This is a genomic window from Microbacterium sp. (genome assembly GCF_031179285.1).
Lineage (GTDB): Bacteria > Actinomycetota > Actinomycetes > Actinomycetales > Microbacteriaceae > Microbacterium.
Genome location: NZ_JAPSHY010000021.1, coordinates 1 through 50,806, shown reverse-complemented (window position 1 = coordinate 50,806; position 50,806 = coordinate 1). Strand labels below are relative to the sequence as shown.

Here is a 50,806-nt window from a genome sequence, read left to right as displayed (position 1 = left end):
GCGGGAGGAGCGTGCAGAGCGCCGCGATGATCAGACTGAGGTACTTCGCGGTCTGTGCCGAGATCCCCCGCGCCCGGATCGCGGCCCGACCGGGCGTGCGGCGTCCGAGCCGGCGTGGGTTCACCGCGGGATGGGTGCTGGTGGCGGTCATGTCAGGTCCACCTTCTCGTCGGGGAAGAGGCGGCGCTGGATCCAGGTGACCAGCAGCACGATGATGAGCAGGACGACGGCCATCGCGGATGCGAGTCCCACCTGCCGGAAGTTGAACGCGGACTGGATGGTCTGGATGACGAAGGTCGAGGTGCCGTTCGCGCCGCTGGTCATGATGAAGGGGATCTCGAAGACGCTGAGCGATCCGGCGATGGCGAGGATGAACGACAGCCCGACGACGCGGCGGATGCCGGGGAGCACGATCGCCCAGAACTGCTGCCACCGGCTCGCGCCGTCGAGTTCTGCCGCCTCGTAGAGCTCGCTCGGAATCGACTGGATCGCTCCGAGGAACAACACGAAGTTCATCCCCATGTAGCGCCAGACGCTCGTGCCCGCGAGCGACCAGTTGGCGATGTCGGGGTCGCCCAGCCAGTGCGGCGATTCGGCGACGCCGAACCATGACAGCACGGTGTCGAGCGTGCCTCCCGGCTGGAAGAGGTAGAGGAAGACGAAGCCGATGGCGACGCCGTTGATGAGGTACGGGAAGAACAGGATGCCGCGGAACAGCTTCTGAAACCGTGTGCTGAAGCTGAGGATCGTCGCGAAGTAGAGCGCCAGCGCCATCTGGACGAACGAGGCGGCGAAGTAGTACAGGCTGACGCCGAACACCTGGAAGATCCGCGGATCGGTGAAGACCTGGATGTAGTTGTCGAACCAGACGAGGTTCTTGTTCTGGTCCAGGCCGTCCCAGTCGGTGAGGCTGTACCACAACAGGTTCACCGCAGGCCAGTAGGTCAGAAGCAGCAGCAGCCCGACCGCGGCCGCGATGAACAGATACGGCGTGAGGCGCCGCAGCATCCGTCCTCGCGTCGCGCGACCGGAGGGCCGCTCGGTGCGGCCCTCCGGTGCGTGGGCGACGACCGTCTCCGGTGTCGATATCGCCATGAGCTCACATTCCTCGTCGTGTCGCGGTCACGCGATCATCCGGCGAGGGAGGCGACGGACGCCGCCCAGCGCTCGTTCAGTTCGGCGAAGTAGCTCTCCTTGTCGCCCTCTGCCGCGCCCCGGGCGATGTCGACGAGCTTCTGACGGTAGATCGCGCCCCAGAGGTCGATCTGCGAATCGTTTGACACGTCGTTGAGCAGGCTCTCCTCGCCGGCCGGGGCGGGGTTCGTCTCCATGAGTTCGACGTTCTCGGCGGTGAAGTCGTCGAGGTTGGCAGGAAGGTCCTTGGCTGCGACCGTCGAGATCATGCCCTCCTTCTCAGTGAACCCGGAGTCCTCGATGAGCCACTGGATCCAGGCCCATGCCGCGGCCTTGCTCTTGGAGTGCTTGCTGATTCCGAGGTTGTAGTCGCCGCCGATGATCGAGTACTGGGTGCCGTCGACATTCGACGGGAAGGCCATATAGCCGATGTCCTCGGCTGCGGCGCCGTTGTCCTCGGCGGCCGCCTGCATCTGCGAGATGGACCACGACCCGAGTGTCATCGTGGCGATCTTGCCGGTCGCGATGTCGATCTTCGACTGCTCCCAGTTCGTCGTGAGCGGGTCGGGCTCGGTGAGACCGGCGGCCACCGCGTCGAACAGCAGCGAATCGATGGTGTAGATGTCGGTGCCCTCGGTCCAGGGCGCGTCGTTCTTGGCCATGTGGATGCCGGCGTCGGGGTCGTTGGTGATGGAGCCGAGATTGCTGAACGCCTGCGACAGTGGCCAGCCGTCCTTGTAGTTGGTGTAGAGCGGGATCGCCTCGGTGTTGTCCTTGACCTGCTGCAGCGCCTCGAGGAACTCCTCGGGGGTCTTGGGCAGTTCGGTGACGCCGGCGTCTTCGAAGACCCGCTTGTTGTACAGCACGCCCTGGGCGTTGCCTCCGATGGCGAGTCCGTACTGGGTGCCGTCGAAGGTGTGGGTGTTGAGGAAGCGGTACCTCTCCCTGAAGTCCTCGGTGTCGCCGAGCGGCTCGAGGAACTGCTCGAACTGGCTGGGCTGCATCGTCGGGATGCCGATCACGTCGCCGTAGTTGGTGCTGGACAGGCGGGTCTTCATCTCGCCCTCATAGTCGGTGATGCCCTCGAACGTCACCGTCACGTCGGGGTACTCCTTGTTGAACTCCTCCGCGTACGCCTCGAACGTGCCGTTCTCGACGAGGTCCGTCCGCCAGGTCACGACCTTGAGGTCGCCCTTGACCTCACCGTCGATCGTGTTGGTCGCATCGTTCGTACCGCCTGCCGAGCATCCGCTCAACGCGATCGCTGTCGCGGCGAACGCCGCGAGACCAGCCACTGCCTTCTTTGCCATGCGTGGACTCCTTGTCAGGTTCACCCTTGAACTTCGCACCGTCGGTGTGCTCGAGGGTGCGGGGCCAGAGTAGGCACCAGAGGAGCGATCTCGCAACTAAATGTCAGCGCTGTCCGGCGAGAAGCTGGTCCGGAAATGGATTGCATAAAACGCTTCCATCGGGCATTTCATGGATTATGTTCCCGGCGACGAGGAAACCAATGTCCACTTAATGTCTGACGAGCGACATCGGCGTCTTCCTGCTAGGCTCGCGATGCATCCACGCAGCGAAGGGGCCGAGATGTCAGTGCAGCCGAGAGCGACGCTCGATGACGTCGCCCGTCTCGCCGGGGTGAGCTCGAAAACCGTGTCCCGGGTGTATGCGCATCGCGATCTGGTCTCGCCGGACACAGTCGAGCGCGTGCTGAGCGCCGCGAAGCGCCTGCGGTTCCGGCCCAACCCGCTGGCGCGAACGCTTCGCCGCGGGGGCGCAACCCACACCTTCGGGTTCGTCATGGGAGATCTCGGCAATCCGTTCTATTACAAGGTCGCCGCGGGCATCGAGGAGGAACTCAGCCGTAACGGCTACGCGCTCGTCGTCGCGACCACCGATGACACCCCAGAGGGAGAAGAACTCGTCGCCGACACGCTCCTCGCACAGCGCATCGGGGCGCTGCTGCTCGTTCCCGTGAGCGCCGACCAGTCGTATCTCGAGGGCGAGCGACAGCTGGGCACCCCGGTGATCGCGATCGATCGCCCGGCCCGCAACCTGCTGGCCGACTCGATCGTGCTGGCGAACCACCACGGCGCGTTCGACGCGACCAGCAGGTTGCTGGCACGAGGACACCGGCGGATCGCTTACGTGTGCAACCCGGCGACGGTCTATACGCAGACCGAGCGGGTGCGCGGCTACCGCGACGCGATGGCGGCGCACGGTATCCGCGACACGTCGGCGCTGGAGAGCCTGGTCGATGATCGGAGCGTGCGCGCGGAGCATGTCGTCGGCGCGCTCCTGGATCGCCCCGACCCCCCGACGGCGATCGTGACGGGGAACAACAGGATGACCATCGGCGCCCTCCGAGCCTTCCGCGCCCGCCCTCAGCGAGACGAGCCGGCACTGATCGGCTTCGATGATTTCGACACCGCCGACGTCCTCGGCGTGACCGTCGTCACCTACGACCCCGTCGAACTGGGCAGGATCGCGGCGAAGCTCGCCGTCGAACGGGTCGGTGAGCCCACCGGGTTCACCCGTCAACTGGAGCTGCCGACATGGATCGTCGAGCGGGGCACGGGCGAGCGCCCGCCCGCAACCGACCAGCGAGGAGTCACCCGATGAACCGTCCGCTGCTGTACCTCGAGGCTCACGGAAGCGCGATCCTGCTCGATCCGTCCGGCGGGGCCGTGCCGAGCGTGCTGCACTGGGGCGCGCCGTTGCCCGGCGGCCACAGTCCCGCCGACGACGCGCACCTGCGCGCCGCCCTGTCCCGGCAGACACCCCCGGGCACGCTCGACGCGCCCTGGCAGGTCTCACTGTCGCCCCAGGACAGCGATGCGTGGAGCGGCCGCCCGGGAATGCAGCTCCGCTCCGGCGGTGTGCTGCACCGGACGCGCTGGCAGCTCGTGGCGACCGAAACGACGTCGGCTCACTGCGACCTCACCGCCATCGACGAGGCATCCGGTCTGCAGCTCACCATCACCATTCGAATCGCACCGGGAGGCGTCATACGCGTCGATCAGCGCCTCCGGCATGACCCAGCGCCGGGCACCGCTCCCATCGAGGTCGATTGGCTCGAAAGCATCCTGCCGGTACCGACGACCACCGACCACCTGCTCACGTTCGACGGGCGCTGGACGCGCGAGAAGCGACCCGTCGTCACCCCGATGCCTGCCGGCTCGATGGTGCGGCAGGCGCGTCGTGGCCGTCCGGGGCACGATGCGCCGACGGTGCTGGTCGCGTCAGAGGGTGCGCCGCGTTGGAGAGACGGACGGGTGTGGGCGGCTCACGTCGCGACCTCTTCGGATGTGACCTACCGAATCGACCGGATCACCGACTCGGCGACCCACCTCGGGGGCGGCGAACTCCTCCGACCCGGCGAGCTCGTCCTCCAACCCGGCGAGGAGCTCGTCGCACCGACCGTGCTCTTCGCCCACTCGGAGCGAGGACTCGACGGCATCAGCGCAGCCTTCCACACCATGCTGCGGGCGCGGCCGCAGCATCCGCGTACACCCCGGCCATTCGTGCTGAACACGTGGGAGGCGGTGTACTTCGACCATGATCCCGCCAAGGTCACGGCGCTCGCCGAACGTGCGGCGGCTGTCGGGGTCGAACGGTTCGTCCTCGACGACGGATGGTTCGCCGGTCGCCGGGACGACACCACGAGTCTCGGCGATTGGATCGTGGATCGGAATGTGTGGCCCGAAGGCCTCGCTCCCCTCGCCCAGCGGGTACACGAGTTGGGCATGCAGTTCGGCCTGTGGTTCGAGCCCGAGATGGTGAGCCTCGACTCAGACCTCGCCCGTCGGCATCCCGACTGGCTGATGCACGACCCCCGGCACCTCTCGCACGACCCGTCGCTGTCATGGCGCTCGCAGTTCGTGCTCGACCTCGCGATCGAGGGCGCGTACGCGCATGTGTTCGGGCAGATGGACGCCCTCATCGCCGAGCTCGGCATCGACTTCATCAAGTGGGATCACAATCGCGACGTGGTCGAGAGCGTCCACGGCGGCAGGCCCGGCGTGCGAGCGCAGACGCTCGCCGTATACCGGCTGATGGATGAGCTGAAGGCAGCGCATCCGGGCCTCGAGATCGAATCCTGCTCCTCCGGCGGGGCCCGCACCGACCTCGGCATCCTCGACCACGCCGATCGGGTGTGGGCGAGCGACTCCAACGATCCCGTCGAACGGCAGGACATCCAGCGCTGGACCGGCCTGATGCTGCCGCCCGAACTCGTCGGAGCCCACGTCGGACCGGCCCCCTCGCACAGCTCTGGGCGGGTCACCGCTCTGTCGTATCGCATGGCGACGAGCCTGATGGGCTCGGCGGGACTGGAGTGGGACATCCTCGGCTGCGATGACGAGGAGACCGACGCCATCGCCCGCTTCGCCGCGCTCTACAGGGAGCTGCGCCCGATCGTGCACCACGGGCGAACGGTGCATCCCGAACTTCGCGATCCGGCGTGGCGGGTGACGGGATTCGTGGCGGATGCCGGCGACGCGGCGGTGTACATCGTGGCCACCGTCGCGAGCCTCGAAGATGCGCGTGCCGAGCGGTTGCGCATGACCGCGCTCGACCCGGCACGCCGATACCGGCTACGGGTGCGACGCGAGATCGGCACTGCCGAGTACGGCTGGATCGCACCGGAGTGGTTCACCCGGGGGGAGATCGAGCTGCCCGGTTCAATGCTCGCGGAGATCGGGCTGCAACTTCCGACGCTCTGGCCGGTGCAGGCGTTCGTGCTGCACATCGAAGCGGTCTAGGGTACGACGGTGGGAAAAGGCTCCGGAACGAAGCAGACGGTCACCATCGCGGCGATCGCCGAGGCCGCAGGAGTGTCGCCCGGAGCCGTCTCGTTCGCGTTGAACGGGCGCAAGGGGGTCTCAGAGCAGACCCGTGCGCGCATCCTCCTCGTCGCCGACGAGCTGGGCTGGGCACCGGGCGCTGCGGCCAAGGCGCTCACCGTGAAGAAGACGAACAGCTTCGGCCTGGTGCTCGCACGCGACCCGAAGAACCTCGGCGTCGAGTCCTTCTACATGCAGTTCATCGCCGGCATGGAGAGCGAACTTTCGCCCCGAGGCTATGCGCTGCTTCTGCAGGTGGCACCCGATGAGCCGAGCGAGCACAAGACGTTGCGTCGGTGGCGGACCACCCGACGCGTCGACGGTGTCCTGCTCGTCGATCTTCGCGTCGATGATCCCCGCGCGTCATACTTCGCGGGGCATCCGGAGTTTCCGGCCGTCGCCGTCGCCGACCCGAGCGCGGCGCCTGGGCTGACGACGGTGTGGACCGACGATGCCGAAGCGATGCGCGAGGCCGTGCGTGCTCTCGCGGCACTGGGCCACCGCCGGATCGCGAGGGTCGCCGGGCTCGGTGATCTCGCCCACACGCAGATCCGTGACGCGGCGTTCCGCGCCGAAGTGGCCGCGCTCGGGTGCGAGGGGGAGGTGCTGCGCACCGACTATTCACCGGAGCAGGGTGCCGAGGCCACCGACCGTGCACTCGCGTCGGATGCGCCTCCGACGGCGTTCGTGTACGACAACGACATCATGGCCGTCGCCGCCCTCGGAGTCCTCGCCCGGGCAGGGCTCCGCGTTCCGGAAGACGTCTCCGTCGTCGCCTGGGACGATTCCCTCATCTGCCGGCACACCGTCCCCCGGCTGACGGCGCTCAGCCACGATGTGGTGGCCTTCGGTGCGCACGCCGCCAGGCGGCTGTTCGACGTGCTCGGCGGTGCCGCCCCCGGGGCGTTCCTGGACTCCACACCGCAGCTCACGGTTCGAGAGTCGACAGGGCCCGCTCCCGCGCTTCAGCCTCGACGGCGGGGCTGAAGCCGTGGCGACGAGCGACAGACCTGGCGAGGTGCTGCGCTTGCCGGCCTTCGCGCTCTTCTGGAGCTCGTCGACCCTCGGTGCACTGACCGGCGCGGTCACGACGGTCGCGTTCCAGGTCCTCATCGTGACGACACTGGGCGCGTCAGCCTTCGAGATCGGGCTGCTCAACGCCGCGAGCGTCGTGCCGTATCTGCTGTTCGGCCTGGTCGTGGGTGCTCTGATGGACCGATGGCGGCGACGGCCCGCCCTGGTGCTCGCGAGCCTCGCCCGTGCGATCGTCCTCGCCGCCGTGCCGGTGCTGTGGCTCACCGGCACGTTGACCGTGTGGTCCTTCGGGTCGGTGATCCTGCTCTACGGCGCCCTCACCCTCATCGCGGACTCGGCCGCGCAGCCGCTGCTGCCCCGACTGGTGCCGCGCACCCAGCTCGTCGCGGCGAACGCCCGACTCGGTCAGGCGGGAACCGTCGCGCAGACAGCCGGCCCGGCGCTGGGGGGCGCTGTGGTGGCGTGGTTGGGTGCCCCATTGGCGATCGTCATCCAGACCGTCTCGTATCTCGTGAGCGCGCTGCTGCTCAGCCGGATCCGTGTCGACGAGCCGAAGCAGGAGCGCCGTACCGACGACCGCCACATCGGCCACGACATCGTCGAGGGCCTGCGGTGGACGTACTCCCATCGCACCCTCGCGCCGCTGGCGGCATCCATTCATGTCTGGTTCCTCGGCAACAGCATGGCGCTCACCGCGTTCGCACCGTTCGCTCTCCGTGAGCTCGACGTCGGACCACTGGTGTTCGGCATCGTGCTGGCCATGGGCGGGCTCGGCGGGTTCGTCGGAGCCGTCATCGCCCCGGCCACCGGCAGACGGTTCGGCGTGGGCGGTGCCGTGCTGGCCGGGCGCATCCTCGCCCCCGTCGCCTGGGTCGTCGTGCTCGCCGCCCCGCTCACCGCCGACACTTCGCTCGCCCTCGTGGCCATCCCACTCGGCGTCGGACAGTTCCTGTTCGGTCTCGGCATGGGCGTGGAAGACCCCAACGAGATGGGATACCGCCAGGCCGTCGCCCCTGACCGGATGCAGGGCAGGATGAACGCGTCGATCCGAACCGTCAATCGCGTCGCGTTTCTCATCGGCTCACTTGTCGCCGGCGTGCTCGCGACGGTCTTCGACTACCGGCTCACCATCGGGGTGAGCGTCGCCGTGTTCGCGATCGCGGCCCTCATCGTCGTCTTCTCTCCTCTGCGCACGGCACGGCACGAGGACTTCTGACCTCCCGCACCGGCGTCGGAAACGCCCGACACGCCGCCGATAGACTGGGAACCATGTCCAAGGTCCTCCAGTCCCTGCCCGTCGGCGAGCGTGTCGGCATCGCATTCTCGGGAGGCCTCGACACCTCCGTGGCCGTCGCGTGGATGCGCGACAAGGGCTCGGTGCCCTTCACCTACACGGGAGACCTCGGTCAGTACGACGAGGACGACATCGAATCGATCCCGGGCCGGGCGCTCGAATACGGCGCCGAGGCTGCGCGACTGGTCGACTGCAAGACCGCGCTCGTCGAAGAGGGCTTCGTCGCCCTCTCGTGCGGCGCCTTCCACATCCGCTCCGGCGGCAAGACCTACTTCAACACGACCCCGCTCGGCCGTGCCGTCACCGGCACGCTGCTCGTGCGCGCCATGAAGGAGGACGGCGTCGACATCTGGGGCGACGGCTCCACCTACAAGGGCAACGACATCGAGCGGTTCTACCGCTACGGTCTGCTCGCGAACCCGCGCCTTCGCATCTACAAGCCGTGGCTCGATGCCGACTTCGTCACCGAGCTCGGCGGTCGCAAAGAGATGAGCGAGTGGCTCGTCGCGCACGGTTTCCCCTACCGCGACTCGGCCGAGAAGGCGTACTCCACCGACGCGAACATCTGGGGCGCGACGCACGAGGCGAAGACGCTCGAGCACCTCGATGTCTCGCTCGAGACGGTCGACCCGATCATGGGCGTGAAGTTCTGGGATCCGTCGGTGGCGATCGAGACCGAAGACGTCACGGTGACCTTCGACGGCGGTCGCCCGGTCGCCATCAACGGCATCGAGTACTCCGACCCCGTGGCCCTCGTGCAGGAGGCGAACGCCATCGGCGGACGCCACGGCCTCGGCATGAGCGACCAGATCGAGAACCGCATCATCGAGGCAAAGTCCCGCGGCATCTACGAGGCCCCGGCCATGGCGCTGCTGTTCATCGCCTACGAGCGCCTCGTCAACGGCATCCTCAACGAGGACACGCTCGCGACCTATCACGAGCAGGGGCGGCGCCTCGGTCGGCTCATGTACGAGGGCCGCTGGCTCGAGCCGCAGTCGCTCATGCTGCGCGAGTCGATTCAACGCTGGGTCGGTTCGACGATCTCGGGCAGCGTGACCCTGCGTCTTCGCCGCGGCGACGACTGGACGATCCTCGACACCGCGTCGCCGAACCTGTCATACGGCCCGGAGAAGCTCTCGATGGAGCGGGTGGGAGATGCGGCCTTCGGCCCGGTCGACCGCATCGGCCAGCTCACCATGCGCAACCTCGACATCGCCGACTCCCGCGCACGTCTCGAGCAGTACGCGGGACTGGGACTCGTCGGCGGGGCGACCGGCGAGCTCGTCGGTCGCGTGACCGCCGGGGAATCCAACGAGATCACCGGTGCGGTGCACGGGTCGCTCGCCGAGACGGATGAGAAGTTCGCCGACGCCGTCGACTCCGCATCCGAGGGCGCTGCGTTCGACTCGGGTACTGACTGACGCTGGCCGCGGAGTGGCGCCGCCGATGTGCGCGGCGTCCGCATGGGTGTTCGCCGCGTGCATGAGCGAAACCGGGGGTCCGGTCATGCAGACGGCATCCGCTCATGCAGCTCGCGCGAGCGACCGATGCCGGTCACAGCTCCCGGACGAGCGCGCGATGGGTATGATGCGAGGGCGCACTACCCTGAAACGCGCACCTGGCACCGGTGAGACTGAGTGTCAGCACGCTACCCGAAAGAGCTCTCGACGATGATGACGGCTTCGAACGCGACCACTCCACCGACCAGAGTGCCGTTGGCGGTGCGCATCGGCCGGATCGCGTTCCTCGTCGTCGCATCGGTCGTCGTTCTCGCCGTCGCCGCCGCGTTCTTCGTGACGTTCACGATTCAGCGCTCGTTCCCGCAGACGACCGGCGAGATCGAGGTCGACGGGCTGCAGGACGAGGTCACCGTGCAGCGCGACGACCGCGGAGTGCCGACGATCACCGCCCAGTCCTCCGACGACCTCTTCTACGCGCAGGGGTTCGTGCACGCGCAGGACCGCTTCTTCGAGATGGACTTCCGTCGCCATGTGACCAGCGGGCGTGTCGCCGAGATGTTCGGTGAGTCGCAGGCGGCGACGGATGCGTTCCTGCGCACCCTCGGCTGGCGCGAGGTCGCCGAGCGCGAGGTCGAAGCGATGGACGACACGACGCTCAGCTATTACGAGGCGTACGCCGCCGGGGTCAATGCCTACCTCTCCTCCCGCTCCGGCGCGGAACTGTCGCTGGAGTATGCCGTGATCGGCATGCAGAACCCCGACTACGCGCCCGAGCCCTGGGAGCCCGCCGATTCCGTCGCCTGGTTGAAGGCGATGGCGTGGGACCTGCGCGGCAACGTCGAAGATGAGACCGACCGTGCCCTCCTCGCCGCCGGCCTCGACGAGGAGACGGCGCAGGCGACCATCGAGCAGCTGTATCCGGAATACCCGTTCGACGAGAACCCGGTCATCGTGCCGAAGATCTCCACGCTGCCGGCGAGCGAGACCGGGGCGGATGCCGCCTTCAGCTCCGAGGGCCCGCATGGCACGGACGGCACCGAGGGCGAACTGCAGCAGGCGGCCACGACGATCGACTGGCAGGAGACCTCGAGCGTCATCGAGGCGGCCAGCGTGCTGGTCGGCGATGTCGGCGAGGGCATCGGATCGAACTCCTGGGTGGTGTCCGGCGAGCTCACGGAGAGCGGGATGCCGCTTCTCGCGAACGACCCGCACCTCGGGGCGTCACTGCCGTCGGTCTGGTACCAGGTGCAGTTGAAATGCGCCGAGGTCGACGAGGCGTGCCCGTTCGATGTCGGCGGCTTCTCGTTCTCCGGCCTCCCCGGCGTGGTCATCGGCCACAACGCCCACGTCGCATGGGGATTCACGAACCTGACCACCGACGTCACCGACCTCTACATCGAGCGGATCGAGGGCGATCAGTACTGGCGCGACGGGGCGCTGGTTCCGCTCGAGGAGCGTACCGAGACGATCAAGGTGGCCGGCGGCGATGACATCGAGCTGACGATCCGATCCACGGTGCACGGCCCGATCATCTCCGGACTGACCGACGACTTCACCGCGATCGCGGCCGATCCGGCGCCCGCACTCGGGGCGGCCGGCGCGACCCCGCCCGCCGGCGCCGGAGAGGATGCCGAGTACGCGGTGAGCATCCGATGGACGGCGCTCGACCCCGGCACCGCGTCGACGGCGATCTTCGCGCTGTCGACGGCTCAGGACTTCGACGGCTTCCGCCGCGCCGCATCACTGTTCGACGTTCCGGCGCAGAACCTCGTCTACGCCGACACCGAGGGGAACATCGGCTATCAGACGCCCGGTCGCCTGCCGATCCGCGGCGCGGGAGACGGATGGATGCCGCAGCCGGGGTGGGACAGCACGTTCGACTGGACGGGGTACATCCCGTTCGAGGATCTGCCGGTGTCATACAACCCCGCGTCGGGCTATATCGTGACGGCGAACAACGCGATCGTCACCGACGACTACGAGTACTTCCTCTCCAGGGACTGGGACCAGGGCTATCGGGCCGCGCGGATCGCGCACCTCATCGAGCGCCGGGCAGCGGCCGCTCCACTGACCGCGGACGACATGCGCGCCATCCAGATGGACAACGAGATGTGGATCGGCAAGCAGCTGGCGATCGCGATGGCCGACGTCGACGTCAAGGGCGCGGGTCCCTCGGAGGCCGTCGACCTGCTCACGACCTGGGACGCGCAGAACGCCGCGTCCTCGGCCGCAGCCGCGTACGCGAACGTGTTGTGGTCGAACCTCGTGCAGAATCTGTTCGTCGAGCGAGACGTGCCGCTGCCGGCGTCCGGTCAGGGGCGGATGTTCACGGTCATCGGGGAGCTGCTGGAGGATCCGTCCGACCCGCTCTGGACCAACGAGACCATCGGCGTCGAGGGCATGACGGAGATGCTCGCCCTCTCGGCCGAGGAGGCCTACGACGAACTCGCCGCCATTCAGGGCACCGCCATCTCGCGATGGAACTGGGGCGACCTCCACGCCATCACCCTCACCAGCGACACGCTCGGGGCCTCGGGCATCGCTCCGATCGAGGCGCTGTTCAACCGGGGGCCGTTCCCCGTCAGCGGTGGCGCCTCGGTCGTCAACGCCACCGGGTGGGATCTGGGCACCTCATACGCCACGACGACCGTGCCGTCGATGCGCATGGTGATCGACCTGTCCGATTTCGACGCCTCCACCTGGAACCACCTCACCGGTGCGTCAGGGCACGCGTTTCACGAGAACTACACCGATCAGACGGTGGACTGGTCGACCGGCATCCAGAACCCCTGGCCGTTCAGCGCGAAGGCCATCGGCGCGGCCACGACGGACGAACTCGTGCTGAGACCGGCCGGCTGAACGGCGTCCGCATGGGCCCGGCCGTCGCGCTCACGCGGCTGGCCGGCCGGGGCCGGGGAGTCGGATAGCGTGGACGAATGCCCAGCCGCCTGCTCGCCCCGGAGCACACCCCCGCTTCGGTCGTCGAGTTCGAGCACGGCGGGGCGACGCTCGTCGCCGAGACGTTCGGCGTCGGCGAGCGTCCATTCGTGCTGCTCCATGGCATCGGCATGGGCCGCAGCGTCTATCTCGATTTCGTGCACCGCCTGAAGGGTCGCGTCATCGCGCTCGACCTCCCGGGATTCGGCGAGGCGCCCGAGCCGGAGCGAACCCTGACGATGCAGCGCCATGCCGACCTCGTCGCCGCGTTCCTGCGCAGCACCGGCGAGAGCGGTGTCGTGGCGATCGGCCACTCGATGGGCAGCCAGATCGCCGCCGAGCTCGCGAACCGGCATCCGGGTGTCGTCGACGGCGTCGTGCTGGCCGGCCCGACCGTGAACAGCGCCGCCCGCAGCATCGGCGCCCAGGCCGCCTATCTGCTGTGGGATCTCATCGGCGAGCGCCCGATCGTGCTCTGGCGTGGCGCCCGTGAGTACCTGCGTGGCGGACCGCACCTGATCAGGAAGATCCGCGCGACGGTCGTGCACGACGCGAAGGAGGCGTATTCGCGGATTCGCCTGCCGACGCTGGTGCTGCGGGGCGAGAGCGATCCGCTGGCGCCTGTCACATGGTGCCGCGATATCGTCGCTGCCATCCCCGACGCCGAGCTGCATGAGATCGACGGTCACGGGCACAGCACCCTGATCAGCGATTCCGGGCACGCCACGGCGCTGGTGCAGGGTTTCGCCGCCCGGCTCTGATCGCCTCGACGAGGTCTGTCCCCGCCCGCTGCCGTTCACAACTCCTCCAGATTGCGCGCCGCGGCATGCTCGCACGCAGATATTGGGGCCGGTTGGCAACATCTTGAGGAGTTGTGAACAGCGAGCTTCGCACGTCAGCGGAACCGCGTACCGACCGCGTCGATCACGTCGAAGACAGCACGCCGAACCGTCGCCGCATCTCCCATGATGTCGGCCGCCAACGGCCGTATCGTCACATATCCCTGCCGCGCCGCCGCGATGTCTCGTCGACGATCCTCGACCTGCTTCTGCCAGCCCTCGTGGAACTCGCGGCTGTCACACTCGATGATGAGCCACCCGTTGACGACGAAGTCGACGTATCCGACACCGGGAATCAGCACCTGGGTCTCGAAGCTCACGCCGAGGCCGCGGAGGATCAGCCGCATGAAGGTCTCAGGGCCTGACCCTGCCGACGCATCGACCAGCGCCAGCAGCGAGCGGTACTTCGCAGGGAGTGCCGCGAAGACTGCGGTGAGATCTGTCTCGGTCACGAGCCCCTGGTTCATCGCGCTGTCCAGGGTCGCGATCGCGGCGCGAGGCGACTGACAGCGGACGGCGTGGCTCAAGGCATCGATGAGTGGCACCGCGTGCCGGGGCCCGGCATGGCCTGACCAGGCCCTCCAGTGCAGCACCGTGTCCTTCGCCAGTGGCGCTCGAATCCGGGAGGTGCCGGGGATCACGTGCACGTGCAAGCCGCTGGCGACGTGAACGAACACCCCGATCAGACGCAGCAGTGTCACGCACGATACCCGGCCGCCGATCCGCACCGCTTCTGCCACCTCATCGTCGACCGACGACAGGGCATAGCGATCGCGACGCAGACGCCGCAATCTCCCTTGCCGCACCGCTCGGGTGATGTCACGGCCGCGGATGCCGGTCGACAACAGGTCTGCTCTGGTGAACACCGCCGGCGCGTAGAGCCGTGCGGCACGTGCTCGAACCGACTCCTTCTGGATTGCCATTCCAGAAGTCTCCGAATCGGCGTCGGACCGAATCGCTCGCGGGGGCGCGATCTGCGCACAGACTGACTGAGAACTCAGATGTGCAGAGCAGGTCAGTCGTGGTGGCGCCGTTCACAACTCCTCAAGAACCGCGCCGCACCTGGCTGCATCGGTGATCTGCCGCGAATCCGTCGATTTCTTGAGGAGTTGTGAACGCTCGGGCCGGGAGACTGGAGTGAACGCTCGGGCCGGCGGACAGGAGTGAACGCTCGGGCCAGCGGACAAAGCGAACGGCCGGGCCGATGACGGTGGAGCGAGCGGCGGGCAGACCGAGACGGCGGGCAGACCGAAGCGGCGGGGCGCGGACTACCCGGCGGCGGGTGGGGTCTGCTTCGACTCGGCCAGCTCATCGACGATGAGGTGGCGCTGGTCGGTGGACCCGTTGCGGTAGGCCTGCCGGCCGACCATGTGGGCAGAAAGCGGCGCGGTGGCGAACTGCATCAGCACGATCGGCGTGACCAGCAGCGCGCCGAGCAGGATGCCGCCGACGCTGCGCTGTGACAGGGCCACCGCCGCGCAGATCAGCACGAGGCCGAGAACCTGCGGCTTCGTGGCGGCATGCAGCCGCGACGGCACATCTCGGAAGTGCAGCAGGCCGACGGCGGCTGACAGGCAGAGCGCGGCGCCGAGCAGGATGAGCATGAGCACGGCGATGTCGATCACGACATCGGGGATCATCCATCCGAACACGTTCATGAGGTCGTGTTGTCCCTTCTCGCGACGAAGCGGGCGACCGAGATCGATCCGAACACGCTGACGGCAGCGATGATGAGCAGGATCGGGATGCTGCGGGTGTGCCCGTTGATCGCCATCTCCGCCCCGAGCACGCACATCACCTCGGTGAGCAGCACGTCCGAGGCCACGGCGCGGTCGAGGATCGACGGGCCCCGCACGATCCGGACCACGGTGAGGATCGCCGCGATTCCGAACACCACCATGATCACCGTCAGCACCACATTCATCGAGCACCTCCTCTGGCACGCTCATCGGCCTTCAGGGCACGGTACTGCGAGGGGTCGCCGAGGGCTCGCACGATGCGCTCCTCCCACCGCAGCACGATCCGCCGCTGCCTGTCGACAGCGGCACGGTCCCGCACGCCGATCACGTGCAGATAGAGCACCCGTCGGTCGCGGTCGGCCTCGACGACGAGCGAGCCGGGGATCAACGACGAGACGACGGCGACGTGGGTCATCACCAGGTCGTCGGCATAGCGCAGCGGCACCGCCATGATCGCGGCCCCCGGCTGGCGACGGAAGTCGAACACCTGCATCGTCACATCCACGGCGCCCCGCAGCACCGCGAAGAGGAATTGGACGACGAACAGGGCGGCGTACCAGACGTTGATCCGCCCCGACAGCTCGACGGTCGGCAGCCGGAACACCCGGGTGACGAACACCGCCACCACGAGCCCGGTCACGGCGGAGAGCACCGTGAACTGACCCCAGAGCAGCATCCAGAGCACGACGAGCCAGATGAGGAACGGCAGCTGGACGCGGATCTCGTGCCGGAGCCCGCGCCGGGTGTCGGGGCTCATGAGTTCACCTCGTCCTCGATTTGGGTGAGGCTTACCGGCTCGAGCAGCGCCGCACCGATGCGATCGCAGAGGGCGTAGAGGGGTCCGGCGAAGATCGACAGCGAAACGGTGACCGCCACCATGCCTGCGGTGGCGAGCGTCATGATCCGCGGGATGCGGCGCCGCTTCTGCTGATCGTCGGCGGCCGGCGCTCCGGTGAGGTGCGAGATGCGCCCCTCGGTCTCGGTCGAGTCCTCTTCTTCGCGCCAGAACGCCAGGTTCCACGCACGCATCAGGGCGTAGAGCGTCAGCAGGGAGGTGACGATCCCCCCGAAGATGAGCACGATCATCAGCGGGGTGCCGACGGATGCCGCCGCCTCGAACAGCGCGAACTTGCCGATGAATCCGGAGAACGGCGGGAGCCCACCGAGGTTGATGGCCGGCACGAAATAGAGCACGGCGATCACGGGCGCGACCTTCAGCAGTCCTTTCACGCGCAGGATCGACGTGCTGCCCGCCCGACGCTCGATGAGTCCGACCGCGAGGAACAGCGTCGTCTGCACGACGATGTGGTGGACGATGTAGTACACCGTCGCGCCGATGGCTGCAGGCGTGGCGATCGCGAGGCCGAAGATCATGTAGCCCACGTGGCTGACCAGCGTGAACGAGAGGATCCGCTTCAGTTCGGCTTGCGCGACCGCGCCGAGCACCCCGACGATCATCGTCGCGAGCGCCACGATCAGCAGCACCGTGTCGATGCTGTTCTCGGCGAAGAGCTGGGTCTCGGTGCGGATCAGCGCGTACACGCCGACCTTCGTCAGCAATCCGGCGAACACGGCCGTGACCGGTGCCGGCGCGGTCGGATACGAGTCCGGCAGCCAGAACGACACCGGGAAGATCGCCGCCTTGATGCCGAACGCGATGACGAGCATCAGGTGCAGCACCAGCTGGGTCTCCTGCGGCAGCTCCGACATCCGCTCGGCGATCTGCGCCATGTTCACGGTGCCCAGCGCCCCGTAGATCATCGCGATCGACGCCAGGAAGAGGATCGACGAGACCAGCGAGACGACGATGTAGACGGCGCCGGTGCGGATGCGTGACTCGGTGCTGCCGAGCGTGATCAGCACGTAGGAGGCGACGAGCAGGATCTCGAACCCGACATACAGGTTGAACAGGTCGCCGGCGATGAACGCGTTGAAGATACCGGCCGCGAGGATCAGGTAGGAGGGGTTGAAGATCGAGATCGGCGTCTCATCGGCGCCGTCCGCGACGCCCTGGCCGATCGAGAAGAGGAGGACCGCGAGCAGCACGATGCTCGACACGAGCACGAGCAGCGCGGCGAGCCGGTCGACGTACAGCACGATGCCGAAAGGCACGGGCCACCCGCCGACCGAGACCGCAAGGGGCGCGCCCGCGTCGACGACGATCAGCAGGATCGCGGCGATGACCGAGACGGCCGCGAGCGTGGCGACGGTGACCGCGACCTGCAGGCGGGCGCTGCGCCCGAACACCAGGGTGACGGCCGCGCCGAGGAGCGGCAGGGCGACGAGCAGCGGGACGAGGGCGCTCACGGGCGGTCCTCCTCATCCGGGTCGCCGGGTCCGCGGCCTTCGGATGCCGCATCGGCGGCGTCTGCGGCCGAGCCGGACGAGCCGTCGGGTTCGGCGTTCGGCGCGGCATTGACCCACGTGCGCTCCGATTCGTTCCGCTCCTCACCGGCGTCCTCGCGCGAGCGCGTGCTGCCGGGACGTGATCGGTCGACGACGGGGCGGTCCATGGGGGCGTCGTCATGGATGGCGGGGTGATCACGCATCTGCAGCACCGTGATGGGCGCGGTCTGCACACCGACGAAGTCGGTGGTCGCCTCCTGATCGAGGTTCGCGTCGTCCTCCATGAGGTCTTCATCGGCGTCGGTGCGTTCACGCAGGGCGATGTCGGCCTCGTCGTCCTCGACGGTGTCGGCCTGCCCGAGCTGCCAGGAGCGATAGATGAGGGCGAGCAGGAACGCCGAGACCGCGAAGGTGATGACGATCGCCGTGAGCGTGAGCGCCTGCGGGAGCGGATCGCTGACCTCGCCGTCGACGCCGTAGAAGGGCGCAGCACCGGGCACGCCCATGACGATCATCAGCAGCAGGTTCGTCGCGTTCCCCAGCAGCAGGAAGCCGATCAGCACCCGGGTCAGGCTGCGCTCGAGCATGGCGTAGACACCGCAGGCGAACAGGATCGCCATGATGACGATGAGCGTGAGCGAGACATCCATCAGGCGCTCACCCCCCGCTCCCGCTTGCTCTCCGTGGCCCTCGGCGGAGTCTGCGCCTGCCGGTCCACTTCGGCCCCGAGACTTCGGAGCACGTCGAGCACGAGCCCGATGACGACGAGGTAGACGCCGACGTCGAAGATGGTCGAGGTGACGAACTCCATATGCCCGATACCGGGGATCTCCCACTCCCAGAACGAGCTGGTGAGCGGTGCGAGCCCGAAGAACAACGGCAGCACCGCAGTGCCGACAGCGAGGATGAGACCCCAGCCGAGCAGTCGACCGGCATCCGTCGGGGCGGCGGCCCCGAGCTCCCATCGGCCGCCCGCGATATAGCGCATCACCAGGGCCATGCCGGCGACCAGCCCCCCGGCGAAACCGCCGCCGGGAAGGTTGTGGCCGGCGAACAGCAGGAAGATCGACACCACGATGATCGTGTGGAACAGGATGCGGACGATCACCTCGAGCACGATCGAACGGTTCTCCGGTTTCAGGCGCTGCCCCCCCACGAGCCAGGCGCGGTGGTTGCTCCGGTTCTCCGACGTCTGGAATCGCACGCCGTCGGTGGTCTCGACCAGCGGCCGGCTGCGCACGGCGCGGCGGGCGGATCGGGGGAGCGTCTTCGTGGCGGCGAGCAGGTCGGCGCGATGGGTGACGAACACGAGCGATGCCACGCCGGTCGCCGCGAGCACGAGGACGGAGAGTTCACCCATCGTGTCCCAGCCGCGGAGATCGACGAGCGCGACGTTCACCACGTTCTTGCCGTGGCCGAGCTCGTAGGCGAGCTCCGGGAAGGTCATCGAGATGGGATCGGCGATCCGCGACTGCGTTGCGACCACCGCGACGAGTGCCATCGTCACGCCCACGCCGATGCCCAGGAGTGCGCGCGGGATGCGCCCGACCGAGGCGTTGTGCTGTCCCATGCGCGCGGGCAGTCGCCGCAGCACCAGAGCGAAAGTCACCATCGTCACGGTTTCGACGAGGATCTGAGTGAGGGCGAGATCGGGGGCGCCGCTGGTGGCGAAGAGGGCGACCATGCCGAGCCCTGTCACCGACACCAGGACCACCCCGGTGTAGCGCTTCTCGGCGCGCACGGCGAAGACCCCGGCCGCCGCCATGATCGGGGCGACGACGATCTGGGCCGGGGTGTGCCAGGCCGACAGCGTGTAGCGGTCGACATCGCTCGCGATCAGGGCCGTGACCTCCGCTGCGACGAAGACGACGAAGATGGTGCCCACGTACACCGGCAGCGATCCGCGCTGGGTGAGCGTGGTGCTGAACACCGAGACGCGGTCGACCGTGCGCATCACGAGGTAGTACGCGTCGGCGCCGGTGAACGGCAGCATCCGCGGCCTGCGATCCCAACCGGTGCGATGGACGAGGAGGAACAGCCCGATGCCGAGCAGGATCGTGAGGACCGAAATGCCCAGAGCGGGCTCGAGGCCGTGCCAGAGCGCCAGATGCCCCGGCCCCTCGGTGGCTTCCCCGGATGCCGGATCGAGGCCGGGCGCCGCGGTGATCGCGTACCCCTGCAGTGCTCTGTCGAGCGCGGGGGCTCCGATCCCGACCGCGATGGTCGCCCCGGCGAGGATGATCGGTGCCGCCAGGAAGCCGACCGGCGGGTCCGGCCACGCCGTTTCCGGCATCCGCTCGCCCGTGTCATCGCGCTTCGTCCAGAAGGCGCCCCAGAGAAAGCGCACCCCGTAGGCCGCGGTGAGCATGGATCCGACCGAGACGCCGAGCAGCGCGACGAGCCCCCATGGCGAGCCGCCCTGCGCGTCATCGAGGAGAGCCGTGAGCGTGGACTCCTTCGCCACGAACCCGATCGTCGGAGCGATACCCGCCATCGATGCGACGGAGATGAAAGCGGCGGTCGCCATGACGGGCGCCTGCCTGCCGACGCCCGACAGCTCTGTGATGTCGCGCGTCGAGAGCTGGCGGTCGATGACGCCGACGATGAGGAACAGCGCCGACTTGAACAGCGCGTGCCCGATCACCAGCGCGACACCGGCCAGGGCGGACGCCTGCGTGCCGTAGCCGACGACGACCGCGAAGAAACCGAGCTGGCTGACGGTGCCGAACGCCAGGATGCGCTTGAGGTCGGTCTCGCGGAGCGCCTGAACACCGCCGAGGAGCATCGTCAGCACGCCGAGCGAGATGATGATGGGGCGCCACGGGCCTGAGAACGCGAAGATGGGCGCGAAGCGGGCGATGAGGTAGATGCCGGCTTTGACCATCGCCGCCGCGTGCAGATAGGCGCTCACCGGGGTGGGCGCCGCCATGGCCCCCGGCAGCCAGAAGTGGAACGGGAAGAGCGCCGACTTGCTGATCGCGCCGATGAGGAGCATCACGATCGCGGCATCCACCAGCGGCCCGGTCGGCACCAGCTCGAGGATCTCGGTGATGCTCGTGGTGCCGGCGTCGACGACCAGCAGCACCACGCCGACGAACATCACGAGCCCGCCCAGCGTCGTCACGAGCAGCGCCTGCAGTGCGGCGCGACGGCTGGACGCGCGGCGGCGGTAGTGGCCGATGAGGAGGTAGGAGAGGATGCTGGTGACTTCCCAGAACATCACGAGCATGACGAGGTCGTCGGTGAGCACCAGGCCGTACATCGCGCCGGCGAATCCGAGGAGAACCCCGGCGAACTGTCCGAGGCCGGCAGCGTCGTCGTGGAAGTACCAGCGGCAGTAGAGCAGCACGAGAGCGCCGACACCCGAGACGATGAGTGTCAGCACCCACCCCAGGACGTCCATGTGCATCGACAGCTCGAGTCCGAGCTGCGGGATCCACGGCACCGACTCGAAGGGCGAGGCACCCGCGTCGAGCACCTGCGGGGTGAGGACGAGGGCGTGGGCGAACGCTGCGCCCGGAATGAGCGCGGCGAGGGCGAATGCCCGGGCTCCCAGCCAGCGAACCAGGACCGGCATCAGGAGCGATCCGAGGAGGAACACGGCGAGGAGCATCAGCATACGCGGCTCCCTCGGGGCTCGTCGGCCTTGCGGCTCAGGCGGGCGGGTGTTCCTCCAGTTTACGGGGCGCGCAGCGCGCTCCGGGCACGACCCCTGCGCGGCCCCGGCCCACGCCCGTCGGTGGCACACGCGATTCGCGCGGATCCCGCCGTGGCAGAGTAGCGGCATGAGACGGACCTGGCTGCGTGAGCTGCTGGGCATGCTCGCGGCGGCGGCTCTTGCCGTGCTGACGGTATCGGTCGTCGCGTCGACCGCTCGCTCGGAGTTGCTCTTCCGCGACGGAGACTCGCTGGTGGTCGCCCTGTTCACGCGATCGGTGCTCGCCGGCGATGCGCTGGACTGGGCGATGTCGAGCGTGCTCTTCCTGCCGGAGTCGGTGATGTTCGCGGTGCTGGACCTGCTGAACCCCGCCGACGTGAACGGAGTCCTTGCGGCGAGCGCCGTGGTGAACCTGCTCGCGCTCTACGGCGCGTTGCGACTCGTCGCCGGCCGCCAGCGGCCGGGAGCGGCCCCCGTGGCCTGGGCGCTCGTCGGTCTCGGCGCCTTCGGTGTCCTCGCGATGACCGAGACCTCCGCCTCGCGCGACGCGATGGAGCTCGCCTCTCTGCTGCTGACGACGACGTATTACTCCGCCTCGGTCGTCGCTGTGGTCGCCACCGTCGGACTGCTGCGGCGGGCGCTGGAACGCGACGGGCACCACAGCGGCCTGCTGATCGCGCTCGGCCTGATCGCCGCGGCATCCACCCTCTCGAATCCGCTGTACGCGGTGTGGGCGACGGTGCCGATCGCCGTGATCCTCACCGTGCTCGTCGTTCGCGAGCGGCGACGCGCGCCCCTGTTCGTCATGCTCGCGGTGCTGCTCGTCGGCACGGCGGTGGGTCTCATCGCGCGCCTGCCGTTCGGACCGTGGATCGCGAACACCGGCGCCGAATACGCGCAGCCCGCCCGATGGGCGCAGTCCCTGGTGTACTACGGCGACCTCGTCGCCCTGCGCCTGTCCACGCCGCTCGGAGTGCTCGGTTGCACCCTCTCGATCGCGCTGCTCGTGATCGCGGTGTGGCGGAGCGTCCGCGCGCAGAATCGGGCGACCCGCCTCGTCGCCACCGCCGCGTGGGTGATCCCCTTGCTCGTCGCGGTCGGGGCGATCGCTCTCGGCACCCACGCGGCACGCTACCTCCAGCCACTGGCTTTCGCCCCGGTGCTCGCGCTCGTCGCGGCGCCGGGCGCGCTGACGATACCGCCGCGCATCGCCCGGCAACTCGCCGCGGTCGGCGCGGCGGTCCTCGTCGCCGGCGGCGCGATCAGCATCCCTCGCCTCGTTGCCGCCGCGCATGCTCCCGATGCCGACCTCGCCTGCGTCACCGACTGGGTCGAGGCATCGGGTCGCACCGGGGCAGGGCAGTTCTGGACCGTCCGGCTCCCGAAGCTGCATCTGGACGACCCGGGTCAGCTCGTGCAGGTCGACCATCAGCTGCGCGGCTATGCGTGGCTGGTGAACCGTGCCGACTTCGAGGTCGCTGAGGTCTCGTTCCTCGTCGAAGACGCGACGAGCGTGAAATGGCAGCTGCCGGTGTCGGCGGTGCCGGACGAGGTGATCGGATGCGGGCGCTACCAGATCCTCGACTTCGGCGAGGCGAAACTGCCGCTCGGACCACAGCGCAGCTGAACCAGTTGCGCCGTCAGCGGGCGCCGAACGGGGGCGGAGCAGTCGTGCTGCCTGCGCGGAACCGGCAGGTGAGGTGCTGGGTGATTCCGGACTCACCGCGCAGCATCCGTGCCACCTGCTCTCCGGCGGCCCTGCCCTTCTCGACGGCCGGCTGCACGCTGGTGGTGAGGGTGTGCTCGCCCAGTCCATCGACGGCGATGCCGTCGAATCCGGCGACCGACAGGTCCTCCGGCACGCGCAGACCGAGTTCCTCCGCCGCGCGGATGACCCCGGCGGCGAGCAGGTCACTCTGGGCGATGACCGCGGTCGGTCGGGTGGCGGCGTCTGCCAGCAGCATCCGCCCGACGATGACGCCCTCGTCGATCAGGCTGCCGGCGGCGGAATAGGCCGGGGCGTCGGGATAGACCTCGCGGACGCCCGCGAGGCGGTGGATGGTCACGTCGACCGTGGCGGTGGTGATCCGGTCGGCCGTCACCAGCCCCCGCTCGCGCGTGCTGTCCAGCGGCAGCGTCACCAGCGCGACATCGGAATGCCCGAGATCGCGCACGTGGCGGGCGACATCGGCAGCGGCGGCGGTGTTGTCGAGCGTGATGCGAGGGATGCCTTCTCCTGCGTCACCTTCGATCACCACGACGGGCAGGCCTCTGCCCCGCACCACCTCGAGCGACGACCGCGTGCGCCCGGAGCATCCGATCAGCACGACCGCATCGACCGGGGCGTTCGACAGCGCCGAGCCGTCGCCCTCCCCCGGTTCGTCACGCATGAGCAGGATGCCGGCGCTGAGGTCGGCGAGACCGTCGGTCAGGCCGTCCATCATCGCGGTCGTGACGGGATCGAGGAATGCTGCGCGCAGATGACCCTCGAGGACGACGGCGACGATGCCACTGCGCCCTCGCCGCAGCGACGCCGCGCGCGGGTCGGGGCCGGCGTAGCCGAGCTCGGCCGCCGCGGCGAGCACCCGCTCCCGGGTGGAAGCTGCGACCTTCGCCTTGCCGCTGAAGACCACCGACGCCGTCGAGGTCGCGACGCCGGCCTCCCGGGCGACGTCGGCGATCGTGGCACGGCGATGGTGCTCGGTACCCGCCTGCCGGGACGTGCTGTCCACGCTGCTCATACATCGAGGATAAGCCCTCTGGTTTCAACCGGTCGAATCGATTCGATATGCTGTCCGGCATGGACACCGCCCTCACTCGTTCGCAGTTCGTTCGCTGGCGGACCGCGATCTTCGCCATCTTCCTCGCCAGCGGTCTGTCGATCTCGACCTGGGCTGCGCGCGTGCCCGACATCAAGCTGGCGCTGGACATCGACAAGGCCCAGGTGGGCATGCTGCTGCTCGGCGCCGGCATCGCGTCGATCATCGGAATCTCGACGAGTCCTGCGGTGATGGCGCGGACGGGCGCGCGGCTCGGGATGCTGGTGTCGATGTTCACGTTCGCCGCCGGCGTCGCCCTCATCGGCATCGGAGCGAACGTCGCAGGATCCTTCCCGCTCGTCCTCATCGGCCTCGCCCTGTTCGGTCTCGGCAACGGCTGCGTCGACGTGATGATGAACGTCGAGGCCACCTCGATCGAGCGGCACTCCGGGAAGACGATCCTCCCCCTCTTCCACGCACTGTTCAGCTTCGGCACCGTGATCGGCGCCGGCCTCGGTGCCCTCGCGGCACTGCTGCACGTGAACGTCTTCGCCCACACCCTGGTGATCGCCGTGCTCATCGCCGTCATCGCGGTCATCAGCATCATCAATGTTCCGGCGAGCGAGTCCGCTCTCGACCCCGTCGGCGGGGCCGACAAGACTCCCTGGCGGGAGCGCATGCACATCGCCCTGTCGGCGTGGCGTGAGCCGCGCACCTATGCGCTCGGCGTGGTCATGCTCGGCATGGCATTCGCCGAGGGCGGGGCCAATGACTGGCTGGCGCTCGGCGTTGCCGAAGACCACGAGGGCGGGACGGCTCTCGGCGCCGCCGCTCTCGCCGCGTTCTCCGTCGCGATGACCGCGGTGCGGATCTTCGGCGGGCCGCTCGTCGACCGGTTCGGACGGGTGGCGGTGCTGCGTGTGCTGGCGGTCGCCGGGGCATCCGGCATCCTCCTGTTCATCCTCGCGCCGAACATGCCACTCGTCTTCGCCGGGGCGATCCTCTGGGGCGTCGGCGCGTCGCTCGGCTTCCCGCTGGGGATGTCGGCCGCGGCGGACGACCCCGCGAAGGCTGCTGCCCGCGTGAGCGCGGCGGCGACCATCGGTTACGTGGCGTTCCTCGGCGGTCCGCCGGTGCTGGGCTTCATCAGCGAGCACATCGGCCTGCTGAACACCCTGTTCATCCTCGTCGCCCTGGTCGTGGCGTCCGGTCTCTTCTCGAGCGCCGCGCGCCCCCTCCGTGAAGAGGAGAAGACGCCGGCCGCCGCGGCGCGCTGACCGCTCGGCGCGTCAGGCGTCCCGCCTGCGGGCGAGAGCTGCGGCATGGGAACGACTGGTGGCGCCGAGCTTGGCCAGCACGTTCGAGACGTGCGTCTTGACCGTGGGCACCGAGATCCCGAGACGATGCGAGAGCTGCGCGTTGGACCACCCCCGAAGGATGCCGTCGAGCACCTCTCGCTCCCGGGCGGTGAGGCCGGGAAGCGACTCACCCACCCGGCCCCCGTCGGCGGGTTCGGCCGGCACGTTCGAGATGGCGGCGAGCGCACGCCGAGTCACCCGCGCATCGAGCACTCCCTCTCCTGCGGCGACCGTGCGCACCGCCTGCACCAGCGACTGCGCATCGGCCGTCTTGAGCAGGAACCCCGCGGCTCCGGCGCGAATCGCACCGAACACCAGTTCGTCCTCGTCGAAGCTCGTCAGCACGAGCACCTCCCCGTAGCCGCGTTCGACGATCTCCCTCGTCGCCGAGACGCCGTCGCGCCCCGGCATCCGCAGGTCCATCAGCACGACGTCCGGCCGGAGCGCGGCGGCGTTGCGCACCGCGATGTCGCCGTCCGCCGCTTCACCGACCACGACGAGACCGTGGGATTCGAGCATGATGCGCAGCGCCTCGCGGATCGCGCTGTGATCGTCGGCGAGCAGCACGCGGGGAGCGTCCGAGATCATGCGTGCACCTCGGCGGGAAGCTCCGCCCGCACCGACCAGCCGCCGTCGATCGGTCCGGCGAAGAACGAGCCACCGAGGGCACTCACCCGCTCGGTGAGCATGCTGAGGCCCCAGCCGTTGCCGGCGTAGTGCGCCCGTGCCACCGGCTCTCCGCCGCGTGACTCGACACTCACGCGAACCTCGTCACCGCCGTTCGCGACGACCGACACCTGCACCTCGGCACCCGCGGCGTGCCGCACGCAGTTCGCCAGCGCCTCGCGTACCACCCGCACGATCGCCTGCTCGGCAGCCGCCGACACCGCGCCGTCGCCCTGGCGGTGAAGTTTCACATCGAGACCCGCCCTCCTGCCGTCGGCGACGATCTGCTCGAGGTCGTCGAGCCGGAGCATCGGCACCAGCTCGTCGCCGCCGTGACGGAGCACGGCGATCATCGATCGCAGTTCGGCGTGGGCGGCGAGCCCGGCGTCGCGCACGGCCCGCAGTGCCGAGCGATCGGCCGCCTCGGCGGGCGGCGTCGAGAGGGCGGCCTCCGCCCGGATGGCCATCGCCATCACGTGCCCGGCCACCGCATCATGAAGCTCCCGCGCCATCTGCTCGCGCTCCCGCCGCACGGCTTCGTCGCGGTCGCGGTCGGCGGCACGCATCGCATCCTCTGCCCGCTGCCGGTGCAGCCCGGTCAGCTCGTTCGCCTGCGAGACGGCCACCGCCCACCAGTAATCGGTCCCGAGCATCGCACCCATCTGCACCGCCAGCAGCAGGGCGATGGCTGCCGTGGCATCGGCGAAGGAGAGCGCGAAGACGAAGGTCAGCGCCGTGGCGACGGCGATCGCGAGCAGCAACCGGGTCCTGACGCGGGGTCTGGCCACCACGACGGCGAGCCAGAAGACATCGAGCAGCACGATGAGCGGACCGAGGCCGCCGACGGTGACGAGGTCGACGACGAAGAGGGCGGTCGCTGCAGCGAGCGTGAGCATGGGCGCCCGCCGCTTGCCGAGAACCAGCACGGTGGCCGGAAGAGCCGTCACCAGAGTCCACCACGGCGACACCGGCTCGGACATCACCGAGAACACGTCCCAGACGCCGTCGAAGCCCAGCGCCGCGGCAAGAACGCAGAACACCGCGATGGCGGCGGCGGTGAGCCCGTCTGCGTGCCGCCTGCACCAGACCCGCAGGCGCGCGGCCGTGTGCTCATCCATTCCCTCATGCAATCACGCGGTGCGCGTATCCGCATCCGACGAAGGGATGAGGCGCTGATCGCGACCTTCGCCCGATCCGCCAGAGCGCGATGCCGCACACAGTGGAACCATGGAAATCCTCGCCGGTGCGCCGCTCGCCCTCGCCCTCGTCGTGCTCGCCCTCGTCGACGGCCTGAGCGTCGGCACGCTGCTCATCCCTGTCTTCCTGCTGCTGAGTCCCGGGCGCGTGCGCGGAGGGCGGATCGTGCTGTATCTCGTGACGATCGCCGGGTTCTATCTCGTCGTGGGGCTGCTCTTCCTCTGGGGTCTGGTGAACCTCGTCGATGTCGCGAGCGACTTCCTCAGCTCCCCCGCAGGCGTCACCGTGCGCCTCCTCGTCGGGGTGGGCCTGATCATCGCGGCGTTCTCGATCCCATCCTCCAAACCCAAGGCGCCGGTGGATGCCGGGCGCAATGCTCACGGTCTGGCTGAGACCGCCGGGGCGTCGACGTCGTCGCTGAACGCGGTGACGCCGGCGGGGCACGGTACCGGCGTCGACCAGCAAGTGCCGGCGCGTCCCGGGCGGATCGTGCGCTGGCGTGAACGCCTGCTGGATCCGAAGACGTCGCGGGGCGTGGTGATGGGCGTCGCGATCGCCGCCGGCGCCGTCGAGGTCGCCACGATGCTGCCCTACATCGTCGCGATGACGATGCTGGCGGATGCCGGCATCGACGTCGGCCTGCGCATCCTCGCGCTGGTCGGGTACTGCCTGCTGATGATCCTCCCCGCATTGGTGCTGCTCGCGCTGCGCATCGTCGCCGCCCCCCTCGTCGCTCGTCCGCTGGAGCGATTCGCCGCATGGATGGAGCGCACCGGCGCCGAGAACACCGCGTGGATCATCGGGATCATCGGATTCCTCATCGCACGCACTGCCGCGAACGAGCTCGGCCTGTTCGAGGCGCTGTCGAACCTCGCAGGCACCTGAGACGGTTAGGCTCGACGGGTGCGTCTCGTCATCGCCCGCTGCTCGGTCGACTACTCCGGTCGGCTCAACGCCCATCTGCCGCTCGCCACGCGCCTGCTCGTGCATAAGGGCGACGGGAGTCTGCTCGTGCACTCCGACGGCGGCAGCTACAAGCCGCTGAACTGGATGAGCCCGCCCTGCCGATTCCAGAGCGAGGTTCCGGGTGAGGAAGAAGCCAGCGCCGGCGTCACCGAGGTGTGGCGCGTGACCCATCAGAAGACCGGTGACGCGCTACGCGTGCAGATCTACGAGGTCGTCCACGACTCCACTCACGAACTGGGCGTCGACCCCGGCCTTCAGAAGGACGGCGTCGAAGCCGACCTGCAGCGCCTTCTCGCCGAGCAGGTCGATCTGATCAGTGAGGGGGCGACCCTCGTGCGCCGTGAGTTCCCGACGGCGATCGGCCCGGTGGATCTGCTGGTCAGGGATGCCGCGGGTGCCGCCATCGCGGTCGAGGTGAAGCGCCGGGGCGACATCGACGGCGTCGAGCAGCTCACGCGATACCTGGAACTCCTGGGGCGCGACCCGCACCTCTCCCCTGTTCGTGGCGTGTTCGCCGCACAGGAGATCAAGCCGCAGGCGCGCGTGCTGGCCGAAGACCGCGGCATCCACTGCCTCGTCCTCGACTACGACGACATGAAGGGCATCGAGTCGGGGGTACCCCGGCTGTTCTGAGGCCCTGCCGTCGCGGCCGTAGGCTGGACATATGCCTCGATCCCCCTTCTCCTGTGTGCTGTGGGACGTCGACGGCACCATCGTCGACGCGTCCGTCGGCATCCTCCGTCGCCTCGATGTGGCGCTGACGCATTTCGGCCGGCCGGCGCCGACGCGGGAGGAACTCGTGCACTGGATCGGTCCACCGATGTTCCAGTCGTTCCAGGATCAGGCGGGGATGACGCCGGAGCAGTCGTCCGAGGCCGTCGCCTTCTACCGCACGCTCGGCAAGGCGGATGGGTACACGACGGATGCCGCCACCTACCCGGGAGTTGCCGAACTCATCCACGAACTGCACGCGGCAGGGGTTCCGCAGGCGACCGCGAGCTCGAAACCGGAGTTGCAGGTCGACGCGCTCGTCGACCACTTCGGGCTGCGGCCGGCGTTCCTCGCGACCGTCGGCTCGACCCCCGATGAAGTGACGCTGGCCTCGAAGGCCGACATCGTCGTCGAGGCGCTGCGGCGCCTGGCCGAACGCGGCGCCGACGTCTCCAGCCCCGTGCTGATCGGCGACCGTCACCACGACGTCTCAGGCGGCGCTGCCAACGATGTGCCCGTCATCTTCGTGGAGTGGGGATTCAGCGAGCCGCACGAGGGCGATGACGCGGCCTTCCGCGTGGCGACCGTCGATGAGCTGCGCGCACTGCTGCTGACCTGAGACGGTCGCTCACAGCACGAACGCACCGACGTCAGCGCGCGAGGTCAGCCGCTGGAAGCACAGAACTCCCCGCCGGAGGTCGCGGCGAGCGCGCCTCCGGTCAGGGAGTTCTTGTGTTGTTCGTCCTCAGAGAGGACGGATGTTCTCAGCCTGCAGGCCCTTGGGGCCCTGCGCGACATCGAACTCGACTCGCTGGTTCTCATCGAGAGACCGGTAGCCGGATGATTCGATGGCGGAGTAGTGCGCGAAAACGTCAGCGCCGCCGTCGTCGGGGGAGATGAAGCCGAAGCCCTTCTCCGAGTTGAACCACTTGACCGTGCCCTGGGTGCTCATGTACTGCCTGTTCTGCTGGTGAAGAAGCCGACGCAGGTATGCCCCGACACCGCTAACGCTAGTGGAGCGGTGCCTGAGGGCAATAGCTCTCGTCAGAAGGTGATCCAAATGTTGCATGAGCGTTTTCGCGTCCTGCGACACCGCGTGGTATGCGCGGCGGCCGAACGTCGCCCGGAAAATTGTGTGGCCCTCACCGCGGGGGGAGCGATGAGGGCCGAAGACGACCGGAGGGTGCGTCCGGTACAGCCTAACCATATTTCGGAAACCGTGTCCCCCATTTGGGGGACATTTCGCGAAAAAAGTGAGAAGATGAACGACAGCGGCCCCCTCGAATAGCCCATTGGGGACTGAACTACTCGAGAGGGCCCAATCGCATGCACGGATCGCCTGGCCTCTGGGGAAGGCCGACCGTCGTCTGGGGTGAGACGGAGACGATCAATCCCCTTGTGCATGCACCTTCACCATAGGGGAGACAGGCGGTCTCGTCCACGGTTTGATTCCGGACGACGGGACCGTTGAAGGTGGGGAACTGATCCGCGAGGATCGCAGGTTTCGGGAGAGACAGAGCGCACAGCACGGATGATCATCCGGCGCCCTGCTCCCCCGAATCCGCGGATCGCCACGTTCGCGTGCCGGCGCGATCGCTAGCCTGGTCGGGTGACCATGCTGAACAAGGACATGACGCTGTGCATCTCGCTGTCGGCGCGGCCGAGCAACAACGGGACCCGGTTCCACAACTTCCTCTACGAGGCGCTCGAGCTGAACTGGATCTACAAGGCGTTCGCTCCCACCGATCTCTCCCTGGCGATCGCCGGGGTCCGAGGGCTCGGCATCCGCGGGTGCGCCATCTCGATGCCCTACAAGGAAGACGTGATCGCGCTCGTCGACCGCATGGACCCATCGGCGACGGCGATCGACTCGGTGAACACGATCGTCAATGACGACGGCGTGCTCACGGCCTACAACACCGACTACTCCGCCATCGCGCGACTGATCGAGCGCAACGGCCTGGATACCGCGTCGCCGGTGCTGCTTCGCGGTTCCGGCGGAATGGCGAAGGCCACGGCCGCAGCATTCCGTGACGCCGGATTCTCCGACGTCACGCTCCTTGCCAGGAACGAAACCGCGGGGCGCGCGCTGGCGGGACTCTACGGCTTCCGTTGGATGCCGGAGCCGGGCGATGCGACCGCCGAGATCCTCGTGAACGTGACGCCCATCGGGATGGCAGGCGGTCCCGAGGAGCACGCGCTGTCGTTCTCCGAGGAGGCGATCGCGGCGGCATCCGTCGTCTTCGATGTGGTGGCGCTCCCGGCCGAGACGCCGCTCGTCGCCGCCGGGCGGGCCGCGGGCAAGACGGTGATCAGCGGCGCCGAGGTCGCCACCCTGCAGGCGCTCGAGCAGTTCGTGCTGTACACCGGCATCCGCCCCGACGAGGAGCAGGTGCGCGCCGCGGAGGAGTTCATGCGCGCTCCCCAGGTGTGACCCGCACGGTCGGGCGCACCCCTGGCGAGTGATCACGATGTGTCGACCCGCTGCGGGATGCTCGGCACGCCGGTGAGAGTGGCCGCACGACAAGACGATCGATGACTCGCTGGGCGTCATGGATCTCACCACGCACCATGCGCCGCTCGACGATGCGCCGGGGCTCTACAGCACCTTCCAGCAGAAGGAGGATGCCTGCATCAAGGTGGTGCTGCACCCCGAGGCGGCATAACGGTCGTCGGGTGGGCGTCGCGCCGGCGCCCACCCCGGTGATCGTCAGTCGAAGCGGGCCGACACGTCGGAGGCGATGGCGGCCGCTTCGGACCGTGCGTCGGCGAGGCGTCCGGCGTCGTCCTCGAGGTCGCTGATCACCGAGGGATCAGCATCGTGCTTTCGCGCGATCTGCAGGTTCGCCCGTAGGTTGATCGACGCGCCGGCGATCCCCGTGCTGAGGGTCTCCGCGGCGATGGCCAGATCGGCACCCAGGTGCGGGTTCGCGAAGCCCTCGATCGATCTCAGCTCCTCCAGCAGCCCGAGCCCGACCGCACCGAGGGCCGCCGATGACCGGGCGGCATCGATCGCGGCATCCCTCACGCGCGTTTCGCGCTGCGGATCGTCGGCGGGCAGGGCGAGGGCGGCGCCGAACGCGGCCGAGTGGGCGCCGTCGGCCTCGGCGGCATCCAGTGCCTCCTGGCGGCAGCGCGCGAGCCTCCCAGCCGCCTGGGTTGCTCGCGGGTCGTCGGTGTACTCGGCGACCATACGCAGCAGTGCGGCGGAAAGGCCGAGGATCACGCCAGACGCGGCCCCGCCGCCCGGGTCACCACCGGGCTGCGCGAGGCGGGCGAGCCATCCGTCCAGCGGAGTCGACGTCGGAACGGACGGAGCCTCGGTCATTCGGCCGTGCCGTCCCGGCGCGAGACCGCCCGGGTCACTCGGTGCCGTCCCGGAGGTCTCGCGGGGCGTCGCCGCTGTGGCCGCCGTCGTCCTCGGGGGCGAGGTCGCCCTCTCCGTCCTCTCCGATCTCGGCGTCGAGGGGGTCGTTGCCCTGCGATTCCGGCTGCTCGACGTCGGTCGGGAAGGTTCCGTCGGTCGGGTCCTCACCGGATTCGACCAGGTCTTCCTCTTCCGGCAGCGCCGGATCCTCGCCACTGGCGAAAGCCTCGGGGTTCGACATCGCGTGCTCCTCTCATCGGGAACACCCAGACTGGGCCGGATGCCGCTCGAAGGCAGGACCGTTGACAGAAGCGGGTGGTGCGGCTAACTCGCCGAGACGGCCGGTGCGGCGGTGGAGGCACGCACGATCAGCTGCGAGTCGAGCGTGGCGAGCGGGCCGATCGCGATCCCGGAGATGGCCTGGAGAAGGAGGTCGACGGCGAGCGTGCCGCATCGTTCGATCGGCATCCGGACCGTCGTCAGACCCGGGGTGACGGCGCCGGCGAGGTCGATGTCGTCGATTCCCACGATGCTGATGTCGGCGGGGCATTGACGACCGAGTTCCGACATCCCGGCCTCGAGTCCCAGCGCGACCAGGTCGTTGTAGGCGACGACGGCCGTGGCATCGCTGGCTGCGGCGAGCGCCGCGGCGGCGCGCCCGCCCTGAATGGACGCGGCCTGGTGGCTGAGACGCGTGAGCTGGATGCCGTGGCGTTCGCACCCCCGCGAGATCGTGTCGAACCGGCGGGCGTCCGCCCACGAGCCCCGCGGCCCTGACGCATAGGCGATGTGCCGGTGCCCCAGGGCGACGAGGTGCTCGACGGCCTGAGTCGGCCCGTGTTCGGTGTCCATCACCACGCAGGGCGCCCCATCGATCTGACGGTTCACGACGACGTGCGCGGTGCCCCCGACGAGCGCGAGCACGTCGGCGTCAGGCAGCCGCGGTGAGCACAGCAGGATGCCGTCGAGCTTGCGTGCCTGTTCCATCTGCTCGCGCTCGCGCCGAAGATCCTCATCGGCGTCGAACAGCACGATGCGGTGGCGGCCGTGCCATGCCTGACCCTGGATGGCCTTGAGCAGCTTCGCGTAGACCGGGTTGGCGATGTCGGGGACGATCACGCCGAGCGTGCGGGTCGCGACGCTGGTCTGCGGATTCGAATAGCCGAGGTCGACGGCCGCCTGCAGCACGCGCTCGAGCGTTCCGCCCGCAAGCCGATCTGGTTCGCCGAACGCTCGTGACGCGGTCGCGATGGACACGCCAGCCCGCCGTGCCACGTCCGTCAGTGTCGCTGCCACGTTCGCCTTCCGCCTCGCCCTGTCTCTATGATCGTGCATCCCAGTGTGAAACGTCTTGACAAGTTTGTACAACTGATACATCATCGTTTACATGACGATCATCGCCGATCACCGTTCGCGGAGCGACGTGCAGCACGGAGGCACCGCGTGAGCCCCGTGGCACCGGCCCTGCGCCGTGGCGCTTCCGGCACGTCGACGCCCGTGGCCGACCCCGACCGTGCCGGCATCCTGCACCTCGGCCTCGGCAGCTTCCACCGGGCGCACCAGGCGAGCCACACGGCCGCAGCTCTCGCCGGCGCCGGCGGAGACTGGGGCATCATCGGGGTCGCCTCGCGCTCCCGCTCGATCGTCGATGCGATGCACGCGCAGGACTTCCTCTATTCCGTCGCCACCATCGACCCGGAGCGCACGTCGCTCACGGTCCCCGGCGTGCACACCGATGCCTTCGTCGGCGCCGAGCAGCCCGAGCGCGTCGTGGCGCACATCGCCGATTCCGGCATCCGCATCGTCACGCTCACCGTCACCGAGAACGGGTACAGCTACTCCGCCTCGACACAGCGTCTCGACCTCGACGACCCGACCGTGCGGGCCGACCTGACCGGCGCTCCCCCGAAGTCGACGATCGGCCAGCTCGCCCGCGGGCTTCAGGCCCGAGCATCGGCCGGTGGCGACCCGATCGCCATCGTCAGCTGCGACAACCTCTCCGCCAACGGCGCCCACACCGAGAAGCTGGTACGCGCGTTCCTCCATGCACTCCCCCGCGGCGAAGGCGACGACACCCTGGCGTTCCTGGACCGGTCGGTCTCGTTCCCCTCCAGCATGGTCGACCGCATCGTGCCGTCGACGACCCCTGAACTGCGCGACCGCGTCAGCACCCTCCTCGGTGCTCGTGATGAGATCCCCGTTCCGGCCGAACCCTTCACGATGTGGGCCATCGAAGATCGATTCGCAGGGGGCCGCCCGGCGTGGGAGGCGGGCGGGGCGGTGTTCACGAGCGAGGTCGGCCGCTACGAGCAGATGAAGGTGCGCCTGCTCAACGGCACGCACTCCCTCATCGCCTACCTTGGTGCCCTTCGCGGCGTGGGCACGATCCCCGAAGCCATCCGTCTCGACGACATCGCCGACGCAGCACTCACCGTGCTCCGCAACGAGTACGAGCCGTCGATCGAGATGCCGAACGGCGTCGACATCCGGGAGTACGAGGCCCAGCTCTTCGATCGCTGGGGCAACTCGGCGCTCGGCCACCGCACCAGCCAGGTGGGGACGGACGGCTCCGTCAAGCTCCGCCAGCGCATCCCGGAGCCGGCTTTGCGCGCCCTCCGTGAGGGCGAGATGCCGCATCTGATCGCCCTGACGGTCGCCGGGTACCTGGCCTGTCTCGCACCTCTCGCCGGCTTCGACCCCGGCCCGCACGCCGCGGCGATGACGGATGCTGCACGCGAACGCCTGTCGGAGCTGCCCGCTACGTCACGCAGCGGCGGCGATCTCGCCGCGCGTGTGATCACCGGGCTGCAGCTGTTCGGTGATGAACTCGCGGAGCAGGATGCGTTCGTCGCGCGCGTCGGCGAGCTGATCGACATGATCCGACGCCGAGGCGTCGGCGCCGCGATCGCCGATGCCGTCGCGGCATCCCGGATCCCTATGAAGGAGATGCAGCCATGAAGGCTCTCGCCATCCACGGCAAGGAAGACCTCCGCTGGGAGGATCGCGAGATCCCGGCCCCCGGCGAGGGCGAGATCCGTCTGCGCGTGAGCTACGTCGGCATCTGCGGATCCGACCTGCACTACTACTTCCACGGCGCGAACGGCGAGTACACCATCCGCGAACCGCTCACCCCCGGGCACGAGCTCTCGGGCGTGGTCGACCTCGACCCCTCCGGCCGCCTCGAGCCGGGAACGCCAGTGGTCGTGCATCCCGCGCGCTACGGCCCCGTGATCACCGGACTGGAAGACCACCCGCACCTCCGCGCCGGCGGGGACTACCTCGGCAGCGCTGCGGCGACCCCTCACCGGCAGGGCGGAGCGTCCGAGTTCCTGATCGTCGAAGACCACATGGTCCGTGCACTGCCGGCCGGCCTGCCGCTGAAGCGGGCAGCCCTCGCGGAACCGCTGGCAGTCGCCCTGCATGCGGTGGGCCTGGCCGGTGAGATCGCGGCCCGGCGGGCACTCGTGATCGGCGCCGGTCCCATCGGCCTGCTCGTCGTCGCGGCAGCGGCGCACGCCGGCGCCGGCGTGGTCGGGGCGAGCGATGTGCGTGCCGAACCTCTCGACCGCGCCAGGGCACTCGGTGCGACCGAGGCCGCGCTGGTCGGCCGCGACACGATCGACGACGAGTCGTACGACGTGGTCTTCGAGTGCTCCGGGGTCGGACCCGCGCTCACCCAGGCGATCCGCGCGACGCGCCGCGCCGGAACGATCGTCCAGGTCGGCATGCTTCCGAACGCCGACACCGGTGTGAACCTCGCTCCGCTTCTCGCCAAGGAGCTGACGATCCGCGGCGCCTTCCGCTTCTCCACCGAGATCGACGACGCCGTCAGGATGCTGGCCGAGTCGGACGCTCTCGATCCCATCGTCTCTCACGTCGTCCCGGCATCCGATGCCGTTCAGGCGTTCCAGCTCGCCCGCGACTCGTCCGCCTCGGCGAAGGTCCTGCTGGCTCTCTAGCGAAACACCACCACCCCTGCCCCGCGGCCGAGCCGCATCCGACGCATTCACCCCCGTCCTGGTCCGAAGGAGTACCTCCCATGTCAGAACTACAGACGACGGCCACGGCCGCTGACCCCGCCGCGAAGAGGTCCGTCCGCGACCTCGTGCGCGCCGCTGTCTCCGGATGGCTCGGCACGGCGCTGGAGTTCATGGACTACCAGCTCTATTCGCTGGCGGCCGCGCTGGTCTTCGCCGATCTCTTCTTCTCCAAGGAGGATCCGGCCGTCGCCGTGGTCGCCGCGATGGCCACGTACGGCGTCGGCTACGTCGCCCGTCCGGTCGGCGCGTTCTTCTTCGCGCGCCTCGGTGACAAGACCGGTCGCACGAAGGTGCTGTTCTATACGATCCTCCTGATGGGGCTCGCGACCACCCTCATCGGCGTGCTGCCGACATACTCGCAGGTGGGTGTCCTCGCGCCGATCCTGCTCGTGCTGCTCCGCATCGCGCAGGGCTTCGGAGCCGGTGCCGAGATCTCGGGCGCCGGGGTCATGCTCGCCGAGTACGCACCGGCGAAGCGCCGTGGCATCATCGCCTCTCTGGTCGCCCTCGGCACCAACTGCGGCACGCTGCTGGCTTCGGGCATCTGGGCGATCCTGCTCGTCGCCTTCAGCGAGCAGGAGGTCATCGACTGGGCGTGGCGCATCCCCTTCATCGGCAGCGCGGTGATCATGCTCTTCGCCATCTGGGTGCGCTTCAGCCTCAAGGAGACCCCGGTCTTCGAGGAGCGCACCGACGTCGTCGACGGCAGGGCCCTCTCCAAGGCCGAGACGATCCAGCTCGCCACCGAGACCGGCGACGTCCGCACCCTCGAGTCGATGCAGCGCAAGCCCTGGAAGGCGTTCGCGATCGCGCTCCTACTGCGCTTCGGTCAGGCCGGCAACTCCGGCATGATCCAGACGTACCTCATCAGCTACATCACGGTCGTCCTGCTGCTGGACCGTTCGATCGGCGTCAACGCCGTCATCGTGTCGTCTCTCGTCGCTTTCATCACCGTTCCGCTGTCGGGCTGGCTCGGCGACCGCTTCGGCCGCAAGCGCATGTACATGATCTGGGCGATCATCGCGCTCATCGTCATCGTCCCGACGATGCTGATGATCAGCAGCAAGGACACCGTGCAGGTCTTCGTCGGCTACGTGGTGCTGCACAACCTCGCTGTGATGAGCTTCGCGTCGCTCGAGAACCTGACGCTGCCCGAGCTCTTCGGCTCCCGCAACCGGTACACCTACACGGCCATGGCGCGTGAGATCGCGGCCATCGTCGCCACCGGTGCAGGCCCCGTCATCGCAGCCGCGTGGGTCTCCGCCGTCACCGGTTCGTTCATCCCGATCATCATCATGCTCGTGGTCTTCACGCTGTGCGCGCTCTTCGCCTCGATCTGGATGCCCGAGGTCGCCGGCCGCGACCTCACCGACCCCCGCGACGCGATCTGACCGACGCACCGACCGGGTGCGGTCGCCCGAACGGCCGCACCCCCTTCCTTGAGGAACGACATGACCATCGAACTCGTCGACGTGATCATCACCAGCCCGGGACGCAACTTCGTGACGCTGAAGATCACGACCTCCGATGGCGTCGTCGGCTGGGGTGACGCCACGCTCAACGGCCGCGAGCTCGCGGTCGCCTCCTACCTCTCCGACCACGTCGCCTCGACGATCGTCGGGCGCGATGAGGACCGCATCGAAGACACCTGGCAGTACCTCTACCGGGCGCCGTACTGGCGCCGCGGCCCCGTCACGATGGCGGCCATCGCGGCGGTCGACATGGCCCTGTGGGACATCAAGGCCAAGAAGGCCGGGATGCCGTTGTACCAGCTGCTCGGCGGCGCCAGCCGCGAGGGGGTGCGTGTCTACGCCCACGCCTCCGGCACCGACTACGCCGCACTCTCCAACGCCATCACCGGGTACAGGGAGCTCGGCTTCACCGCGGTGCGGGTGCAGACCGGCGTGCCGGGGCTCGGGCAGATCTACGGCGTCTCGGCGGCCGGCCCGGGTGTGCGCTACGACTACGAGCCGGCGAAGCGCTCCGGCGACCGCCCGGCCGAGGAGACGTGGGACACCCGCAACTACCTGAACCACATGCCCGGCGTCTTCGCGCAGATCCGGGAGGAGTTCGGCAGCGACCTGCGCGTCCTCCATGACGGTCATCACCGCATGTCGCCGATCGAAGCGGCGCGGTTCGCCAAGGACATCGAGCCGTACGACCTGTTCTGGCTCGAGGACTGCACGCCCGGTGAGGATCAGACGGCGCTGCGTCTCGTTCGCCAGTATTCGACGACTCCGCTCGCCATCGGCGAGGTCTTCAACTCCGTGTACGACTATCAGACCCTCATCACCGAGCGGTTGATCGACTACGTGCGGTCCGCCGTCACCCACACCGGTGGCATCACGGCGATGAAGAAGCTGCTCGACTTCGCGGCGATCTACGGCATCAAATCCGGCATCCACGGCCCCACCGACATCTCCCCCGTCGGCATGGCCGCGGCCCTTCACCTCGACCTCGCGATCCACAACTTCGGCATCCAGGAGTACATGCCGCACAACGAGCAGACGCTCGAGGTGTTCCAGACGTCGTACACCTTGGATCGAGGCTTCCTTCACCCCGGCGAGCTGCCCGGTCTCGGAGTCGAGCTCGACGAGCAGGCGGCGGCCGCCCACGAGTACACCAAGGCGTACCTTCCGGTGAACCGACTCCTGGACGGGACCGTGCACGACTGGTGAGACGCGTCGCGTCGCCTCCCGCCGCTGAGGTTCAGGCGACGTCGAGGATGCCGCGGTCGAGCGCCTCGCGCGCCACGACCTTGTACCCCTGCTGCTCGAAGAAGACCGTCATCCGGTCATCCTCCACACTGACCACGGTGCCGGCTCCCCATTCGGCGTGGTGCACGGCGTCATCAGGATGCAGGTCGTCGTCGTTCCGGTCATTCGGAGCCGAGGCCGCGCCGGTCGCGTCACCGGCCGCGTCGGCGGCATCGCAGCGATCGCATGCCCCGCACGCGTCGGGAGCGTCGACGCCGAAGTAGTCCAGCAGAGCGATCCGCCGACAGCGCACCGCCTCGGCATACCCGCGCATGACCGCGATGCGGGACTCGCGGATGCGGCGCTGCGCGTCCTCCTCTTCTCGCACGGCGTCGACGACCTCGTCGCGAGTGCGACCCGATCGGGCGGCGAAGCCTGCGGCCGTCGAGGTGGCGGCGCCCACAGTGACGAGCGCACCCAGGATGCGGGAGGCCGTGCGGGCCGAGAGCCCGGCTGTCTCGCCGACCGCCTTCGCCCGCACGCGACCAGATGCCTGGTTCAACGCCGACCACACGGCCTCCACCTGTGCGGGCTTCGCCCGGCCCGCGGCGAAGAACGACCGCAACGAGAAGTCCTCGGGCCGGTAGTGCAGCACCGCGCGTGCAGGCTGACCGTCGCGCGCCGCGCGACCGATCTCCTGAGCGTAGGAATCGAGCGACTCGGTGACGTCGGCGTGGGCGACGAGGCGCACGTCGGCCTTGTCGATTCCCATGCCGAAGGCCGAGGTCGCGACGACCACGTCGAGCCTGCTCGCCGACCAGGCGTCGTGCACGGCATCCCGCGCCTTCGCGCTCATCCCGCCGTGGTACGCGGCCGTGCGCCGACCGCGTTCGTCGAGCTTCGCGGCGTACTCGTCGGTCTCGCGCCGGGTCGCGACGTAGAGCAGGCTCGGCCCCGCCTCAGCCGCCACCTCGTCGACGACGGCCCTGCGCTTGGCAGCATCGTCTTCATGACGGCGGACGGCGAGGTGGATCTCGGGTCGATCCATTCCCCGGATCTCGAGATGCGGATCGCGCATGCCCAAGCGCTCGATGATGTCGGTGCGCACCGGAGTCGACGCGGTGGCGGTGAGCGCGAGGATCGGCGGGTGGCCGAGTTCCGCGACAGCATCACCGATGCGCGCGTAGTCCGGGCGGAAATCGTGACCCCACGCCGAAACGCAGTGCGCCTCATCGACGACGAGCAGTCGCACGTCGGCATCCGCCACCCGCCGCAGCACGTCGTCGCGGGTGAGCTGCTCGGGCGCCAGGAAGGCGTAGACGGGTTCGCCGCTCTCGATCGCCGCCCACGCCGCGCGCTCTGAGCGGGCCGACGACCGGGAGTTGAGCGCGACGGCCGCGGGGGCGTCGGGGGCCGCGTCGATGGATGCGACTTGATCGCGCTGAAGAGCAAGCAGTGGCGAGATGACAAGGGTCACGCCGCCGCGCTCGAGACCGGCGATCTGGTAGACGGCCGACTTGCCGGCTCCGGTCGGGAAGACGACGAGCGTGTCGCGACCGCCGGTCACCGAAGCGATCGCCTCGGCCTGGCCGGGGAGGAGGGTGTCCCAGCCGAACGCCTCGCGAGCGGTCCGTCGAGTCTCGGCGAGGGTGGGAGTCGTGCTCACGCGGAGGCGCCCTTCGGGTCATGTGGCGGGGAAGCCTCCACTCAACCTCGGCGTGCGAGAGCGCGCGAGGACCTTGACCTCACCGGGGTGGCGCGATAAGTCCCAGCGCTTTTCCGAATTCCTAGGGGCGCAGGTGTCAGCCGATTCTCACCAGCGAGAACGCGTAGATCGACGGGGCGCCCTCAAGATCGAGCTGCACCTGCATCCCCGTCGCACGGGTCGTGACATCGAACGCGATCGTCTCGTTGGCGCACTCGACCGGCTCCGCAGACCCGACGCCGCCCACTTCGCCCGCCGTGACGGTGATCTCACCATCTCCGCGGCACGCGACCTGCGCCTGATACGACCCGGGCTCGAGGGACTGGAACTTCGACATTCCATGGGCGGAGTTCTCGCCCATCCACCCGGAGAGAGCGCCGGCGTACCCCTCCGCGTCTGAGCCGACCACGGACGCCTCTGCCCAGGTCTTGATGTCGGCGACCGGTATCGGCAACAGGGCCTCGTCGGCATCTGCGGCGGCGGATGGCTTGGCGGCGGGCGGCCCGGCGCTTCGAGCCGAGGGTGAAGGCGATCCCGAGCCGTCGGCATCCGTCGGTGCACCAGTGCAGCCGACGACGACGATGCCTGCAGCGACGAGGATCGTCGCGGCGATGGGTCTGGCGCGGCTCATGCAGTCACGCTACCCGGGCCGCGCCCGGTCGCGGATCAGTGCTGAGCACCGACATCACGATCGCGTCGACCCACTCGCCGTCCCAGCGGAGCGCATCTCGCAGCCGGCCCTCGACGATGAACCCGGCCTTCTCGTAGGAGCGCTGCGCCCGCGGATTGAAGGCATACACCTCCAGAGACACTCGATGAAGGCCCAGCGCCGAGAACGCGTGATCGAGGACGAGGCCCGTGGCCTCGGTGCCGAAACCCTGTCCGAGATGGTCGGCGAGCAAGGCGATGCGGAAGTTCATGGCCGCGTTGTCGTCGTCGAGTTCGTTGAGCACGACTTCGCCGATGTACTCCCCTGTTCCCGCGTGGAGGATCGCCCAGTCGGCGCGGTCCGCTGCTGTTCCGATCCGTCGCAGGTGCGTGACGACGGTCTCGCGATCGAACTGCGCCGTCGTTCCGGTGAGCCGTGCCGACTCCTCATCCTGCAGCCCGGTCCACAGCGGCTCGAAGTGTTCGGGCCCGAGCGGCACCAGTGTCACCCGGAGGCCCTTGAGCGTCGCGAGCTCCCGCAGGGCCCCTGCCCGTGCATCCGACGTGAGATTCGACATCGTCGTTCCTTTCCTCTCCCCGGGCGAAAGCACGGTGGGCGTGCTCGTCGTGCGAGCCGACGATACCAAGTGACGCGACATCGGATGCCGGCATCCGCTCCTCCGGTCTCTCCTTGTCAGGCGATGATGGGCACTGACGACCCCGATCGAAGGATGACACCATGACGCTCGACCTCCGCGGCGGAACCGCCCTCATCACGGGGGCGAGCTCGGGGCTGGGCGTCGAGTTCGCTCGTCGCTTCGCCGCGCGCGGCTCCCATCTGGTGCTCGTCGCGCGCCGAGCCGACCGCCTGGAGGCGCTGGCGACGGAGCTTCGCGCATCGGCGCGCGTGAATGTCGAGGTCATCCCCGCCGACCTCGCCGTGCCCGGCGCGGCGCCGGCGCTGGCCGACGAGATCGCGCGTCGCGGCATCCGCATCTCCTCGCTGGTGAACAACGCCGGTTTCGGAACGCACGGCCCCTTCGATCTGGCCGAGCCCGATCGGATGGTGCAGGAGATGCAGCTCAACGTCGGAACGCTCGTGGAACTGTCGAGACTGTTCATGCCGCAGCTGCTCGAGGGGAACGGCGCCTTGGTCACGGTCGCGAGCATCGCGGCGTACCAGCCGACCCCCGGCATGGCCGTCTACGGCGCGACCAAGGCGTTCGTGCTGCACTTCACCGAGGCGCTCTGGGCCGAGGCCCGGGGGACCGGGCTGCGGGTGCTCGCGCTGAGCCCTGGGTCGACCAAGACCGAGTTCTTCGACGTTCTCGGCGGCAGTCTCGGGTCGACCGGTCGGCAGCAGACGGCAGAGCAGGTGATCGACACCGCGTTCCGCGAGCTGGACAGGAAGAACAGCCGCCCAAGCGTCGTCTCGGGTCTGAGCAATCACCTGGCCGCGCTCGGAACGAGACTGCTCACGCGGCGAGCGCTCACCCTGACGAGCAGCTGGGTACTCGGCGAGGTGCGGATGCGGAGGCGCGGGCCGGCGTGATCCGATGCCGGTGCAGCCGGCATCCGGGCGAAGCGAGTCGCCTACGGTGTCAAAGCGGGGCCGACTGCGGCGTCGACAGCGGCAGCCACGTGGATGGCCGTCGTCGGGAAGACGGGCACCGGGCTGTCCGCCTGCGTGAGGAGCAGTTCGATCTCGGTGCACCCGAGGATGATGCCTCCGGCTCCGCGCTCGACGAGCCGGTCGACGACGCGCTGGTACGCCGCCCGGGACTCGTCGCGGACGATGCCGTGCACGAGTTCGTCGTAGATCACCCGGTGGACGAGTGCTCGATCATCCTCGTCCGGGACGGAGACGTGGATGCCGTGCGATTCGATGCGCTCCCGGTAGAACGCCTGCTCCATCGTGAAGGCCGTGCCGAGCAGACCCACACGCGAGACGTCGGCCGCGCTGATGGCGGCCGCGGTGGCGTCCGCGATGTGGAGGACCGGGATGTGCAGGGACTCCTCCACGCGCTCGATCACGATGTGCATGGTGTTGGTGCAGAGCACGAGCAGGTCGGCTCCGGCATCCTGCAGGCGGCGAGCGCGCACTGCCAGCAACTCCCCCGCGGCTGCCCAGTCGCCGGCGCTCTGCAACGCTTCGACCTCGGCGAAGTCCAGCGAGTCGAGGAGGATCGGGGCTGAGTGGAACCCACCGAGGCGGTCCCGCACGAACTCGTTCGCCAGCCGGTAGTACTCGGCAGTCGATTCCCAGCTCATCCCGCCGAGCATCCCGATCGTCTTCATCCGTCGTCCTTCCGTGTCGCCGCGATATTCGCGCCGGACCTGATTCTGCCAGACCGCTTCTCGGTGCCACCTCTAGCCGCCTGGCCATCGGACCGCAAGGGTCAGCCGAAACATCCGGCGCGCGTGTAGCACTGGAGGAGGGGAGTCAGGGACCGGAGGGCGGAGCATGACCACTGAGACCAGCGGACGGGATCGAGACGCGCGCAACACCCCGGATGCCGAGCATCCTGACAAGCCGGACTCTCCGGACGAGATCGAGAAGCGTTCCTGGAAGTACGTCGCCCAGAAGACGATCCGGGAGTTCTCCTCCGACCAGTGCACCGACATCGCGGCGGCGCTGACGTACTACTCCGTGCTGTCGCTGTTCCCCGGGCTGATCGCCGTCTTCTCGCTGCTCGGCGTCCTGGGCCAGGGGAAGTCCGCAAGCGACGCGGTGCTCGGCATCATCGAACAGGTCGCGCCCGGTGATACAGCGGATGCCGTGCGGGGGCCGATCGAGCAGATCGCGAGCTCTCCGGCGGCAGGGTTCGCGCTCATCTCGGGAATCGTGCTGGCGGTGTGGTCGGCGTCCGGCTACGTCGGCGCGTTCAGCCGCGCCATGAACCGCATCTATGAGATCGAGGAGGGGCGCCCCTTCTGGAAGCTCAAGCCGCAGCAGCTGCTGGTGACGATCATCGCCATCGTGCTTCTCGTGGTCGCAGCGATCATCCTCGTCGTGTCGGGGCCGGTGGCGGATGCCGTCGGCGACGCGCTCGGGGTGGGAAACGTCGCCCAGACCATCTGGTCGATCGCGAAATGGCCGGTGCTTGCCTTCATCGTCGTGCTCATCGTCGCGATCCTCTACTACGCGACGCCCAATGCGAAGCAGCCGAAGTTCCGGTGGATCAGCATGGGCGCCCTGCTCGCCATCATCGTTCTCGCCATCGCGACGTTCGGGTTCGGCTTCTATGTGGCCAACTTCTCGAACTACGACCGCACGTACGGGTCGCTCGCGGGAATCATCGTGCTGCTCCTCTGGCTGTGGATCTCGAACCTCGCGCTGCTCTTCGGTGCCGAGTTCGACGCCGAACTCGAACGCGGACGTCAGCTGCAGGCCGGCATCGCAGCGGAGAAGGACATCCAGCTGCCACCGCGTGACTCGCGCAAGAGCGACAAGGCGGCGGAGAAGGAGGCGAAGGACGTCGCCGAGGGTCGGAGGATTCGCGAGCAGCATGCGGATGATGGCGGGTCGTAGCTGCGATCACCCCGCGCCTGTAACGAGGAAGAGCCGGTCCCTCTCGGGCCCGGCTCTTCGTCGCTCTGTGTGCGCGAGGGGGGACTTGAACCCCCACGTCCATAAGGACACTGGCACCTGAAGCCAGCGCGTCTACCATTCCGCCACTCGCGCGAGTGTCTCGCTCCGGAGAACTCAACTTCACGAGGATATCACGCGTTTTCACGGCCACCCAACGCACCCAGCATCCCCTCGCAGCATCCTTCCGGCCCGCGAGAAACAGCATCCGACATGAGAAACGTCCGCCGACGACGTTTCTCATGCAGAAAGCCATGTCTCGCCGCCGAGGCGAGCCCGCACGGCGCGCGAATCCCCCGCGCAGAGCGACCCGAAAGGCGTTCATCCAGGACACCTGGCTACGATGTCCCTACCGGTCGGCATGCCAGAGGAGCCCAGTGGGACTACTTGACAGCTTTGAGAAGGGTCTCGAGCGCGCTGTGAACAGCGCGTTCGCGAAGACCTTCCGCAGCGGCATCCAGCCTGTGGAGATCGCGTCGGCGCTGCGACGCGAAGCCGACACGAAGGCGGCTGTGGTCAGCCGCGACCGCATCATCGCGCCCAACCGGTACGTCGTGCGCCTGAGCGCCGACGACGCCGAGCGGATGCGGGGGCTCGGCGGTGCGCTCATCGACGAGCTGCATGCGCTGCTCAGCAAGCACGGCAGCTCGCAGGGCTACAGCTTCGCCGGCCCGCTGACCATCGTCCTCGAGCCCGACGAGAAGGTATCGACCGGCACCGTGCGCGTGAGTTCGGGCAGCGTCGAGAGCCGCGTGAGCTGGCAGGCCGTGATCGAGGTCGACGGCCGCCGTCACACCCTCACCCGGGCCCGCACCGTGATCGGCCGCGGCAGCGACGCCGACATCACCATCGGCGACGCCGGATCCAGCCGCAAGCACGCCGAGGTGCTGTGGGACGGCGAACGCGCCATGATGCGCGACCTCGGCTCGACCAACGGCACAAAGGTGAATGGCCAGAAGGTGCGCGAGGCAGCCCTGCCGACCGACACCACCATCACCATCGGCCGCACCGACCTCGTCTTCCGCATCGTCCCCGTCGCGAATCACTCCCGGCCGAGCGACGACTCCACGCGATCGTTCGGGGTGATGCCGTGAGCGAGCTGGTCCTGCTTCTCCTGCGCATCGGGTTCCTCCTGCTGCTGTGGTTCTTCGTGTTCGGCGTCGTCTACTCGCTGCGCGCCGATCTCTTCGGCGTGCGCGTGCGCAAGCTCCCCGCCGACGCCGCGGCCGCAACGCCGGCAGCTGCCCCGGCAGCATCCGTGAAGCCGGCCTCCGCGAAGCCGACCACTACCGGGCCCGCCACGGTCGCGACCGCCAAGCGTCTCGTCATCACATCCGGCCCGAAAGCAGGACTCGAGCTTCCGCTGGGAACGGACTCGCTGACGATCGGCCGCTCCAGCGAGTCGGCGCTCGTCATCCGCGACGACTACACGTCCAGCCACCACGCGCGCCTGCTGCTGCGGGGGGATGTCTGGGCCATCCAGGATCTCGACTCGACCAACGGCACCTTCGTCGCCGGCCAGCGCGTGACCGGATCCCCCGTCGGCCTCGCCCTCGGCACCCCCGTCAAGGTGGGCGCCACGACCTTCGAGCTGCGAGCCTGACACCGGCATGGTCTTCGAAGGCTCGAGCGCCGCGATCTCCCACACCGGGAAGGTCCGCTCCAACAACCAGGACTCGGGATACTCCGGAGCCAACCTGTTCGCCGTCGCCGACGGCATGGGCGGCCACGCGGGTGGCGACGTCGCGTCGAGCATCGCGATCCAGCGGCTCGAACCGCTCGATCAGGCCTTCACGTCGACCGAAGACGCGCAGGCGTCACTGCAGGCAGCCGCCACCACCGCCGCCGCCGACCTGATCCGCGCTGCCAAGGAGCGCCCAGAGCTCGCGGGGCTCGGCACCACCGTCAGCGCGATCATCATGGTCGACGAGTACGCCGTCATCGGCCACATCGGCGACTCGCGGATCTATCTCTACCGTGACGACGCCCTCACGCAGATCACCGCCGACCACACCTTCGTGCAGCGGCTGGTCGACTCGGGCCGCATCACACCGGAAGAGGCCCGCTACCACCCGCGCCGTTCGGTGCTGATGCGGGTGCTCAGCGACATGGACTCCGACCCCGAGCTCGACATGTTCGTCATGCCGACGATGCCGGGAGATCGCTGGCTGCTGTGCTCCGACGGCCTCTCCGGCGTCGTCGACGAAGCGCACATGCTCAAGGCAATGCGCCTGGGCATGGCGCCAGGCCGCACCGCCGACAACCTGCTCAAGCAGGCCCTCGACGGCGGTGCGCCCGACAACGTCACCATCGTGATCGTCGACGTCGGCGGCCAGCATCCGCTCTCGTCGGGCACGCCCACGATCGTCGGCTCCGCCTCGAACCCGACCGGTGTCATCGTGCCGCCGGTGCGGCCCGCGCGCCCGAGCTGGCTGCATCCGGTGCGACAGGCCGCCAACGAGCCGAGCCACTTCGAACCGGCCGCCGAGTATCTCGAAGAGCTCATCGAAGAGGATCGTCGACGCGCCAGACGCCGCCGCTTGGGCTGGATCGCCGGGATGCTGGTGGTGCTGGCGATGCTCGCGATCGCGGCCTTCGCCGCCTACAGCTGGACCCAGACCCGCTACTTCATCGGCGCCGACGACGACAGCGTGGTCATCTTCCAGGGTGTGCAGCAGAACCTCGGCCCGATCACGCTGTCGACACCGCTGACCGACACCGAGATCCTCCTCGCCGACCTGCCGCCGTACCAGCGGACGTCGGTCGAGCGCACGATCACCGCGCGCTCCCTCGCCGATGCGGAGGCCATCGTCGAACGGCTGCGCGTCGGCGCCGACGCGAACATCATCGATCAGACGCCGCTGCCCACGCCGCTGCCCACCGAGACCCCGGCGGGAGGCACGCCATGAGCACGGACGTCACGGCCGACACCAGCGTCATCAAGGCGCTCAAGCGGTTGCGGATGCCGCAGACGCAGCGCAACCGGGAGTTCTGGCTGCTGCTGTTCGCGTGCGCGCTCAGCGGCGCGGCGCTCACGCTCGTGCAGCTCGGGGCTCTCGGCCGGATCGATCCGATGATCCTCTTCATCGGCGGCGGGCTCGCAGTCCTCGCCTTCGCCCTGCACTTCGTCCTCCGCTTCGTGGCGCGGGACGCCGACTCGTTCGTGCTGCCGATCGCGACGCTGCTCACCGGTCTCGGCATCGCGATGATCTACCGGATCGACCTCGCGAAAGACCTCACCGGCTGGAACGCGTACTCGACCAAGCAGCTCGCCTGGACGGCGATCTCGCTGATCGGCGCGATCACGGCGGTGATCCTGCTGCGCAACTACCGCATCCTGTTCCGCTACACGTACGTCTTCGGCCTCACCGGTATCGTGCTGCTGCTGCTGCCATTCGTTCCGGGCCTGCGCATCCCCGACGCCAACGCCGCGGTCTGGGTCTCGCTCGGCGGCAATTTCGCCTTCCAGCCCGGCGAGCTGGCGAAGATCTGCCTCGCGATCTTCTTCGCCGGCTACCTGGTGCGCACCCGCGAGAGCCTCACCTCGGTCGGCACGCGATTCCTCGGCATCACCTGGCCGCGGATGCGCGAACTCGGCCCGGTGCTCGTGGTGTGGGGCATCTCGCTCGGCATCATCGTCTTCCAGCGCGACCTCGGCACCGGAACGCTCATCTTCGGCATGTTCGTCGCGATGCTGTACGTCGCGACGGGCAAGACCAGCTGGGTGCTCATCGGCCTGGCGCTCGTCGCCGCCGGGGTCGCCCTGGCCACTCAGATCCTCAGCTACGTGCGCGGCCGCTTCATCAACTGGCTGTTCCTGTTCGACCCGAATCAGGTCGATCCCGAGAACGCGGGCTACCAGCCGATGCAGGGCCTGTTCGGCCTCGCCCACGGCGGGCTCATGGGCACCGGCTGGGGCCAGGGCCGCCCCGAGGTGACTCCGCTCGCCCACAGCGACTACATCATCACCAGCCTCGGCGAGGAGATCGGCCTGATCGGCCTGTTCGCGATCCTGGTGCTCTACATGGTGTTCGTCAGCCGCGGGATGCGGATCGGGCTGACCGGGCAGGACGACTTCGGCAAGCTGCTGTCGACGGGCCTGGCGTTCACGATCGCCCTGCAGGTGTTCATCATGGTCGGCGGTGTCACCCGGGTCATTCCCCTCACCGGCCTCACCACGCCGTTCCTCGCCGCCGGCGGATCGTCGCTCGTGGCGAACTGGCTCATCGTCGCTGTGCTGCTGCGCATCTCGGACGCCGTCCGCTCCCAGCCCCGGGTGGTGATCGGATGACCCTTCGACAAGCTCAGGGTCAGCTCTGCCTCTCGATGGCATCGATGAGGGCACGAGGTGGTGTGTGATGACGAAAGAACTCCGCCGGCTCAGCATCGTGATGCTGTTCATGTTCGTGTCGCTGTTCGCCGCCGCGAGCTGGATCCAGGTCGTCGAAGCCGACACCCTGGCCCAGAACAGCAACAACAAGCGCACCCAGCTCGACAGCTACGAGATCCAACGCGGGTCGATCATCGTCGACGGTGTCAGCATCGCCACCTCCACACCGAGCGACGACCGGTACCAGTTCCAGCGCGTGTACACGGATGCCGCCATGTGGGCTCCCGTGACCGGGTTCTTCAACCCCGCGCTCGGCTCTGCCACCGGCATCGAGGGTGCGATGAACGCCGACCTGTCCGGCACCGGATCGAATGCCTTCTTCGCCGAGATCGAGCGCCTGCTCTCGGGTCAGCCGCAGACCGGGTTCAGTGTGGAGCTGTCGCTGAACACCGCAGCGCAGCGTGCGGCCTACGATGCGCTTCAGGGCCTCGAGGGCGCCGTCGTGGCGATCGAGCCGAAGACCGGCCGCATCCTCGCGATGGTGTCGACGCCCGGCTTCGACACGAACCTGATGGCCACGCACGACGCGAACGCCGCGAACGCGACCTACGAGGCACTCGACAACGATCCGGCGAAGCCGCTGTCGAACCGCGCCATCGCGGGCGACCTCAACCCGCCGGGATCGACGTTCAAGGTTCTCGTCGCCGCCGCCGCGTACGCGAGCGGCGACTGGACGCCGGAATCGACGCTGCCGAATCCCGCGCGCTACCAGCTCCCCGGCTCCAGCAACACGGTCTCGAACGCCTGGGGCGGCACGTGCGGCCCGGGTGACACGGTCACGATCGCCGAGGCGATCAGGCTCAGCTGCAACATCCCGATGGCCGAGCTCGCCGTCGAGCTCGGTGACACGCGGATCCTCGAGATGGCGGAGAAGTTCGGCTTCAATCGCAGCTTCGAGACGCCCCTCGCCTCGACGCCCTCGAGCTACCCTCGCGCGCTCGACGATGCGCAGACCGCGCTCACCGGCTTCGGCCAGGGCAAGGTGACCGCGACGCCGCTTCAGATCGCGATGGTGGCGGCGGGGCTTGCGAACGACGGCGTCGTGATGAACCCGCGAATGGTGGATGCCGTCATCGGCAACGACCTGTCGGTGCTCCGCGCCTTCGAGAACACGGAGTTCGGCCGCGCGGTCGACGCGGAGATCGCCGACGAGGTGACCTCGGCCATGGTGGCGAGCGTCTCTACCGGGGCTGCGCAGGGTGCAAGAATAGACGGGATCGACGTGGCCGGAAAGACCGGAACAGCAGAGAACGGCAGCAGGCCGCATACGTTGTGGTTCACCGGCTTCGCGCCGGCGAACGACCCGGCGGTCGCAGTAGCGGTAGTCGTCGAAGACGGCGGCGGACAGGGACAATCCGGATCCGGCGACTCCATCGCCGCTCCGATTGCGAAGAAGGTCATAGAGGCGGTGCTGGGCAGATGAGG

General features: G+C 68.6%; 43 protein-coding genes, 1 tRNA gene and 1 pseudogene. 24 read left to right on the top strand and 21 right to left on the bottom strand.

All coding sequences use genetic code 11. From position 1 onward, the window contains the following. Window positions 1–147 precede the first annotated feature (147 nt). Entirely contained in the window at window positions 148–1,095 is a 948-nt protein-coding gene (locus tag RIN18_RS13025) for a sugar ABC transporter permease (protein WP_309104408.1), read from the bottom strand. 35 nt (window positions 1,096–1,130) lie between these two features. Further along, window positions 1,131–2,444, bottom strand: a complete 1,314-nt coding sequence (locus tag RIN18_RS13020) for an extracellular solute-binding protein (RefSeq protein ID WP_309104407.1) — start codon at window positions 2,442–2,444, stop codon at window positions 1,131–1,133. A 280-nt stretch (window positions 2,445–2,724) separates the two neighbouring features. On the opposite strand from RIN18_RS13020, the gene RIN18_RS13015 reads away from it, so the two are divergent. The 7 genes from RIN18_RS13015 (at window position 2,725) to RIN18_RS12985 (ending at window position 13,468) form a co-directional block, all read left to right on the top strand. Beyond that, window positions 2,725–3,759: a LacI family DNA-binding transcriptional regulator gene (locus RIN18_RS13015; RefSeq protein ID WP_309104406.1), complete on the top strand. Its 1,035-nt coding sequence runs from the start codon at window positions 2,725–2,727 to the stop codon at window positions 3,757–3,759. Next, the gene (locus tag RIN18_RS13010; RefSeq protein WP_309104405.1) at window positions 3,756–5,900 is read left to right on the top strand and encodes an alpha-galactosidase; all 2,145 of its coding nucleotides are present in this window, start codon (window positions 3,756–3,758) and stop codon (window positions 5,898–5,900) included. The genes RIN18_RS13015 and RIN18_RS13010 overlap by 4 nt, the downstream gene beginning before the upstream one ends. Window positions 5,901–5,909: 9 nt before the next feature. After that, a complete protein-coding gene (locus tag RIN18_RS13005) occupies window positions 5,910–6,968 on the top strand; it encodes a LacI family DNA-binding transcriptional regulator (RefSeq protein ID WP_309104404.1) in 1,059 nt (352 codons plus the stop codon). 4 nt (window positions 6,969–6,972) lie between these two features. Beyond that, the gene (locus RIN18_RS13000; protein ID WP_309104403.1) at window positions 6,973–8,232 is read left to right on the top strand and encodes an MFS transporter; all 1,260 of its coding nucleotides are present in this window, start codon (window positions 6,973–6,975) and stop codon (window positions 8,230–8,232) included. Between the two features lie 53 nt (window positions 8,233–8,285). Then, window positions 8,286–9,731 carry an argininosuccinate synthase gene (gene argG, locus RIN18_RS12995; RefSeq protein ID WP_309104402.1) on the top strand — a complete coding sequence of 482 codons (1,446 nt, stop codon included), beginning with the start codon at window positions 8,286–8,288 and terminating at the stop codon, window positions 9,729–9,731. A 252-nt stretch (window positions 9,732–9,983) separates the two neighbouring features. Continuing rightward, the gene (locus tag RIN18_RS12990) at window positions 9,984–12,629 is read left to right on the top strand and encodes a penicillin acylase family protein (RefSeq protein ID WP_375163532.1); all 2,646 of its coding nucleotides are present in this window, start codon (window positions 9,984–9,986) and stop codon (window positions 12,627–12,629) included. A 77-nt stretch (window positions 12,630–12,706) separates the two neighbouring features. Next, window positions 12,707–13,468 (top strand): alpha/beta fold hydrolase, encoded by a 762-nt coding sequence (locus RIN18_RS12985; RefSeq protein WP_309104400.1) that lies wholly within the window; start codon window positions 12,707–12,709, stop codon window positions 13,466–13,468. Between the two features lie 134 nt (window positions 13,469–13,602). Here RIN18_RS12985 and RIN18_RS12980 read toward each other — a convergent pair whose 3' ends face one another. The 7 genes and pseudogenes from RIN18_RS12980 to RIN18_RS12950 form a co-directional block, all read right to left on the bottom strand. Next, window positions 13,603–14,469, bottom strand: a complete 867-nt coding sequence (locus RIN18_RS12980; RefSeq protein WP_309104399.1) for a hypothetical protein — start codon at window positions 14,467–14,469, stop codon at window positions 13,603–13,605. Window positions 14,470–14,814: 345 nt separating this feature from the next. Then, a complete protein-coding gene (gene mnhG / locus RIN18_RS12975) occupies window positions 14,815–15,204 on the bottom strand; it encodes a monovalent cation/H(+) antiporter subunit G (protein WP_309104398.1) in 390 nt (129 codons plus the stop codon). Next, window positions 15,201–15,470, bottom strand: a complete 270-nt coding sequence (locus RIN18_RS12970; RefSeq protein ID WP_309104397.1) for a monovalent cation/H+ antiporter complex subunit F — start codon at window positions 15,468–15,470, stop codon at window positions 15,201–15,203. Before RIN18_RS12970 ends, mnhG begins: the two co-directional genes overlap by 4 nt. After that, complete coding sequence (locus tag RIN18_RS12965; RefSeq protein ID WP_309104396.1) at window positions 15,467–16,042, bottom strand: Na+/H+ antiporter subunit E; 576 nt, start codon at window positions 16,040–16,042, stop codon at window positions 15,467–15,469. Before RIN18_RS12965 ends, RIN18_RS12970 begins: the two co-directional genes overlap by 4 nt. After that, window positions 16,039–17,592 (bottom strand): Na+/H+ antiporter subunit D, encoded by a 1,554-nt coding sequence (locus tag RIN18_RS12960; RefSeq protein ID WP_309104395.1) that lies wholly within the window; start codon window positions 17,590–17,592, stop codon window positions 16,039–16,041. Before RIN18_RS12960 ends, RIN18_RS12965 begins: the two co-directional genes overlap by 4 nt. Window positions 17,593–17,741: 149 nt before the next feature. Continuing rightward, window positions 17,742–18,281: pseudogene (locus RIN18_RS12955) on the bottom strand (Na(+)/H(+) antiporter subunit C); the annotation flags it as partial. Further along, a complete protein-coding gene (locus RIN18_RS12950; RefSeq protein WP_309104394.1) occupies window positions 18,281–21,250 on the bottom strand; it encodes a Na+/H+ antiporter subunit A in 2,970 nt (989 codons plus the stop codon). The gene RIN18_RS12950 and the pseudogene RIN18_RS12955, both read right to left, overlap by 1 nt. A gap of 166 nt (window positions 21,251–21,416) precedes the next feature. Here RIN18_RS12950 and RIN18_RS12945 point away from each other — a divergent pair, with 166 nt between their 5' ends. Then, window positions 21,417–22,916, top strand: a complete 1,500-nt coding sequence (locus RIN18_RS12945; RefSeq protein ID WP_309104393.1) for a hypothetical protein — start codon at window positions 21,417–21,419, stop codon at window positions 22,914–22,916. A 13-nt stretch (window positions 22,917–22,929) separates the two neighbouring features. Here RIN18_RS12945 and RIN18_RS12940 read toward each other — a convergent pair whose 3' ends face one another. Beyond that, a complete protein-coding gene (locus tag RIN18_RS12940) occupies window positions 22,930–24,030 on the bottom strand; it encodes a LacI family DNA-binding transcriptional regulator (RefSeq protein WP_309104392.1) in 1,101 nt (366 codons plus the stop codon). A 59-nt stretch (window positions 24,031–24,089) separates the two neighbouring features. Here RIN18_RS12940 and RIN18_RS12935 point away from each other — a divergent pair, with 59 nt between their 5' ends. After that, window positions 24,090–25,325 carry an MFS transporter gene (locus RIN18_RS12935; protein ID WP_309104391.1) on the top strand — a complete coding sequence of 412 codons (1,236 nt, stop codon included), beginning with the start codon at window positions 24,090–24,092 and terminating at the stop codon, window positions 25,323–25,325. Window positions 25,326–25,337: 12 nt separating this feature from the next. Here RIN18_RS12935 and RIN18_RS12930 read toward each other — a convergent pair whose 3' ends face one another. Continuing rightward, window positions 25,338–25,994: a response regulator transcription factor gene (locus RIN18_RS12930; protein WP_309104390.1), complete on the bottom strand. Its 657-nt coding sequence runs from the start codon at window positions 25,992–25,994 to the stop codon at window positions 25,338–25,340. After that, complete coding sequence (locus RIN18_RS12925) at window positions 25,991–27,190, bottom strand: histidine kinase (protein WP_309104389.1); 1,200 nt, start codon at window positions 27,188–27,190, stop codon at window positions 25,991–25,993. The genes RIN18_RS12930 and RIN18_RS12925 overlap by 4 nt, the downstream gene beginning before the upstream one ends. A gap of 109 nt (window positions 27,191–27,299) precedes the next feature. On the opposite strand from RIN18_RS12925, the gene RIN18_RS12920 reads away from it, so the two are divergent. Genes RIN18_RS12920 through RIN18_RS12910 form a run of 3 tightly spaced genes read left to right on the top strand, consistent with a single transcriptional unit; the run spans window position 27,300 to window position 29,565 of the window. Continuing rightward, complete coding sequence (locus RIN18_RS12920; RefSeq protein WP_309104388.1) at window positions 27,300–28,154, top strand: GAP family protein; 855 nt, start codon at window positions 27,300–27,302, stop codon at window positions 28,152–28,154. Window positions 28,155–28,172: 18 nt separating this feature from the next. After that, complete coding sequence (gene nucS / locus RIN18_RS12915) at window positions 28,173–28,868, top strand: endonuclease NucS (protein WP_309104387.1); 696 nt, start codon at window positions 28,173–28,175, stop codon at window positions 28,866–28,868. Window positions 28,869–28,899: 31 nt separating this feature from the next. Next, window positions 28,900–29,565, top strand: a complete 666-nt coding sequence (locus RIN18_RS12910; RefSeq protein ID WP_309104386.1) for an HAD hydrolase-like protein — start codon at window positions 28,900–28,902, stop codon at window positions 29,563–29,565. Window positions 29,566–29,691: 126 nt separating this feature from the next. Here the strand turns inward: RIN18_RS12910 and RIN18_RS12905 are convergent, their stop codons facing one another. Then, a complete protein-coding gene (locus tag RIN18_RS12905) occupies window positions 29,692–29,898 on the bottom strand; it encodes a cold-shock protein (RefSeq protein ID WP_046014597.1) in 207 nt (68 codons plus the stop codon). 657 nt (window positions 29,899–30,555) lie between these two features. Between RIN18_RS12905 and RIN18_RS12900 the strand changes: the two genes are divergently transcribed. Further along, a complete protein-coding gene (locus tag RIN18_RS12900) occupies window positions 30,556–31,380 on the top strand; it encodes a shikimate 5-dehydrogenase (protein WP_309104385.1) in 825 nt (274 codons plus the stop codon). 276 nt (window positions 31,381–31,656) lie between these two features. On the opposite strand, the gene RIN18_RS12890 is transcribed toward RIN18_RS12900, so the two are convergent. From RIN18_RS12890 to RIN18_RS12880, 3 genes are all read right to left on the bottom strand, one after another. Next, window positions 31,657–32,274 (bottom strand): cyclodeaminase/cyclohydrolase family protein, encoded by a 618-nt coding sequence (locus RIN18_RS12890; protein WP_309104384.1) that lies wholly within the window; start codon window positions 32,272–32,274, stop codon window positions 31,657–31,659. A 34-nt stretch (window positions 32,275–32,308) separates the two neighbouring features. After that, window positions 32,309–32,554, bottom strand: coding sequence for a hypothetical protein (locus RIN18_RS12885; RefSeq protein WP_309104383.1), 246 nt, complete (start codon window positions 32,552–32,554; stop codon window positions 32,309–32,311). An 83-nt stretch (window positions 32,555–32,637) separates the two neighbouring features. After that, on the bottom strand, window positions 32,638–33,609 hold the full coding sequence (locus tag RIN18_RS12880; protein WP_309104382.1) for a LacI family DNA-binding transcriptional regulator: 972 nt from the start codon (window positions 33,607–33,609) through the stop codon (window positions 32,638–32,640). A 147-nt stretch (window positions 33,610–33,756) separates the two neighbouring features. Here RIN18_RS12880 and RIN18_RS12875 point away from each other — a divergent pair, with 147 nt between their 5' ends. The 4 genes from RIN18_RS12875 to manD all read left to right on the top strand — a co-directional run bounded on the left by RIN18_RS12875 (window position 33,757) and on the right by manD (window position 39,031). Next, window positions 33,757–35,271 (top strand): mannitol dehydrogenase family protein, encoded by a 1,515-nt coding sequence (locus RIN18_RS12875; protein WP_309104381.1) that lies wholly within the window; start codon window positions 33,757–33,759, stop codon window positions 35,269–35,271. Continuing rightward, entirely contained in the window at window positions 35,268–36,272 is a 1,005-nt protein-coding gene (locus RIN18_RS12870) for an L-idonate 5-dehydrogenase (RefSeq protein WP_309104380.1), read from the top strand. The genes RIN18_RS12875 and RIN18_RS12870 overlap by 4 nt, the downstream gene beginning before the upstream one ends. An 80-nt stretch (window positions 36,273–36,352) precedes the next feature. Next, window positions 36,353–37,744: an MFS transporter gene (locus RIN18_RS12865; RefSeq protein WP_309104379.1), complete on the top strand. Its 1,392-nt coding sequence runs from the start codon at window positions 36,353–36,355 to the stop codon at window positions 37,742–37,744. Between the two features lie 60 nt (window positions 37,745–37,804). Next, window positions 37,805–39,031 carry a D-mannonate dehydratase ManD gene (gene manD, locus RIN18_RS12860; protein ID WP_309104378.1) on the top strand — a complete coding sequence of 409 codons (1,227 nt, stop codon included), beginning with the start codon at window positions 37,805–37,807 and terminating at the stop codon, window positions 39,029–39,031. Window positions 39,032–39,062: 31 nt separating this feature from the next. On the opposite strand, the gene RIN18_RS12855 is transcribed toward manD, so the two are convergent. From RIN18_RS12855 to RIN18_RS12845, 3 genes are all read right to left on the bottom strand, one after another. Further along, complete coding sequence (locus RIN18_RS12855; protein WP_309104377.1) at window positions 39,063–40,715, bottom strand: RecQ family ATP-dependent DNA helicase; 1,653 nt, start codon at window positions 40,713–40,715, stop codon at window positions 39,063–39,065. 136 nt (window positions 40,716–40,851) lie between these two features. Then, complete coding sequence (locus RIN18_RS12850; RefSeq protein WP_309104376.1) at window positions 40,852–41,385, bottom strand: hypothetical protein; 534 nt, start codon at window positions 41,383–41,385, stop codon at window positions 40,852–40,854. A 4-nt stretch (window positions 41,386–41,389) separates the two neighbouring features. Further along, window positions 41,390–41,980: a GNAT family protein gene (locus tag RIN18_RS12845; RefSeq protein WP_309104375.1), complete on the bottom strand. Its 591-nt coding sequence runs from the start codon at window positions 41,978–41,980 to the stop codon at window positions 41,390–41,392. A gap of 161 nt (window positions 41,981–42,141) precedes the next feature. Between RIN18_RS12845 and RIN18_RS12840 the strand changes: the two genes are divergently transcribed. Continuing rightward, window positions 42,142–42,954, top strand: a complete 813-nt coding sequence (locus tag RIN18_RS12840; protein WP_309104374.1) for an SDR family oxidoreductase — start codon at window positions 42,142–42,144, stop codon at window positions 42,952–42,954. Between the two features lie 41 nt (window positions 42,955–42,995). On the opposite strand, the gene RIN18_RS12835 is transcribed toward RIN18_RS12840, so the two are convergent. Next, complete coding sequence (locus tag RIN18_RS12835) at window positions 42,996–43,700, bottom strand: aspartate/glutamate racemase family protein (protein ID WP_309104373.1); 705 nt, start codon at window positions 43,698–43,700, stop codon at window positions 42,996–42,998. 166 nt (window positions 43,701–43,866) lie between these two features. On the opposite strand from RIN18_RS12835, the gene RIN18_RS12830 reads away from it, so the two are divergent. Beyond that, window positions 43,867–44,934 (top strand): YihY/virulence factor BrkB family protein, encoded by a 1,068-nt coding sequence (locus RIN18_RS12830; RefSeq protein WP_309104372.1) that lies wholly within the window; start codon window positions 43,867–43,869, stop codon window positions 44,932–44,934. Between the two features lie 70 nt (window positions 44,935–45,004). Here the strand turns inward: RIN18_RS12830 and RIN18_RS12825 are convergent. Further along, window positions 45,005–45,087 (bottom strand) — tRNA-Leu (locus tag RIN18_RS12825). Between the two features lie 281 nt (window positions 45,088–45,368). On the opposite strand from RIN18_RS12825, the gene RIN18_RS12820 reads away from it, so the two are divergent. The 5 genes from RIN18_RS12820 to RIN18_RS12800 all read left to right on the top strand — a co-directional run bounded on the left by RIN18_RS12820 (window position 45,369) and on the right by RIN18_RS12800 (window position 50,804). After that, a complete protein-coding gene (locus tag RIN18_RS12820) occupies window positions 45,369–46,085 on the top strand; it encodes a DUF3662 and FHA domain-containing protein (protein ID WP_309104371.1) in 717 nt (238 codons plus the stop codon). After that, entirely contained in the window at window positions 46,082–46,594 is a 513-nt protein-coding gene (locus RIN18_RS12815; RefSeq protein ID WP_309104370.1) for an FHA domain-containing protein, read from the top strand. The genes RIN18_RS12820 and RIN18_RS12815 overlap by 4 nt, the downstream gene beginning before the upstream one ends. A 7-nt stretch (window positions 46,595–46,601) precedes the next feature. Continuing rightward, window positions 46,602–47,900 (top strand): protein phosphatase 2C domain-containing protein, encoded by a 1,299-nt coding sequence (locus tag RIN18_RS12810; protein ID WP_309104369.1) that lies wholly within the window; start codon window positions 46,602–46,604, stop codon window positions 47,898–47,900. Then, complete coding sequence (locus RIN18_RS12805; protein WP_309104368.1) at window positions 47,897–49,282, top strand: FtsW/RodA/SpoVE family cell cycle protein; 1,386 nt, start codon at window positions 47,897–47,899, stop codon at window positions 49,280–49,282. Before RIN18_RS12810 ends, RIN18_RS12805 begins: the two co-directional genes overlap by 4 nt. A gap of 67 nt (window positions 49,283–49,349) precedes the next feature. Further along, window positions 49,350–50,804 carry a penicillin-binding transpeptidase domain-containing protein gene (locus RIN18_RS12800; RefSeq protein WP_309104367.1) on the top strand — a complete coding sequence of 485 codons (1,455 nt, stop codon included), beginning with the start codon at window positions 49,350–49,352 and terminating at the stop codon, window positions 50,802–50,804. Window positions 50,805–50,806 lie beyond the last annotated feature (2 nt).

Excerpts from the sequence above, each read along its gene's own strand:
- RIN18_RS12905 (WP_046014597.1), bottom strand. The coding sequence starts at position 29,898 with ATGAGCACCCAGGGCACGGTCAAGTGGTTCAACTCGGAGAAGGGCTTC.
- RIN18_RS13010 (WP_309104405.1), top strand. The coding sequence starts at position 3,756 with ATGAACCGTCCGCTGCTGTACCTCGAGGCTCACGGAAGCGCGATCCTG.
- mnhG (WP_309104398.1), bottom strand. The coding sequence starts at position 15,204 with ATGAACGTGTTCGGATGGATGATCCCCGATGTCGTGATCGACATCGCC.
- RIN18_RS13015 (WP_309104406.1), top strand. The coding sequence starts at position 2,725 with ATGTCAGTGCAGCCGAGAGCGACGCTCGATGACGTCGCCCGTCTCGCC.
- RIN18_RS12985 (WP_309104400.1), top strand. The coding sequence starts at position 12,707 with ATGCCCAGCCGCCTGCTCGCCCCGGAGCACACCCCCGCTTCGGTCGTC.
- manD (WP_309104378.1), top strand. The coding sequence starts at position 37,805 with ATGACCATCGAACTCGTCGACGTGATCATCACCAGCCCGGGACGCAAC.
- RIN18_RS12910 (WP_309104386.1), top strand. The coding sequence starts at position 28,900 with ATGCCTCGATCCCCCTTCTCCTGTGTGCTGTGGGACGTCGACGGCACC.
- RIN18_RS12945 (WP_309104393.1), top strand. The coding sequence starts at position 21,417 with ATGAGACGGACCTGGCTGCGTGAGCTGCTGGGCATGCTCGCGGCGGCG.
- RIN18_RS12980 (WP_309104399.1), bottom strand. The coding sequence starts at position 14,469 with ATGGCAATCCAGAAGGAGTCGGTTCGAGCACGTGCCGCACGGCTCTAC.
- RIN18_RS12840 (WP_309104374.1), top strand. The coding sequence starts at position 42,142 with ATGACGCTCGACCTCCGCGGCGGAACCGCCCTCATCACGGGGGCGAGC.
- RIN18_RS12930 (WP_309104390.1), bottom strand. The coding sequence starts at position 25,994 with ATGATCTCGGACGCTCCCCGCGTGCTGCTCGCCGACGATCACAGCGCG.
- RIN18_RS12810 (WP_309104369.1), top strand. The coding sequence starts at position 46,602 with ATGGTCTTCGAAGGCTCGAGCGCCGCGATCTCCCACACCGGGAAGGTC.
- RIN18_RS12940 (WP_309104392.1), bottom strand. The coding sequence starts at position 24,030 with ATGAGCAGCGTGGACAGCACGTCCCGGCAGGCGGGTACCGAGCACCAT.
- RIN18_RS12850 (WP_309104376.1), bottom strand. The coding sequence starts at position 41,385 with ATGAGCCGCGCCAGACCCATCGCCGCGACGATCCTCGTCGCTGCAGGC.
- RIN18_RS12950 (WP_309104394.1), bottom strand. The coding sequence starts at position 21,250 with ATGCTGATGCTCCTCGCCGTGTTCCTCCTCGGATCGCTCCTGATGCCG.
- RIN18_RS12830 (WP_309104372.1), top strand. The coding sequence starts at position 43,867 with ATGACCACTGAGACCAGCGGACGGGATCGAGACGCGCGCAACACCCCG.
- RIN18_RS12885 (WP_309104383.1), bottom strand. The coding sequence starts at position 32,554 with ATGTCGAACCCCGAGGCTTTCGCCAGTGGCGAGGATCCGGCGCTGCCG.
- RIN18_RS12870 (WP_309104380.1), top strand. The coding sequence starts at position 35,268 with ATGAAGGCTCTCGCCATCCACGGCAAGGAAGACCTCCGCTGGGAGGAT.
- RIN18_RS12965 (WP_309104396.1), bottom strand. The coding sequence starts at position 16,042 with ATGAGCCCCGACACCCGGCGCGGGCTCCGGCACGAGATCCGCGTCCAG.
- RIN18_RS12920 (WP_309104388.1), top strand. The coding sequence starts at position 27,300 with ATGGAAATCCTCGCCGGTGCGCCGCTCGCCCTCGCCCTCGTCGTGCTC.
- RIN18_RS12970 (WP_309104397.1), bottom strand. The coding sequence starts at position 15,470 with ATGAATGTGGTGCTGACGGTGATCATGGTGGTGTTCGGAATCGCGGCG.
- RIN18_RS13020 (WP_309104407.1), bottom strand. The coding sequence starts at position 2,444 with ATGGCAAAGAAGGCAGTGGCTGGTCTCGCGGCGTTCGCCGCGACAGCG.
- RIN18_RS12865 (WP_309104379.1), top strand. The coding sequence starts at position 36,353 with ATGTCAGAACTACAGACGACGGCCACGGCCGCTGACCCCGCCGCGAAG.
- RIN18_RS12990 (WP_375163532.1), top strand. The coding sequence starts at position 9,984 with ATGACGGCTTCGAACGCGACCACTCCACCGACCAGAGTGCCGTTGGCG.
- RIN18_RS12800 (WP_309104367.1), top strand. The coding sequence starts at position 49,350 with ATGACGAAAGAACTCCGCCGGCTCAGCATCGTGATGCTGTTCATGTTC.
- RIN18_RS13025 (WP_309104408.1), bottom strand. The coding sequence starts at position 1,095 with ATGGCGATATCGACACCGGAGACGGTCGTCGCCCACGCACCGGAGGGC.
- RIN18_RS12845 (WP_309104375.1), bottom strand. The coding sequence starts at position 41,980 with ATGTCGAATCTCACGTCGGATGCACGGGCAGGGGCCCTGCGGGAGCTC.
- RIN18_RS12835 (WP_309104373.1), bottom strand. The coding sequence starts at position 43,700 with ATGAAGACGATCGGGATGCTCGGCGGGATGAGCTGGGAATCGACTGCC.
- RIN18_RS12805 (WP_309104368.1), top strand. The coding sequence starts at position 47,897 with ATGAGCACGGACGTCACGGCCGACACCAGCGTCATCAAGGCGCTCAAG.
- RIN18_RS12935 (WP_309104391.1), top strand. The coding sequence starts at position 24,090 with ATGGACACCGCCCTCACTCGTTCGCAGTTCGTTCGCTGGCGGACCGCG.
- RIN18_RS12890 (WP_309104384.1), bottom strand. The coding sequence starts at position 32,274 with ATGACCGAGGCTCCGTCCGTTCCGACGTCGACTCCGCTGGACGGATGG.
- RIN18_RS12925 (WP_309104389.1), bottom strand. The coding sequence starts at position 27,190 with ATGGATGAGCACACGGCCGCGCGCCTGCGGGTCTGGTGCAGGCGGCAC.
- argG (WP_309104402.1), top strand. The coding sequence starts at position 8,286 with ATGTCCAAGGTCCTCCAGTCCCTGCCCGTCGGCGAGCGTGTCGGCATC.